At 66.6% G+C, this 57671-nt stretch carries 47 protein-coding genes and 1 tRNA gene (2 of these 48 running past the window's edge); 15 read left to right on the top strand and 33 right to left on the bottom strand.

All coding sequences use genetic code 11. From position 1 onward, the window contains the following. The 5 genes from ACXU4B_RS16330 to ACXU4B_RS16310 form a co-directional block, all read right to left on the bottom strand. A protein-coding gene (locus ACXU4B_RS16330) for a 5-oxoprolinase subunit C family protein (RefSeq protein WP_131410584.1) crosses the window boundary here: on the bottom strand, nt 1-306 show its 5' portion. The gene continues 678 nt to the left of window position 1, outside the view; the window shows 306 of its 984 coding nt (coding positions 1-306); the start codon lies at nt 304-306; its stop codon lies beyond the left edge, outside the window. After that, nucleotides 303-1016: a 5-oxoprolinase subunit PxpB gene (gene pxpB / locus ACXU4B_RS16325; RefSeq protein ID WP_131410586.1), complete on the bottom strand. Its 714-nt coding sequence runs from the start codon at nt 1014-1016 to the stop codon at nt 303-305. The genes ACXU4B_RS16330 and pxpB overlap by 4 nt, the downstream gene beginning before the upstream one ends. A 241-nt stretch (nt 1017-1257) precedes the next feature. After that, entirely contained in the window at nt 1258-4707 is a 3450-nt protein-coding gene (locus ACXU4B_RS16320; RefSeq protein WP_165583198.1) for a GH92 family glycosyl hydrolase, read from the bottom strand. Between the two features lie 206 nt (nt 4708-4913). Further along, complete coding sequence (locus tag ACXU4B_RS16315; protein ID WP_131410588.1) at nt 4914-5144, bottom strand: GDCCVxC domain-containing (seleno)protein; 231 nt, start codon at nt 5142-5144, stop codon at nt 4914-4916. 157 nt (nt 5145-5301) lie between these two features. Next, complete coding sequence (locus ACXU4B_RS16310; protein ID WP_165583199.1) at nt 5302-5685, bottom strand: RcnB family protein; 384 nt, start codon at nt 5683-5685, stop codon at nt 5302-5304. Nucleotides 5686-6139: 454 nt separating this feature from the next. Here ACXU4B_RS16310 and ACXU4B_RS16305 point away from each other — a divergent pair, with 454 nt between their 5' ends. Further along, nucleotides 6140-6862: a hypothetical protein gene (locus ACXU4B_RS16305; RefSeq protein WP_131410592.1), complete on the top strand. Its 723-nt coding sequence runs from the start codon at nt 6140-6142 to the stop codon at nt 6860-6862. A gap of 73 nt (nt 6863-6935) precedes the next feature. After that, nucleotides 6936-7772, top strand: coding sequence for a transporter (locus ACXU4B_RS16300; protein ID WP_131410594.1), 837 nt, complete (start codon nt 6936-6938; stop codon nt 7770-7772). A gap of 120 nt (nt 7773-7892) precedes the next feature. On the opposite strand, the gene ACXU4B_RS16295 is transcribed toward ACXU4B_RS16300, so the two are convergent. Next, nucleotides 7893-8612: a hypothetical protein gene (locus tag ACXU4B_RS16295; protein ID WP_458910905.1), complete on the bottom strand. Its 720-nt coding sequence runs from the start codon at nt 8610-8612 to the stop codon at nt 7893-7895. A gap of 171 nt (nt 8613-8783) precedes the next feature. On the opposite strand from ACXU4B_RS16295, the gene ACXU4B_RS16290 reads away from it, so the two are divergent. Beyond that, nucleotides 8784-9050: a hypothetical protein gene (locus ACXU4B_RS16290; protein ID WP_131410598.1), complete on the top strand. Its 267-nt coding sequence runs from the start codon at nt 8784-8786 to the stop codon at nt 9048-9050. Between the two features lie 22 nt (nt 9051-9072). Here the strand turns inward: ACXU4B_RS16290 and ACXU4B_RS16285 are convergent, their stop codons facing one another. The 5 genes from ACXU4B_RS16285 to ACXU4B_RS16265 form a co-directional block, all read right to left on the bottom strand. Next, on the bottom strand, nt 9073-9834 hold the full coding sequence (locus ACXU4B_RS16285; protein ID WP_131410600.1) for an ABC transporter permease: 762 nt from the start codon (nt 9832-9834) through the stop codon (nt 9073-9075). Beyond that, on the bottom strand, nt 9831-10778 hold the full coding sequence (locus tag ACXU4B_RS16280; RefSeq protein WP_131410602.1) for an ABC transporter ATP-binding protein: 948 nt from the start codon (nt 10776-10778) through the stop codon (nt 9831-9833). The genes ACXU4B_RS16285 and ACXU4B_RS16280 overlap by 4 nt, the downstream gene beginning before the upstream one ends. 99 nt (nt 10779-10877) lie before the next feature. Beyond that, nucleotides 10878-12638: an aspartyl protease family protein gene (locus ACXU4B_RS16275; RefSeq protein ID WP_458910904.1), complete on the bottom strand. Its 1761-nt coding sequence runs from the start codon at nt 12636-12638 to the stop codon at nt 10878-10880. 120 nt (nt 12639-12758) lie between these two features. Further along, on the bottom strand, nt 12759-13550 hold the full coding sequence (locus ACXU4B_RS16270; protein ID WP_131410604.1) for a DUF2182 domain-containing protein: 792 nt from the start codon (nt 13548-13550) through the stop codon (nt 12759-12761). 52 nt (nt 13551-13602) lie between these two features. Further along, nucleotides 13603-14367 carry a DUF899 domain-containing protein gene (locus tag ACXU4B_RS16265; RefSeq protein ID WP_131410606.1) on the bottom strand — a complete coding sequence of 255 codons (765 nt, stop codon included), beginning with the start codon at nt 14365-14367 and terminating at the stop codon, nt 13603-13605. Nucleotides 14368-14485: 118 nt separating this feature from the next. Here ACXU4B_RS16265 and ACXU4B_RS16260 point away from each other — a divergent pair, with 118 nt between their 5' ends. The 3 genes from ACXU4B_RS16260 (at nt 14486) to ACXU4B_RS16250 (ending at nt 18535) form a co-directional block, all read left to right on the top strand. Continuing rightward, nucleotides 14486-15706 (top strand): helix-turn-helix domain-containing protein, encoded by a 1221-nt coding sequence (locus ACXU4B_RS16260; protein ID WP_131410608.1) that lies wholly within the window; start codon nt 14486-14488, stop codon nt 15704-15706. A gap of 9 nt (nt 15707-15715) precedes the next feature. Beyond that, a complete protein-coding gene (locus tag ACXU4B_RS16255) occupies nt 15716-16354 on the top strand; it encodes a Vgb family protein (protein ID WP_131410610.1) in 639 nt (212 codons plus the stop codon). A gap of 297 nt (nt 16355-16651) precedes the next feature. Further along, the gene (locus ACXU4B_RS16250; protein ID WP_131410612.1) at nt 16652-18535 is read left to right on the top strand and encodes an AI-2E family transporter; all 1884 of its coding nucleotides are present in this window, start codon (nt 16652-16654) and stop codon (nt 18533-18535) included. 34 nt (nt 18536-18569) lie between these two features. Here the strand turns inward: ACXU4B_RS16250 and ACXU4B_RS16245 are convergent, their stop codons facing one another. The 5 genes from ACXU4B_RS16245 to ACXU4B_RS16225 all read right to left on the bottom strand — a co-directional run bounded on the left by ACXU4B_RS16245 (nt 18570) and on the right by ACXU4B_RS16225 (nt 25160). Continuing rightward, nucleotides 18570-20234 (bottom strand): ArnT family glycosyltransferase, encoded by a 1665-nt coding sequence (locus ACXU4B_RS16245; RefSeq protein WP_240734101.1) that lies wholly within the window; start codon nt 20232-20234, stop codon nt 18570-18572. Between the two features lie 59 nt (nt 20235-20293). Continuing rightward, nucleotides 20294-22144, bottom strand: a complete 1851-nt coding sequence (locus tag ACXU4B_RS16240) for an ArnT family glycosyltransferase (protein ID WP_131410614.1) — start codon at nt 22142-22144, stop codon at nt 20294-20296. Next, nucleotides 22141-23265 (bottom strand): glycosyltransferase family 9 protein, encoded by a 1125-nt coding sequence (locus ACXU4B_RS16235; RefSeq protein ID WP_131410616.1) that lies wholly within the window; start codon nt 23263-23265, stop codon nt 22141-22143. Before ACXU4B_RS16235 ends, ACXU4B_RS16240 begins: the two co-directional genes overlap by 4 nt. A gap of 281 nt (nt 23266-23546) precedes the next feature. After that, nucleotides 23547-24017: a type 2 periplasmic-binding domain-containing protein gene (locus ACXU4B_RS16230; RefSeq protein WP_131410618.1), complete on the bottom strand. Its 471-nt coding sequence runs from the start codon at nt 24015-24017 to the stop codon at nt 23547-23549. A 33-nt stretch (nt 24018-24050) separates the two neighbouring features. Beyond that, complete coding sequence (locus ACXU4B_RS16225; RefSeq protein ID WP_131410620.1) at nt 24051-25160, bottom strand: porin; 1110 nt, start codon at nt 25158-25160, stop codon at nt 24051-24053. A gap of 289 nt (nt 25161-25449) precedes the next feature. On the opposite strand from ACXU4B_RS16225, the gene ACXU4B_RS16220 reads away from it, so the two are divergent. Then, nucleotides 25450-27219: a sensor histidine kinase gene (locus ACXU4B_RS16220; protein ID WP_131410622.1), complete on the top strand. Its 1770-nt coding sequence runs from the start codon at nt 25450-25452 to the stop codon at nt 27217-27219. After that, nucleotides 27216-28586 (top strand): sigma-54-dependent transcriptional regulator, encoded by a 1371-nt coding sequence (locus ACXU4B_RS16215; RefSeq protein WP_131410624.1) that lies wholly within the window; start codon nt 27216-27218, stop codon nt 28584-28586. The genes ACXU4B_RS16220 and ACXU4B_RS16215 overlap by 4 nt, the downstream gene beginning before the upstream one ends. A gap of 25 nt (nt 28587-28611) precedes the next feature. Here ACXU4B_RS16215 and ACXU4B_RS16210 read toward each other — a convergent pair whose 3' ends face one another. Continuing rightward, on the bottom strand, nt 28612-29151 hold the full coding sequence (locus tag ACXU4B_RS16210) for a GNAT family N-acetyltransferase (protein ID WP_131410626.1): 540 nt from the start codon (nt 29149-29151) through the stop codon (nt 28612-28614). A 162-nt stretch (nt 29152-29313) separates the two neighbouring features. Here ACXU4B_RS16210 and ACXU4B_RS16205 point away from each other — a divergent pair, with 162 nt between their 5' ends. Continuing rightward, entirely contained in the window at nt 29314-29985 is a 672-nt protein-coding gene (locus tag ACXU4B_RS16205; protein WP_131410628.1) for a MarC family NAAT transporter, read from the top strand. 33 nt (nt 29986-30018) lie between these two features. Here the strand turns inward: ACXU4B_RS16205 and ACXU4B_RS16200 are convergent, their stop codons facing one another. Continuing rightward, entirely contained in the window at nt 30019-30468 is a 450-nt protein-coding gene (locus ACXU4B_RS16200) for an ion channel (RefSeq protein ID WP_131410630.1), read from the bottom strand. Nucleotides 30469-30516: 48 nt separating this feature from the next. Beyond that, nucleotides 30517-31590: an AI-2E family transporter gene (locus tag ACXU4B_RS16195; RefSeq protein ID WP_458910903.1), complete on the bottom strand. Its 1074-nt coding sequence runs from the start codon at nt 31588-31590 to the stop codon at nt 30517-30519. Nucleotides 31591-32006: 416 nt separating this feature from the next. Between ACXU4B_RS16195 and ACXU4B_RS16190 the strand changes: the two genes are divergently transcribed. The 3 genes from ACXU4B_RS16190 to ACXU4B_RS16180 are packed head-to-tail and all read left to right on the top strand — an operon-like array spanning nt 32007 to nt 35757. Continuing rightward, on the top strand, nt 32007-33539 hold the full coding sequence (locus ACXU4B_RS16190; RefSeq protein WP_205746576.1) for an efflux transporter outer membrane subunit: 1533 nt from the start codon (nt 32007-32009) through the stop codon (nt 33537-33539). Nucleotides 33540-33559: 20 nt separating this feature from the next. Then, nucleotides 33560-34738 carry an HlyD family secretion protein gene (locus tag ACXU4B_RS16185; protein WP_131410634.1) on the top strand — a complete coding sequence of 393 codons (1179 nt, stop codon included), beginning with the start codon at nt 33560-33562 and terminating at the stop codon, nt 34736-34738. Next, nucleotides 34735-35757 carry a DUF2955 domain-containing protein gene (locus ACXU4B_RS16180; protein WP_165583200.1) on the top strand — a complete coding sequence of 341 codons (1023 nt, stop codon included), beginning with the start codon at nt 34735-34737 and terminating at the stop codon, nt 35755-35757. The genes ACXU4B_RS16185 and ACXU4B_RS16180 overlap by 4 nt, the downstream gene beginning before the upstream one ends. Here the strand turns inward: ACXU4B_RS16180 and ACXU4B_RS16175 are convergent, their stop codons facing one another. Both ACXU4B_RS16175 and ACXU4B_RS16170 read right to left on the bottom strand, forming a co-directional pair. Next, a complete protein-coding gene (locus ACXU4B_RS16175) occupies nt 35758-36174 on the bottom strand; it encodes a DUF1801 domain-containing protein (protein ID WP_131410638.1) in 417 nt (138 codons plus the stop codon). A gap of 121 nt (nt 36175-36295) precedes the next feature. Further along, complete coding sequence (locus ACXU4B_RS16170; RefSeq protein WP_131410640.1) at nt 36296-37219, bottom strand: transporter; 924 nt, start codon at nt 37217-37219, stop codon at nt 36296-36298. 300 nt (nt 37220-37519) lie between these two features. Here ACXU4B_RS16170 and selD point away from each other — a divergent pair, with 300 nt between their 5' ends. Next, nucleotides 37520-38560: a selenide, water dikinase SelD gene (gene selD, locus ACXU4B_RS16165; protein WP_131410642.1), complete on the top strand. Its 1041-nt coding sequence runs from the start codon at nt 37520-37522 to the stop codon at nt 38558-38560. A gap of 17 nt (nt 38561-38577) precedes the next feature. Here the strand turns inward: selD and ACXU4B_RS16160 are convergent. The 8 genes from ACXU4B_RS16160 to ACXU4B_RS16125 form a co-directional block, all read right to left on the bottom strand. After that, nucleotides 38578-38674 (bottom strand) — tRNA-Sec (locus tag ACXU4B_RS16160). Between the two features lie 11 nt (nt 38675-38685). Continuing rightward, complete coding sequence (gene selB / locus ACXU4B_RS16155) at nt 38686-40620, bottom strand: selenocysteine-specific translation elongation factor (RefSeq protein ID WP_165583201.1); 1935 nt, start codon at nt 40618-40620, stop codon at nt 38686-38688. Then, nucleotides 40617-42041 (bottom strand): L-seryl-tRNA(Sec) selenium transferase, encoded by a 1425-nt coding sequence (gene selA / locus ACXU4B_RS16150; RefSeq protein WP_131410644.1) that lies wholly within the window; start codon nt 42039-42041, stop codon nt 40617-40619. Before selA ends, selB begins: the two co-directional genes overlap by 4 nt. Nucleotides 42042-42417: 376 nt before the next feature. After that, nucleotides 42418-43368, bottom strand: a complete 951-nt coding sequence (gene fdhE / locus ACXU4B_RS16145) for a formate dehydrogenase accessory protein FdhE (protein ID WP_131410646.1) — start codon at nt 43366-43368, stop codon at nt 42418-42420. After that, on the bottom strand, nt 43365-44024 hold the full coding sequence (locus tag ACXU4B_RS16140; RefSeq protein ID WP_131410648.1) for a formate dehydrogenase subunit gamma: 660 nt from the start codon (nt 44022-44024) through the stop codon (nt 43365-43367). The genes fdhE and ACXU4B_RS16140 overlap by 4 nt, the downstream gene beginning before the upstream one ends. Next, nucleotides 44021-44935 carry a formate dehydrogenase subunit beta gene (gene fdxH / locus ACXU4B_RS16135; protein WP_131410650.1) on the bottom strand — a complete coding sequence of 305 codons (915 nt, stop codon included), beginning with the start codon at nt 44933-44935 and terminating at the stop codon, nt 44021-44023. Before fdxH ends, ACXU4B_RS16140 begins: the two co-directional genes overlap by 4 nt. A gap of 10 nt (nt 44936-44945) precedes the next feature. After that, a complete protein-coding gene (gene fdnG / locus ACXU4B_RS16130) occupies nt 44946-48020 on the bottom strand; it encodes a formate dehydrogenase-N subunit alpha (RefSeq protein WP_165583202.1) in 3075 nt (1024 codons plus the stop codon). A gap of 644 nt (nt 48021-48664) precedes the next feature. Then, nucleotides 48665-49387 carry an SDR family oxidoreductase gene (locus ACXU4B_RS16125; protein WP_131410656.1) on the bottom strand — a complete coding sequence of 241 codons (723 nt, stop codon included), beginning with the start codon at nt 49385-49387 and terminating at the stop codon, nt 48665-48667. Between the two features lie 450 nt (nt 49388-49837). Between ACXU4B_RS16125 and ACXU4B_RS16120 the strand changes: the two genes are divergently transcribed. Further along, a complete protein-coding gene (locus ACXU4B_RS16120) occupies nt 49838-52663 on the top strand; it encodes a C1 family peptidase (RefSeq protein WP_131411331.1) in 2826 nt (941 codons plus the stop codon). Between the two features lie 186 nt (nt 52664-52849). Here the strand turns inward: ACXU4B_RS16120 and ACXU4B_RS16115 are convergent, their stop codons facing one another. The 4 genes from ACXU4B_RS16115 to ACXU4B_RS16100 all read right to left on the bottom strand — a co-directional run bounded on the left by ACXU4B_RS16115 (nt 52850) and on the right by ACXU4B_RS16100 (nt 56743). Then, on the bottom strand, nt 52850-53605 hold the full coding sequence (locus ACXU4B_RS16115) for a molybdopterin-binding protein (protein WP_131410658.1): 756 nt from the start codon (nt 53603-53605) through the stop codon (nt 52850-52852). Then, entirely contained in the window at nt 53598-54479 is an 882-nt protein-coding gene (locus ACXU4B_RS16110; protein ID WP_131411333.1) for a cytochrome b/b6 domain-containing protein, read from the bottom strand. Before ACXU4B_RS16110 ends, ACXU4B_RS16115 begins: the two co-directional genes overlap by 8 nt. A 328-nt stretch (nt 54480-54807) precedes the next feature. Next, nucleotides 54808-55668 (bottom strand): methyltransferase domain-containing protein, encoded by an 861-nt coding sequence (locus tag ACXU4B_RS16105; RefSeq protein ID WP_458910902.1) that lies wholly within the window; start codon nt 55666-55668, stop codon nt 54808-54810. Nucleotides 55669-55870: 202 nt separating this feature from the next. After that, nucleotides 55871-56743 carry a class I SAM-dependent methyltransferase gene (locus tag ACXU4B_RS16100; protein WP_240734118.1) on the bottom strand — a complete coding sequence of 291 codons (873 nt, stop codon included), beginning with the start codon at nt 56741-56743 and terminating at the stop codon, nt 55871-55873. A gap of 178 nt (nt 56744-56921) precedes the next feature. Here ACXU4B_RS16100 and ACXU4B_RS16095 point away from each other — a divergent pair, with 178 nt between their 5' ends. Next, nucleotides 56922-57671, top strand: partial view of a LysR substrate-binding domain-containing protein gene (locus ACXU4B_RS16095; RefSeq protein WP_165583203.1) — the 5' portion only. The gene runs 153 nt beyond the window's last position; 750 of the gene's 903 nt are visible here — the first part of the coding sequence; the start codon lies at nt 56922-56924; the stop codon falls past the right edge of the window.

Below are 57671 nucleotides of genomic sequence, written 5' to 3'. Positions count from 1 at the left end.
CTGCAGCACGCTGCCCGCGGGCAGGACGCAGCAGGTCCAGCCCGGCAGGCGCTGGTCGTCCACGCGCGCATCGACCACGGCACCGGTCAGTGCGATCACCGCCGCGCGCTCGAAGCGCAGGCTCGGCCCGACCAGCGTGAACTCCAGCGCCGCCGCATCGGGCGCATTGCCGACCAGGGCATTGGCCAGTCGCCAGGCGGGCCAGTCCATGGCACCGGCGCGCCCGACACCGAGTGCTGCATGACCTGCGCGGCCGCCGTCCTGCAGGCTGCTCAGCAGGCCGGGCTTGAGTACGTGCACGCTCATCGCCCGGCCTCCGCCGCGGCGGCGAGTCGTCGGAAGGCGTCTTCGTCGATTGCCTGAAAGCGTACGCAGTCGCCCGGCTGCAGCAACGATGGCGATGGTGCGCCGAGGTCGAACAGCGCCAGCGGCGTGCGACCGATCAGCTGCCAGCCACCCGGCAGCGTCTGCGGATAGATGCCGGTCTGGTTGCCACCGATCGCCACGCTGCCGGTCGGCACGCTGAGGCGCGGATCGGTGCGTCGCGGCATCGCCAGCGCCGGATCAAGACCCAGCAGATACGGAAAGCCGGGCGCGAAACCCAGCATCGCAACGCGATAAGTGGCCCCGCAGTGGCGCGCAATGACCTCGTCCGCGGCAAACCTGGCATGCGCCGCGACGGCCGCGAGATCCGGCCCGGCCGCGCCGCCATACCATACGGGGACGGTCACCTCGCGCGGGCTCGCGACGGCATCGGCGCCTGCGCGCAATGCCTGGATCACCGCCTCGCGCAGGCGCGCACCGGGCTGCGCGCCGTCGGCATCGCGCCAGTCCGCGGGCTCAAAACGCAGCAGCAGGCTGGCGTACGCGGGCACGCATTCGACACCGGGCAACCGCTCGCGTAACGCGGCCGCAGCGGCGTGCACCTGGGCATTGACCCGGGGCTCGATCGTGCTGCCGAAGCGAAGCAGCAAGGCATCCTCGGCAAACGTCTCGATAACCGGCTCCGTCCCCATGCGCTCAGGCCCGCCCGGGGCGATGCGCGGGTGCTCGCGACAAGACGCCGCGAGGCTCCGGTAGACGATCAGGCGTTGGCATACGGATCAGCAACATCCCGGCAGAGTGGTACGCATGGGCACGATCCTCGGACGACCGCGCCCTGTCACGGGATGATGCACCCGAACTGTCGCGCGCTGCCACAGGCCGGCACGCAGGATCCCCTGCAGCGCGCCCGGGTTCCTTCGTGCATGGCCCCGCTCAAGGCGTGGGTGGGTAGCCGAGCCACTCCATCTCGGACACGGCGACACCGCGCGCCGTTACCTGCTGGTCGACGCGCCAGCGGTAGTAGCTGTAATCGCCTGGTGTCGCCACGCTGAAGGCCCGCGTCTGGCGTCGCCAGGGGAAGGTCTCGCCGCGGCGCCGGTCCAGCGTGACCCAGTGCATGCCATCGTTCGAACCCTCCAGCGTCCAGTCACGCGGATCGCTGCCGCTTTCAGCCGACGACGTCAGCGTGTACATCAGCAGCCTCCTCACCCCATCGACATGCAGTTGCACCGTTGGCGAGGTGCCATGCAGCACGGCCTCCGTCATCGATGTGTTGTCGCTGAGCGCATGCGCCGCGGCAGCATCGCCCGGCACCGTGACGCTGGCCCCCGCAAGTTCGCCGAGATCGACCATCGGCCCGCCCTTCGCATCGACGCTCGCCGTCGACGGCGGTTGCGCATCGGTCGCCTCGCTGCCCCAGCGCGACGGCTGGTCGCCCATGCGGAATTCGAGCGTGGCGCCGTCGGCGAGGTCCGCATGGTTCAGCCAGCTGCGGTCATAGGCCTTGCCGTTGAGGGTCAGGCCCTGGATGTAGCGATGCCGGTCACTGACGCCCGGCGCCCGTATGTCGATGGTCTTGCCGTTCTCCAGATGGATCAGCATGCGCGGGAAATATGGTGCGCCGATCGCGTAGGTGGGCGTGCCCATCTGCAGCGGATAGAAACCGGCGGCGCTGAACCACCACCAGCCGGACATCTCGCCGTTGTCCTCGTCGCCGGGGTAGCCCTGCCCGATCTCACTGCCGACGTACAACCGGTTCAGCACGTCGCGCAGCTTGTCCTGCGTCTTCCACGGTTCGCCGGCCACGTCGTACATGTACAGGATGTGGTGCGACGGCTGGTTGCTGTGGCCGTACTGCCCCATGCGCACGTCGCGCGCCTCGAGCATTTCGTGGATGACCTCGCCATAGCTGCCCACGCCGAATGACGTGCCGGCAGCGAAGAAGGCATCCAGCTTGCGCGCCAACCCGTCACCGCCGCCATAGAGCTTGCGCAGCCCCGGCACGTCCTGCACGCCTTCGAAGGCCATGTTCCAGGCATTGGTCTCGGTGTAGTCGCCGCCCCAGGTGGTGGGATTGAAGTGCGCAGGGTCGGCAGCCCATGAGCCATCCGGCTTGCGGCCGACGAAGAAGCCCTCGGCCGGGTCGAACAGCTTCGTGTAGTTCAGCGCGCGGCTGTGGAAATAGCGCGCGTCGTCGGCATAGCGCGCCGCATGGGGATCATCGGCTGCAGGCGTGGCGGCCAGGCGCTGCGCCAGCTCGGCGAGGCCGAAGTCGTTGAGATAGCCGGCCATCGACCACGACAGGCCTTCCTCGACGCTGTTGTCGACATAGCCAAGGAAGCTGGAACGCTCCAGCCCCTTGCGCCCCGCGCCGGGGATCGGGCTGACCACGCTCGCGTCGCGCAGCGCCGCCTGATAGAACGAACGCACGTCGAAGTTGTGCACGCCCTTGGCCCACGCATCGGCGAAGGCCACATCGGCGCTGGTCCCCACCATCAGGTCGGCGTAGCCCGGCGACGACCAGCGTGCGATCCAGCCGCCGTCGCGGTACTGCTGCACGAAGCCATCGATCATCTCGCCCGCCAGCGTGGGCGTGAGCAGCGCATAGGCGGGCCACGCGGTGCGGTAGGTATCCCACAGGCCGTTGTTCACGTACGGCTTGCCGGCGAGCACGCGGGCACCGGTGCGCGTCGGCGTGCTGGCGCCGGTCGCCGGCGAGAAGGGACTGGCGTAGCGATAGTCCGGTTGCGCGGTCGTGCCGACGTTTTCGTAGGCTTCGTTCGGATACAGGAACAGGCGATAGAGATTGGAGTAGAGCAGCACCTTGTCCGTCGCGGGCGCACCGGGCAGTTCGACGCGCCCGAGCAAGGCATTCCAGCCTGCCGCGGCGCGGGCCTGCACGGCGTCAAAGGTGTCGGCCGGTGCGATCTCCTGTTCAAGGTTGCGCCTGGCCTGCTCCGTGCTGATCAGCGACGTACCGATGCGCATCGTCACCGTGTGCGTGGCGTGCGTGTCGAAGCCGACCCAGGCGGCCACGTGGTCGCGGCCCTGCCCCGTCAGCCGCCCGCTCTCGGCGATCGGCCGGTCGAAGGTCGCGTAGAAGAACAGCCGCGTGGCCCCGGTGGACAGGCGGCTCGCCACATCGGAGTAACCGCTGATGCTGTCCGCGTCCAGCGTGATGCCGCCGCGATCGTCACGATTGTCCAGCACCAGCTGCGAGCGGTCGCCGGGGAAGGTGAAGCGGAACATCGCCGCATGACTGGTCGGCGTGACGGCAGCAACGATGCCATTGTCCAAGCGCACCTGGTAAAGATCCGCGCGCGCGATCTCGTTGGCATGCGTGAAGCTCAAGGCGCGCGCGGCACGATCCAGCGGCGGTGCGCCCGAGGTTGCCGCCGCGGGCATCACCTGGAAGGTCTGGCGATCGCCCATCCACGGGCTGGGTTCGTGGCTGAGCGAAAGCGCTTCGAGGCGCGGGTGGTTGTTCGCGTCATTGCGCTCCTGGTACTGGTAGATCCAGTCGGAGCCGGCGTTGGTGGTCGGCGTCCAGAAGTTGAAACCGTGCGGCAGCGCCACTGCAGGAAACGTATTGCCGCGTGAGAAGTGTCCGTTGGCGTTGCTGCCACGCCGCGTGTCGACGTAGCGGTGCGGTGGCAACCCGGCATCGGCCGGCGGCTGCTCGGCAAGGGCCACGTCATCGATATAACCGTGGAAGGCCGGGCTGCCGGCGGGCGCGTCCTCGACCAGTTCGATGGCCTGCACGGTGCGACCCGGCGCGACCGCGCCCACGTCGATGTCGACCAGGTTCCACTGGTTGTCGTACAGCACGTGCCCGCGGCCCTGCTCGCGGGCATTGGCGGTCACGCGATGCTGATCCGTCGCCGGCAGCGACGACAGGCGCGTGCCGTCGGCAAACACCAGGTCGAGCGCGACGTACTGCGCCGGGCCGCTGGCATCCTCGCCCGGCCGGACGGGATGCAGCATGTAACGCAGGTGGGTCTGCGCGGTCAGGCCGCGCTTGAGCCTGAGCAGCAGCAGCCGGCGCGCACCCTCGGTGCGCACCGCTGCCGCGTCATAGCGCAGCGCGTGGGTGCCGGAAAAGCCGACACCCGGCCTGGCGGTGAAGGTTTCCTCCTTGCCGGGGCCGGGCACCAGGTTCACTTGCCACGCGTTCGAACCATGGGTGGCCGGCAGCACATCGCCGGTTTCGAACGAGCTGCCCACCGCCTGCAGGTCGCGCTCGACATCGTGGCCGGCGATCGCCAGCACACAGGCGCCGGAAGCAAGCACCAGGGCCAGCAGCCGGCGAGCGCGCACGTCGCGGCGATGGCTGGCGCCCCACGCTGCGGTCAGACCACCACGCTTGCCCGTTGTCTCGCTCATTGCCTGCCCTTCCGTTGCTTGGATCGATCCAATGCTGCAGGAAAAAAAAGCCGCCCTCGGCGGAACAGCCTCTTCTCCAACCCCGTGAGCGCGCGGACTGTCACACCAGCCCTGTCAGGCACGACCCGTCACGCGCGAGGGGCGGACTCTACCCCGAGTACGGCTGCGAGTGCTTGCTGCGTTGCACGAACGGAACTAGCGACTCCTCAATGTCCTTGGCAGCACGACGCCTGCTGTTGAACAGGTGGACATGGCACCGTTCCATACGAACAGAACACGCAACAGTCGCCGGGCCGCGGACGCAAAAGGGCGCCGCATTCCGTGCAGTCGTAGAAGAACACGCAAGCGTTGACGGGCATCGATTCCGTCGCCCGGTGCCCGCAGTCCGGACAGGTCAAGGTGGATACCAGGATCGGAGTGACCGTGCTCGAACTCATGGCGACTGTGTCCGCACCGTTGTACGCCATCGCGCAGGCAACGCCTGCATGGCGCGACAGGCCTGGCGGGCCATGATTACTTCCGCCGCTGCTGGCCTGGCCGATGACGCCACCACCCATGCCGATGGTGGCGCCTGCCGCTTTTCAGCCGCGGGCATCAAAACCCGGCGGCAATATCGATGATGACGCCGCTGGAGACGAGCGTGAGGTAGAACTGGCCGCCATCGCCGCGCACCCAGCGATAGCCGGGCTCCGGGCGGCGCAAGTGGTACCGCTCGTAATCGGTGATGTAGTACTCGCGCGAGTAATAGCTGTCCGGCAGGCGCTCGCCTTTCTTGTACCAGCCCTTGTGCTTGCCGTTGTCGTGGCGCCCTTCGTCCTTGGGGTTGTGGCCATGGTCGTGGTCGTGGTCGCCGTCATCCCAATGCTTGTCGTTGCCGTCGCCATGGCCGTGCCCATGCCCTTCCTGTGCATAGGCCAGGTCCAGGCCGCTTCCGGCAAACAATACGGCCGAGATCGCGAATGTGAGCAGGCGTTTCATGGGTTCTCCCTGGTTGACGATGGACGAGGTCGACAACGGTTCACGCGACATGGCCGCGCTGGGCGCAAGCCAGGTCGCCGGGGCTGTCGCCCGGTAACCATCGCATGAATCCGTGCGTGCTACCCGAATCCGCGTGAAATGGATGAACGGAATCCCTCACGCGCATTCAGCCAGCGGCGCGAAAGGTCAGCCTGGCGAAGGAAAATGGCCGGCATTGTGCGACTTCAAGCACAAAATGCGCGGCTAGCTAACTGACCGCTGAAGACGGCACTTCAGCTTGCTGAACCTGCGGCCTGCTGCTCTTTTCTTGCGACTGCATGTCGACCAGTATCCACGCCGAGGCCGTGCCAGGCGTTGCATTGCGGCGCATCACTACACGGCAGATGCGGAGTTCATCTGGGACCCCTTGGGCACCTCGCAGGAACCTGATTCATCCACCACCCAAGGGCCCACCATGAAAAAACATCGACACGTGCTTTCCGCGCTGAGCGTTGCCATCAGTCTGTGCCTGGGCTGCTCGATCGCGCTGGCAGACGATGCGCCATCGGCAGGCGGCCATGAAAGCGTCAAGCTGGCAGGCTCGTACACCACGTTCGCCGGTTCCACCGGGAATGCGCAGGCCCTGGTCGATGGACTTCGCAACGGCAGCGCCGTCGTGCTGGTCACGCCGGCTACGGCGACCAGTCCTGCCGTGCAGACCACCTTTACGCCCAGCACCGGCAAACTCGGCTACGGCAACGTCAATATCGCGCTGTCGCTCGCGCAGGCCGAGCTGACCCAGGCCGGCATCACCCAGCCGACGGCGGCGCAGATCGAGGCGGCCTTGAATGGCGGCGCGGTCGTGGGCGCGAAGGGTCCGGTGCAGCTGCCCGGCGTGCTTGCCTTGCGTGCCCAAGGCCAGGGTTGGGGCAATATTTCCAAGACGCTCGGCTTCAAGCTGGGTGCCATCGAGAGCGCTGCCAAGGCGCACGGCCCCCTGCCTGACAGCGCCGATATCGCTCACGGCGAGAAGGCTGAGAAGGGCGAGAAGGCCGAGAAGGCAGAGAAGGCCGACAAGGTGGCCAAGGTCGACCATCCGGACAAGGTCGATCGCCCGGACAAGCCGGACCATCTCGACAAGCCCGAGAAACCCGAGAAGCCTGAGCGCCCCGACAAGCCCGAACACGTCGGCCGCTGATTCTCCTTGAACCACCAGACGCGAGGAGGCCCACAGAGGCCTCCCGCTTTGCTATTGCCCCAGGAAAAATTCCATGAATCTGAAGAACACCTGCACCGTTTGCGCCCTGGGCGTGCTCGGCGTGATGGCCCAAACCGCCCACGCCGATGACAACTCCACCATCAAGCTGGGTGCGGGCATCGACTACACCAGCGGTAAATACGGTACCTCGACGACGACCGACATCACCCAGGTGCCCGTCACCCTGGGTTACGACGTCGGCGACTGGTCGTTCAAGCTGGACGTGCCGTACATCCACGTATCCGGTGCGGACAATGTGATCCCGGGCATCGGCCCGGTGAAGAACAACAACCCGAAGGGCCGCGGCAAAGGCAAGGGCAACTCGGCCGCGCCGCCGCCGACCACCACCGCCGCCACCTCCGGTTCGGCTTCGGGCCTGGGCGACATCACCGCCGCCGCCACCTACGAGGCATACAGCAACAAGTCCGCCAATTTCGGCATCGACCTGACGGGCAAGGTGAAGTTCGGCACTGCTGATGCGGACAAGGGCCTGGGTACGGGCAAGAACGACTACAGCTTCGCCGTGGACATGTACAAGGGCTACGGCGCCTGGACCGTGTTCGGCGGCGTGAACTACACCTGGCTCGGCAGCTCGCAGTACATCCGCCTGAACGACGTGTTCGGTGCCAACGTCGGTGCAAGCTACAAGCTCGACACCCACAGCAGCTTCGGCGCGTACTACGACTATCGCGAGAAGGCCTCGAGCACCAGCTTCGCCCGCAACGAACTCACGGGTTACTACTCCTACAAGTTCGCCAGCGCGTGGAAGGCCCAGGCCTATGTCACCAAGGGCTTCACCGATGGCAGCCCGGACTGGGGCGTCGGCGCGAACATGGTGTACTCGTTCTAAGCGACACGGCACGGCAAGCCTGGTGGTTCGGTACCACCAGGCTTGCGGAGTCGTCTCATCCGGGTTGTGCGCGGCGCCTTTCAGGCCGGCGCTGACGATGGGTTCGGGCCGCACGTGACCTCAGCACGGCCTCGCCAGTGCCACCCAGGCGGCCAGGCAGGCCAGCTTCTGTTCCTTGCGCCAGGGCCTCCCCATCGGCGCGCCCAGCCGTTTCAGTTTCGCGGCAATCGCCGTCGACGGCATGGCCAGCGTCGCGCTCGCAAGTTCGACCAGCGACTTCTCGTCCAGCTCGGCGAGTTCGATCGCACATTGGCGTGATGCAAAGCGAAGCGCGTCGCGCACGGCCAGGCCTTCTGCAACGGGCACGTGTTCCCGCCAGGCGAGACTGTAGTCGAGCAGATCGGTGATCCAGCCGGCGCGATTGAGCAGCAAGGCCGCAACGGAAGGCTTGCACGCCGCCGCCTCCAGTTGAGCGACGATGCCCTGCATGCCGTCCGTCGCCAGCTGATCCTGGCGCCTGCGCCCTTCCGCAACCGATGCCGCCGCTTCGACCGTGGCCTTGCCGTCCGGGCCGCGGGGCATGTCGGCCGCGACGCGGTAGGGCTCAAACGAAAGCCGGTCGCCGTCGCTGCAGGTCGCAAGCTCGGTGGAGAGCACGACGCGAGGCTCGCCTTCCGCCACGGCCACGCCGACCACCACGGCGCCGCCCTTGTGCGCGCGCAGGCCAAGTCCGGCCATGAGTGGTGAGCGATGCTCCGCTGGTGACATGGGCTCCTCCCGGGCTGCACGACTGCATCGGGGCATGCGCCACTCCACCGATGCAGCAGCGCCGAACAGCATAGCAGCGGCGTCGCGGCGCGACCTCCGGCGGCAGGTCGCGCACTTCTTCACGCCGCACACACAAGCGTCTCGACGTCGCCAATACAGCACGCATCCATGCATGCGGTCCGTTTCGGCAGCAGCCAGCTTTGGACGGCTATCCTGAAAACAGTCGAGAACCGAGGTGCCGCCATGTCCGCGGGTACGAAGACTCCGTTCGAACACGTCAACGACGTCCTTGCGCAGCTCAAGGAAATCCGCCACTACGCGAAGAACAACGTCGAAACGCTGACCGCACAATGGCTGCTGTTCGACGGCGAGCTGAGCAAGCTCAGGCACACTGGCCCGATCGAGGCGCTGATGTCGCGCCAGAGCGAACTGCACGACGCCCTGAACGAGGAGATCGCCGCGCTGGAGGAACTGGCGGTGACCCTGCAGCCGCCGCCGGAGGAGGCTTAGCCGCGCCCGGCGTCACCGGCCACTACGCGCGCAGCTTGTAGCCGGTACGGAAAATCCAAGCGACAGCGACGGCGCACAGAGCCAGGAAGGCGGTGGTCATGGCGGCGCTCAGCACCACGTTGACGTCGGCATGGCCGTAGAAGCTCCAGCGGAAACCGCTGATGAGGTAGACCACCGGGTTGAACAAGGCGACCTTCTGCCAGAACGGCGGCAGCATGCCTATCGAGTAGAAGGCACCGCCCAGGAAGGTCAGCGGCGTGACCACCATCAGCGGGATCACCTGCAGCTTCTGGAAATCGTCCGCCCACAGGCCAATGATGAATCCGAACAGGCTGAAGGTGACCGCCGTCAGCAGCAGGAAGACGATCATCCAGACCGGATGGATGATGCTGTAGGGCACGAAGAAGCGCGCCGTGAGCAGGATCAGCAAGCCAAGCATCACCGACTTGGTCGCCGCCGCGCCCACGTAGCCGAGCACGGCCTCGAAGGGGGACACCGGGGCGGAGAGCAGCTCGTAAATCGTTCCCGACCACTTGGGCAGATAGATGCCGAAGGAGGCGTTGGAAATGCTCTCGCCGAGCAGCGACAGCATGATCAGGCCGGGAATGATGAAGGCGCCGTAGCTGGTGCCGCCGATGTCGCCCATGCGGGAGCCGATGGCAGTGCCGAACACGATGAAGTACAGCGACGTCGACAGCACGGGCGAGACGATGCTCTGCGTCAGCGTACGGAACGTGCGGGCCATCTCGAAACGGTAGATGGCGCGTATGGCCGGAATATTCATGCTGCCTCCCGCACCAGGCTGACGAAGATGTCTTCGAGCGAGCTTTCCAGCGTGTGCAGATCCTTGAAGTCGACGCCACGCTCGCCCAGCGAGCGCAACAGCGCGGCGATGCCGGTGTCCTCGCTCTGGGCGTCAAAGGTATAGATCAGCGTGGCGCCGTCGTCGGCGAGGTCGAGCGCGTAGCCATCCAGCCCTTGCGGCAGCGCGTGCATGGGTGCCTGCAAGCTGATGGAAAGCTGCTTCTTGCCCAGTTTGCGCATCAGCACGTCCTTCTCCTCGACGAGGATCAGCTCGCCACGCGTGATGACGCCGACGCGGTCGGCCATTTCCTCGGCCTCGTCGATGTAATGGGTCGTAAGGATCACGGTGACGCCGCTCTCGCGCAGTCCGCGCACCATGCGCCACATGTCATGGCGCAGTTCGACGTCGACGCCGGCCGTGGGCTCGTCCAGGAACAGGATGCTCGGCTCATGCGCAAGCGCCTTGGCGATGAGCACGCGGCGCTTCATGCCACCGGACAGGGTCATGATCTTGGCGTCTTTCTTTTCCCACAGCGAAAGATCGCGCAGCACTTTTTCGATGTGCGCGTCGTTGCGTGGCCGCCCAAACAGTCCCCGACTGAATCGCACCGCGGCCCAGACAGTCTCGAAGGCGTCGGTCGACAGTTCCTGCGGCACCAGCCCGATCTTCGAGCGCGTCGCGCGATAGTCGCGCAACACGTCGTGGCCATCGGCCATGACCACGCCACTGCTCGGCCGGACGATGCCGCAGACGATGCTGATCAGGGTAGTCTTGCCGGCGCCGTTCGGACCCAGCAAGGCAAAGATCTCGCCACGCCGGATGTCGAGGTCGACCGCCTTCAGCGCCTGGAAGCCGCCCTTGTAGGTCTTGCTGACGCCGCGAATGGAGACGGCATGGGGTGCATGGGTGGACTGATCGTTCATGGGGTGCCCTGGTGTGAACCCTGTTTATCCAGGCGGAGTCTACGCCCTGCATCCCATCCGCTTCAGCCGCCGCTGGGTCGGCGGCGAGTGGCGTCCGCCCTAGGGCCCCGCGGCGGTGAGGCCATACTTGGTGGCGCGTGTTTCGATTTGCGGATCGAGCGTGCGCGCGGCAACCAGATCGGCCTTGCCCGCATCCACCTGGCCACCGCGGATCTTCGCCAGGCCAAGCCCATAGCGCGACCACGCCGACTGCGGGTTTTGCGCGAGGGCCTGCTCGTAGGCCTTGATCGACTCGGGATAATGGCCCAGTCGCAGTTCGACCAGGCCCAGACTGTCGAGGTAGTCCGCGCTGTTGCCGTCGCGCCTGATCGCCTTGCGGCAATCCTTCAGGGCGTCGTCCAGCAACTGGTTGCTCAGGCTGCGTGCCCAGCAGCGCTCGTTGAGCGCAGAACCCAGCAGGGCGTCGTCCTTGTGCAGGCGAATCCAGTCGTCGAGCATGGGCAAGGCTGCCGCGGGCTGGTCGAGCCGGATGTATAGCCTGGCGATCGAATGCGCCCGCGTCGACCCCGCCGGCGCCACCGCGCCTGCCGCGCCCGCGTCGGATGCGGCACCTGCCCTGTCCTTGTGCGCCAGGCGCAGTTCGGCGCGCATCAGCAAGGCGTCGACGTTCTTCGGATCGAGCTCCAGCGACTTGTCCAGGTCGGCGAGCGCGGCATCGGCCTGGCCGTCCTCCTCATGCGCCCTCGCGCGGGCAGCGTAGTACGCGGCCTGGTTGGGCTCCAGGCGGATGGCCTGGTCGAGGTCGGCCACGGCAGCCCTGGATTCGCCGCGCGACAAATGCGCCTGGCCGGCCAGCGCGTACTCGCCTGCGGTCTTGTGGGCCTCGCCGTTCTCACCCGCCGTAGCGCCGCCAGCGGCATGCTCGCCGTCGCCTGGCGCGGTGGCGAACGAGAACACACGCCCGCCGTTATAGGTGAAATAGGCCTTCTTCTTGCTGTTGGCGATGAACATGTGGTGGGCAAGCAGGAAGTCCACGCCGAGCAGCATGTCGGTCCGGTCGCCCATGTTGCCGTCAAGCACCAGCATCTGGCTGTGCTGGATTGTCTCCGAGCCGACCGAAAACGTATCGACTTCCACCGTCCAGGTCTTCACTGGCTTGGCGCCGATGCCGATGGTGTTGTTGCTGGCATGCGCGCGCGGCCCGTTGACGTCGATGCCGGCCCGCTCGGCGGCACGACGACTCAGCACGGTGGCGGACGCGCCCGAATCGAGTACCGCCCGCACCTTTTTGCCGTTGATCATGACGTCGAAGAAAGTGCGTCGGTCGAAGCTCTCTTCGGGCGGCTCGATATCGGCGACGTTGTAGTTGCCATCCTTCACCCAATACGCCAGTGACGACTTGTCGCAGTGTTCCGCCTTGAACAGGGTCAGCTTGCCGTGCGCAAGGTCGATCTCCAGGTCGGCGAAATCGAGCAGGTTGGCGCCAAGCAGGCCCTCGCCCGCATCGGTACCGCCGACGACGAAGTCGACGTTCTTGAGCGTCGTATCGAGTATGCCGAACTCCTTGACGTGCGCCTGCTGGATGCTCTGCTCGCCCCCGATGCCGCCCATGTGATAGCCCATCGGTGCCTGTTCCAGCTTGAGGCCCAGCGCCGCCGCGTTGGCCGTCGACATGAAGTTGAAGAAAGCGCCCGTGTCGAGAATGAAGCGCGTGTCGTTGCCGTTGATCTTCACCATCGTCGTGGCACGGGCGCCGACCATCTCCACGGGCAAGGTGCCGTAGTCGCTCAGATGGCAGCCGTCAGCCCGCGCATGGCCGGCGAGCAGCAGGCCCAGTCCCACGCAGCAAGTACGCAACATCCTCATCACAACCCCCCGGTTTGTCATGGCGACAGCATGTAATAGCCACGACGACCGGCGCAACGGCCCTGGTGCCGCGCCGCCTTCCCTGGCGTGGCTCCGGCATGCCCGTTGCAAGCCTTATCCGGGCCCGGCGGCATGGGCGATCAGCAGCAGCCCTGCCCCGATCGCGACGCCCCCGATGCATCGCGCCACGCGTGCGCCCGCCGGGGCGAAGCGTTCGGCGGTGATCGCTGCGGCCACCACCGCCATGACGCGCAGGTCCATCACGCCCATGACCAGCAGGATCGCAGTCAGGCCGGCGCAGCAGTAGCTGCAGTGGAGACCGAGGCGCAGGCCATGACGCCACGCGGTGCGCGCATCTGCCGGCAACACATGGTCGCGCCCCGGCACCTCGCGGCAGCAGGCCAGGTGACGGGCCTTCCAGGACGTGCACTGGACCGCGCCGGCGATCAGCACCGCCAGCCCCGTCGCCACGGGAACGGCGCGCGCCAGCGCCACGTGCCGCAGCTCGATCGCTGCCAGTGCGGCGCCCACCGGAAAGGCGGCTGCGCCGCAGGCGAGCCATACGAGGAAATATCCCGCGCCCGCCAGCGAGGTCAGCAGGCCCCGGCGCGCCTCACCCGTGCGGCCGATCGCCTGGCGATAACGCCACAGCATGGGCAGCAGCGACGGCAGCATCATCGCCGCCGTCATCACCGCCCACATGCCGACGAAGTCGGTTGCGGCGCCGGCCCAGGTCTGCCCGCACATCCGCATCCATGCCATCGACAGGGTCCAGCCGCCGGGCATCGGCATGCCCCCCATGGCCGACATGGACGTGCACCAGGCGATCGTCGCCGCGCTGCTGGCGGCAAAAAGCAGCGCAGATGCACCGAAGAACGCGTGGCGGGCCATTCGCTCGGCAGCCATGGGCGGAAACCTCTCTGGACCTGCGGTGGTGGCGGGGCAGCAGCGACAACGCTCAGCCGCGGCCGTACTCGTCGTGGCGACGCCACCAGATGCCCGTCTCGTTGCGGCCCCTGGGTGCGCGGTCGAGCCACTGGTACATGCTCCAGATGCCGTCCACGCCGCGCGCATAGCTGGAATAGGTGTGATGGACCACGCCATCCTCCAGCACGAAGGCGCTGATGCCCGGCCGGTCGCGTGCGTAAGTGGGCGCATCGGTTCCGCAGCTGGCGGCAAACTGCACGACGGGCTCCGGCGCCGGCACCAGGTCCATGGCGTGGCCGCCGTGCTGGTAGTTGTAGTCGACCGCGTCCTCGCGCTGCTGCTGTTCGGTGAACGAAATATTGAAGTCGTAGTTGAAGTCGCTGCCGAGCGACGACGCCCACGGAAACGTCCAGCCCATGCGCTGCTTGTACGCCTGCAGCTTCGCCAGCGGCGCGCGCGACACTGCCGCCAGCGTGACGTCGTGGTTGGCCAGGTGCACCACGGAGCCATCGAAGCCGTCGGCGACCGCGGAGCAGGACGGACAACCGGCCTGGTAGTCGGGCCCGAACATGAAGTGATAGACCAGCAGCTGCGAGCGTCCCCTGAACAGGTCCGCCAGCGAGGCGCTGCCTTCGTCGGTGTCGAAGCGATAGTCCTTGTCGATGCGGACCCACGGCAACTGCTGCCGCTGTCGCGCCATCTCGTCGCCGCGGCGGGTATGCTCCTTCTCGGCGCGCAGCAGATCGATGCGCGCGGCCAGCCATTCTTCACGAGTCCCGGTGATGTGAGTCGTCATTGCCTTGTCTCCTGTCGTCGGTCGCAGCCTTGCCGCTGCGACGCGGGGGTGGGTGGTCGTGGGATAGACTGGATCCGGACGTCCATACGGTGGGAGTGACAAGTTTGGCGGGATTCCCATGGACTCGCTGATCACGGCCGCGGCGCGCGCACTCGCTGCCGGCGATCCTTTCGGCGCACTCAACCGGGTGGCCCTGCGCGACGACGCGCCTGCGCTCGCGCTGCGCGGCATCGCGATGGCCCAGCTCGGCGACCTCGCCCGGGCCCGGGCACTCATGCGCAAGGCAGCGCGTGCCTTCGGCTCGAAGGAGGCCGTGGCCCGCGCGCGTTGTGTGGTGGCCGAGGCCGAAATCGCGCTCGCCGCGCGCGACCTGGGCTGGCCGCCAAAGACGCTCGAGGCGGCACGGGCGACGCTCGAGGCGCACGGCGACCGGGTGAACGCCGCGCACGCGCGCCATCTCGAGGTCCGGCGCCTGCTGCTGATCGGGCACCTCGACGAAGCCGAGCGCAAACTGCCCCAGCGCGATAGCGCGCAACTCCCGCCGGCGGCACGCGCGGCGCGCGAACTGCTGGTCGCCGGCATCGCGCTGCGCCGCCTGCAGACGCGTGCGGCACGCGCGGCGCTCGCCCGGGCCGAGCGCGCCGCACGCGAGGCGGGCATTGCTGCCTTGCTGTCGGAAGTGCAAAGCGCATCCCTCGTGCTGGACACGCCCTCGGCCTGCCTGAAAGCCGGCGGCAAGCAGCGGCTGCTCCTGCTGGGGGAGGTTGAAGCGGTATTGGCGTCGAAGGCGCTGGTCGTGGACGCGTGCCGCAACGCCGTGCGCGAGAAGAGCACGGTGATTCCGCTCGCGCGGCGGCCAGTCTTGTTCGCGCTGGCCAGCATGCTGGGCGAGGCATGGCCCGCCGACGTGTCGAGGGACACCCTCGTCGCGCGGGCCTTCCGGGCAAAACATGCCGACGAATCGCACCGGGCGCGCCTGCGCGTCGAGATCGGGCGGCTACGCGCTCTGCTTGCCGAGCTGGCCGACGTGCGCGCCACCGCGCGTGGATTCACCCTGGTGCCGCACCGCGCGCGCGAGGTGGTTGTGCTGGCCTGGCCCGTCGACGAGCGACATGCGGCGGTGCTCGCCTTGCTCGCCGATGGCGAGTCGTGGTCGAGCTCGGCCCTGGCGCTGGCGCTCGGCAGCAGCCAGCGCAGCGTGCAACGCGCACTCGACGCGCTGGCGGCGGCCGGCAAGGTACAGTCGTTCGGTCACGGGCGGGCACGACGCTGGCTGACACCGCCCGTGCCGGGATTCACGACGGCCTTGTTACTCCCCTCTCCGCTACCGGGTGACTAGGATGGACGCATGAAGAAATCAACTGCCAACATCGTGCGCGAATATGGACCCTTCCCGGGCGTCGACCGTGTCAATGGCGTCACTTACGACGGCAGGCAGGTCTGGTACGCCACCGGCGACACGCTGAACTCGTTTGACCCGGCAACGGGCGAGACGCTGCGCTCGATCGAGGTTCCCGCGCACGCGGGCACGGCCTTCGACGGACAGCACTTGTTTCAGATCGCCGAAGACCGCATCCAGAAAATCGACCCTGGCACCGGTGAGGTGCTCGCCACCATCCCGGCGCCCGGTGGCGGTGGCGATTCGGGGCTCGCATGGGCCGAGGGCGCGCTATGGGTCGGTGAGTATCGCGAGCGCAAGATTCACCAGATCGATCCGCAGACGGGAGCGATTCTCCGCTCGATCGATTCGAACCGCTTCGTCACCGGGGTCACCTGGGTCGACGGCGAGCTGTGGCACGCCACCTGGGAGAATGACGCCAGCGAGTTGCGGCATATCGATCCGCAGAGCGGCGCCGTGCTGGAGAAACTGGAGATGCCTGCCGGCATCGGCGTGTCCGGACTGGAGTCCGACGGTGGCGATCAGTTCTTCTGTGGCGGTGGAACCAGCGGCAAGGTCAGGGCCGTGCGTCGGCCCGGGCGAGGCTAGGCGGTCGGCCGGTCCGCGCTGCCGACCATGTTCCGCTACGGGCGCTAATCGCCCACGGTGACAAGGCAGCGGGAGACGCTGACCCCCGCCGACTGCGGCAGTGACCGACTAACTGCCTGCTCGCCTGATCGTTGCCGATGCACCAGGCCTGGTCGAAGCAGGCAGGGTCAGGCAAATCGGCGACGGCAGGCCGCAAGCCATCCGGTTCCACCGCTCCGGGGGCCTATGATTGGCAAGTGAACACGCCGCAGGCGCGACCAGGCCCTGCGGGACAGCCACTCCTGCCGACCATCCATCATGCCCTTCGCGCCCGACCCGCAACCCGTCGCCACCGCCAGCCAGCGATCCATGATCATCATCGCCACGGGCGTGGTGCTTGCCTTGCTGTATTTCGGCAAGGACGTGCTGGTGCCCGTCATCCTGGCCCTGATCCTGGCCTTGCTGATGGCGCCGTTCGTGCGCCTGCTGCAGAAGCTGAGGCTGGGTCACTCATACGCCGTATTCATCGCCGTGTTGCTGCTGGCGATGGTCGTCGCCGGACTGATGACAGTCATCGGTTCGCAGATCGTGCACTTTGCACAAAGCCTTCCCCAGTACGAAAAGACCGTCCACGCCAAACTCCAGCTGCTGCATGACCTGACCATCGCCCGCCTCGAGGCGATGCAGGGCGAGGCCGGCGATGTCATCAACGGACTGGGTGGCAAGAGCCATGCGGGGAATGCGCCGGTGGCGCCGGCCGCACCGCCCTACGGCAACGGCATCGATGTTTCCGTCCTGGCCAGCCCGTGGAACGCGATCAAGGGTGCCCTGTCCTCGCTGTGGAACCCGTTGGCGACGACGGGCATCGTGCTGGTGGTGCTGGTGTTTGTCCTGCTCGAGTACGAATCCCTGCGCGACCGCTTCATCCGCGCCATCGGCGGCACCGATCTGCGCGCCACCACCTCGGCGATCAACGACGCCGCCGAGCGCCTGTCGCGCTTCTTCGTCTCGCAGTTTGCGGTGAACTTCGGCGTGGGCCTGGCCATCTGGCTGGGACTGGCCGCGATCGGGCTTCCCAATGCCCTGCTGTGGGGCGCGCTGACCGCCGTGTTGCGCTTCGTGCCTTACGTCGGCGTGTGGCTGGCGGCGTTGCTTGCCGCCTCGCTCGCTGCCGCCGTGACGCCGGGGTGGTCACTGCTGTTCATGACGCTGGGCCTGTTCGTCGTCGTTGAAATGCTGGTGAGCCAGCTGCTCGAGCCCCAGCTGTATGGCCATGCGACCGGCTTGTCGCCGCTCGCCGTGGTGGTCGCGGCGATCTTCTGGAGCTGGCTGTGGGGGCCCATGGGACTGGTCCTGTCCACTCCCCTGACGCTGTGCCTGGTGGTGATGGGCAGGCATGTCCGCGCCTTCACCCTGCTGGGGATCCTGCTGGGCGACACGCCGGCACTGACCTTGCCTCAGCGCTTCTATCAGCGCGCGCTTTCCGGCGATGCCGACGAAATCATCACGGCCGCGCGCGCCTTCCTGCGGCAAGGATCACTGGCCAGGTACTGCGATGTCGTCCTGTTGCCGGGGCTGCAGCTCGCGCAGCTGGACCTTGTGCAGAAGGCGATTGGCCCGGAGCAACTGCTCAAGGCCAGGACGGCCGTGGTCAGGGTGATCGAGTCGCTCGGCAAGACCGCGCCCGCGCAGTCGCGGTGGCGCCGCCGCTCTTCGGTCCTCGACGATGACGTCGCGCATTACCTGCGGCAACAGCGCGAGGATATCGCCGGACGCTGGCAGGGGCCGCTTGCCGTGGCGTCCGGATCGGTCGTGCTGTGCATGGCCAGCGGCGGCTACCTTGACGACATCGCCACGGAGATCCTCGTGCGCATCCTGCGCGACCTTCGCGTGGATGCCCGGCACGTCTCCCTCAAGGACATCGAGGCCTTCGAAGGCGAAAGCCATCCGGAAGCGACGCCCGACGCCATTGCGATGATCCATGTCGTCAACGCCTCCGGCGCCGACGGCGTGGCGTCCAGCGATGCGCTCGCCGCGGAAGTAAGCAAGCGCGAGCGCTATGCCCATGCGATGGTCGTCGCGGTGTATCTGCCGAACCTGCTGGAGACCCAGGAACTCCCGCCGCTGGACTCGCACATCGATCGCATCGCCCTGTCCTTCGAGCAGGCCGTGCAATACACCGTCGAAAAGTTCACGAAGTAGTCGGCGCAGCGTGGCATACGCGCCACGCTCCCGCTTACTGCAGCTCCTTTTGCTGGGCTTGCGCATACGCCGGTGCTGGCCAGATCGCCAGCCAGATGCCGCGGAACGGTTGCGTGTACACCGCCTGCTGGCGATCGGCGGCGGTCAGTTGCCGAGGGTAGGTGATGATCAGGCCGTCCGGGTGGGCGATGGCCCACGCCTTCAGCGCGTCGTATCCATGCAACTGGATGACGGGTTTGGTCAGGCGGCCGAGGAAGGTGTATTGCCCGTCGTTGGATTCGAGGTTGACGACCGGCTGGCCCCTGGCCTCGGCCTTGGCCAGCAGGGCCGCGACGGGGGCGAAGTCGTACGCGGGCCAGAGCGTCATGGTGAACAAGCCGTTGGCGGCCACCGTGGCGATCAGGGCCACCACGGCGATGCGGTGCAGTTCGCCGCGCCGGAACAGCAGCAGCACGCCCGCAAGCAGCACGAACAGCACGCCGAACGGCACGCTGTAAGGCACCAGCGTGGCGAACTGCGGATCACTCACGACGCCGCGATCGACCAGCCTGCCAAGGCCGATCAAGCCCACGCCGCCGGCAGCGATCACCAGCGCCATCGGCCAGGGCCCGAGCCATCGCCCACTCGTGGGTGATCTCTGCTGCAGGCGCGCCAGTGCCGCCGCCATCAGCAGGGCGAGGCCGGCGTACTCAGGCAGCAGGTAATACGCCTGCTTGCCGCTGACCAGCGAGAACCCCAGCAGCACCGGTCCGATCCAGGTGAACAGGAATCGCCATCCCATCTCGAACGGGCGCCGCAACGACAACAGCGCAAGCCACAGCCGCGGCCACAGCGCAAAGGGAAACACCAGTACCGGCAACAGCGGCAGGTACCACCAGAACGGCTGGGCATGGGCGAAGGCATCGACCACGCGTCCGGCGGTCTGGTGGACCAGCAGTTTCTGTCGATACACCTCGCCGCCCGACCACGCGGCCAGCAAGGCCCAGCCCAGCAATACGGCGCAGGCAACGAGGATGGCCACGCTTCCCTGCGCATACCAGCGACGGGGTTCACGCCGGGCCCATGGCTGCCACAGCGGACCGAGCAGCCAAGGGAACACCACGTGCAGCAACATCACCGGGCCCTTGGCGAGCAGCCCGAGGCTGACGGCGAGGGCAAACCACGCAAACCGCGGCGCATCGCGGTGCGGCATCGGCACCAGGCACAACAGCGCGGCCAGCACGCAATCGGCCAGCAGCACCTCGTACATCACCTGCAGGCCGAACATGAAGCCGTAGGTAAAGGCCAGCAGGATCCATGGCGCGATGTCGCCGACCAGCGGGCGTTCGGGGAACAGCCGGCGTGCCAGGCGCGAAGCCAGCAGCAGCTGGATGGCGCCCAGGCTTACTTCGAGCAGGCGCGGCCAGACGTCACCCACGCCGCCGACGGCCCAGCCCAGGTGAATCAGCCACAGCAACAGCGGCGGCTTGTCGCTGTAGGGCTGCCCGTTGAGATAAGGCACCAGGAAGCTGTGCCGCAGCCACATTTCCCACGCCACCGACAAGGTGCGGGTGGAATACATGGGCATCGGCCCGTGCTGGAAAATGGCCACCAGCGCGGCAGCCACCCAGAACAGCAGCCACGACCAGCGCGCCCCGAAGGCGAACAAGCTGCGCGGCGCCAACGCGGCCGAAGGATGGGATGTATCGAAGAAAGTCACGCAGTCATCCGGATCGGTGGAGATGAAGCTTGCCGTCGATGCGGCTTGCCCTTGCAGGATCAGCGGCGGCTGTCGATGCCGCCCCAGTCTTCGACCGCGCCGACCGGCACGTTGCCGTCACGGCACGCGGGTGCGACGGCATCGAGTCGGTACAACCGCCAGTCCCGCCCGCTCGTCACGCCCATGTCCAGGGTCGCCGCGCGGTCGATGCACGGCGCCATGACGTCGGCAAGAATCAGCACCCAGCGATCGGCCGGACCCTGCTGTTGCCATCGGATCGATTCGGACAACTGGCTGTGCCACGGGGTCATGAAACCGAAGTCGGTTACCTTGCGCTCGAACGCGAGCGGCAGCTCTTCCTTCCACGCCACCAGCGCCAGCTGCGCGTCCGGACCGATGGCCTGCTCGACCCGTGCAACCAGCGGCGCGGGCGAGCTGGCCCTGGCCAGCAGCGGTGCGGCCGCAAGGCCCCACACCAGCCACACGCCGCTCAGCCCGGCGAGCAGGGCGGCAGCGGCCCGGCGACGGCGGAACACCAGCACGCTCAGCACCAGCCAGGCCCCCATCGCCACGAACATCCACCACAGCCGGGGCGCCTGGTCGCCGAGCTGGCGGGCGGCGGCAAAGCGTGCCGCGGAGGCCGAATGCAGCAGCAACGCATTGGCACCGATGCCGAGCGACGCCAGTCCGAGCACCAGCACGAAGCCGATCGCGGTCCACTGCGCCCAGCGTCGCTGCATGATGCCTTCGAGGAAGGGCGCCGCGGCAAGCACCAGCAGCGGCAGTGCCGGCATGATGTACACATCACGCTTCGCCCGCGTCAGGCTGAAGAACACGATCACCAGCACGGCCCAGGCCAGTGGCAGCAGGAAGCGCGCATCGCGCTCGCGCAGCGACCGGCGCCAGGCCGGCAGCAGGCCCGGCAAGGCGAGACTGAGCGGGAGCCACGAAGTGAAGATCACCTCGAGGTAGAACCAGGGCGGCTGGAAGCTGTTCCAGGGATGCACGTAGCGGTGCACCGTCTGGTTGAAGAAGATGTCGTTGAGGTAGTTGCGCGCGGTGACGCTGTCGTGCGCCTGCACGTAGAACAGCAACGGCACCAGCCACAGCGCGATGGCGGCCACGAACGCCGCCACGCCACCCAGCCAGGGCAGCGCCCGCCACTCGATCGCCGACAGGTGGCGCCACTGCTGCCGGCGCGCCAGCAGCCACGGCAGCAGCAGCAGGAAGGCCAGCACGCCGATACCTTTGGTGATGACGCCCAGGCCCGCCGCGAAGCAGCCCAGCCAGAACGCACGCCAGTCCGGACCCAGCAGGAAGTGGCGCAGCAGGCCGTAGTTGGCCAGCGTCACGAAGAAGGTGACGGTCGGGTCGATCTGCCCACGCCTGGCCTGGAACACGAACTGCACCGTGCACAACAGGGCGAGCCCTGCCCACAGGCCCACGCGATGTCCCCACAGCCGCCGCGCCAGGTCGTAGACCAGCCAGAGCGTGCCCAGCGAACAGAGCAGAGAGGGCAGCAGGAACGCCACCCACCAATGACCGCTGAGCACATAGGACAGCGCCTGCATGGCCATGAAGGTGGGCGGCTTGTCGGAGTACCAGTCGGCCCCGCGATGCGGAATCAGCCAGTTGCCGGAGGCGACCATCTGGTGCGCGACGAGCGCAAAGCGCGGCTCATCCGACGGCGTAGGTCCGCGCAGGCCGATGCCCAGCCCCAGCAACAGCAAGGCGCCAAGCAGCAGCAGCCAGCGTTCGAGCCGCTCGCGCCGCAGCGTTGGCGCCAGCTGCGCAGACGACGATACGTTCCGCTGGCCATCGGCTGCCGGTTCGGCAGCGGGCGCCTGGGCGGGGAAAGCGTCAACCGTGGTCGGTGGGAGAAGGTCGGGCGTCTCGCCACCTTGCGTCATGGCGATAGCACCCGCCGGTCAAGGCCGAAGGGATCGCCGATCAGGTCGTCCGTTGCAACGCCTTGCGTGCCCGAGCGCACCGCAGCCAATGCCGCCGGTTGGCCAAGCAGCCCCGGAAACGCGGCAACGACTTGCCGGGCCGCTTCCTGTGCCGACATCCCGCGCGTCAGCAGCGGACAACTGCCCAGCCCGTAGGGCGCATAGACCGAGGCGTCGGTGACACTGAACATGCCGACGGTGGGCACCTTGGACGCCACCGCCAGATGCATCACGCCGCAATCGGCGCTGATCAACAGGTCCATGCCGGCCATCACCGCACCCATGCGGCGGATGTCGGACGAGTAGTAGCCAGGCCATTCCGCGCCCAGCATGGAATGGCCATGGGCCGGGATCAGCTCGATGATGCTCGCCTGCGGGCTCAGCTGCTTGAAGGTGGCGATGAATTCGCTCCACCACTCCATCGGGTAGCGCTTGGCGCCGGTCGCATTGGCGAAGATGCCGACCACCGGTGGCGTGACGGTCTGCTGCGATTCGGACAGCAGCTCGCCAATCACATGACGCCCCTGCGCGTGCTCCGGCTCCGTCAGCCGGATGTCGAGCGTCGGATAGTCGCGCTGTTCGGTCCAGTGCTCCGTGGCCGACCAGCGCAGGAGGTTCACCGGGCGCTTGGCCATGTGCTTCCTCGCCACGGACGTGGGCACGGCGTGCGTCAGGCCCGAGCCGGAAGCCTCGTCGCTGAAGCCGAGCTTGTAGCGACCCTTGAGGAAGCGCGTCAGCGTGCGGCTGAAATTCGATCCGAGGCAGGGGTCCACGATGAGGTCGTACGAGGTCCGACGGACCTGGTGCAGCAGTCCAAGGAAGGCGACCGGATGCTTGAAGCCGCGCCTGGGCAGGCAGAAAACGTTCTTCACGCTGAAGAAGCTCGCGAACACTTCCTCCGCGATGTCCCCTTCCGAAATGATGTCGATCTCGGCGCCCTTGTAGCGCTGCTCCAGTTCGGTGATCAGCGGGGTCAGCAGGATCGTATTGCCCAGCCGGTGATTCGGCCGGCATACGAGGATGCGAAAAATTCCTTTTCGGGGGATCGGCTCCTGCCGGGTCGTCACGATGGTTTTGTTCAAGCGACACCGATGGTCGTCGAGAGTGGATGGGATGTGGCAGCGAGTGGTGAACGGGTTGATGGCGACCCTACCGGTCCGGGGCGGTCAGGCCGGCCTCGCGGTGGGTCGCATCGGGAGAAGCTGGCATCGGAGGAACTCGCAGGCTGCACACACGCATCTTGAAGCGAGATCCGTGCCATCAGGCCAAGGTGCTGATTTTGATCGCAAATAACGAATTCCCCGGAGATGGACCAGCCTGCAATTCCTGCAGCCTGCAAAAAATGTCTGCACAAATCGTCGGCTCAGGGGCCGAGGCGCTCCGGGCAGGCTGAGATGTCGTCGACCGCCCTGGGCGGCAGGGTGATCAACAAAACCACATGCACGGTCGCGTCCACATGGCAGGCCGCAACATAACCGATCGCACCCGGCGTGAGCGCAACGAAGCGAACGACCGCCTCCTGCGAACCCAGGACATAAGGAGGGCTCACACCCTGGAAGTACTCCCGCTCCCAATAATCCTGCAGGTTTGTGTCGGGCATGTGGATGACGGAGCGCGCAAAAGCATCACGCAGTGGCGAGTCCATGGGGAGGTTGACCGGGGTGAGCCGCTGGCCATCCTGGTCGACGAAGATGCGCTTGAGGTAGATGTTGCGCAGCGTGTCGCGGTCGAGAGCGACATGCGGCCCGCGGGGCGCCGTGATCACCGCGATCTGCGGCTGCACGGCGAACGCCGGCCGCACCAACGCGACCAGCAGGCACAGGCCGGTGACCATGAACCGACGATGGTGTGGGCAGCGACGCATGCGTCAGAACAACACGGCGACCGAAGCCAGCCAGCCCGTCGGCGCCAGCAGTTCGTTATGCGTACCGTCCCGGTACTCCAGCTTCAGCACGATGCCCTCGATCGGGCGGTAGTTGAGTGCCTCGGTGCGGATGGTGGTGGTCTGCGCCGGCGTCGATGAGCGGTAGCGTTCGTAGCGCCCGATCAGGTACAGGCGCTGCATCAGCGGCAGCTCGGCCTCGATGAACCCTCCCCGCTCGTCCGGCCGGTTGTCCGTGCTGCTGCGATAGATGCCCTCGCCGGTGAGGTTGACGTAGCGGCTCGTCCAGCTGAAATCGATGCCGGACAGCAGGTACTTCTGGTGCGGCGACTGCAGCTCGTAGTTGAGCGTCGACAACCCGACATTCAGCGTGTCGCCCAGCATGTGGTAGAGCACGCGGGCGCCGATGGCCTGACGGAAATTGTTGCGCAGCGTCTGGTCCACGCCAAAGGAGGGATAGGCGTCGTCCTGCTCCTGGCCGAAGCTGAGCGCCTTGCTGTCATCGGCGAACACCCAGTAGTCGAGGTCGTTGCCCTTCATCGGCAGCGTGCCGAACATCATCGCCCCCGCCGCGTGGCGCGCGAACGCCGCCGAGGTGGACAGCGGGCGGGAGACGGTCCAGGTCAACGGGTCGGCATGGACAAGGTTCCATTCGCCCACGGGCGTCAGGAACTTGCCGAAGCGGAAGCTGACCGACTGGCCGGCGTGGTAGTCGAGGTACAGGCGCTCGACATCGATCTCCGCTTCCTGTGCGTCCGTATGACTGCCTGAAACATCGAGGAAGCTGCCGGCCTCCAGTTCGGTGAAAAACTGCCAGCTGCTGCCGATGTCCTTGGTGACGAACAGGCTGAGGTCGCGGAAGCTGTAAGTGTCGGGCGAGCCCTTGAGGCTGTAGAAGTGCAGGTCGGCGTAGCCGCCGATGCGCAAGCCCTGCGACGGGAAGTACAGTCCCTGCCCCAGCGAATAAGGCGCAGCCTGCCAGCTGCCGCCGTCCCCGGCGGCCGCCAGCGCAGCGCCGGACGATGCCAGCCACAGGACCGTGGACAACATGACGGTCACGCCATGGCGTACGAGGCGACGCAGGTGCCTGCTCATCGACATGCCTTGAACCAGATAGCGAACGGGAAAGTGTGCGGTGCTTCAGCGGGCGAGGCCGCCGGACCCCAGACGAGCGTGGATTGACCAACAGGCTGGTCCTGGCGATCCCCCCGGCGCCACCGCGGATTCTGCGACACTATCGGCACCATCCGCAAAGCAGCGCACGGCAAACGCCGGCCTACGGTACACGGTCCGGCCGCAAAGCCCTCGGGCGAACGCCCGATGGCGCCCTGCCTTTCCGCTGCGTGGCGGGGAAGGCCCAGTTTCCATCGGTGGCGGACTCAACTTGACGACTCGATCGGCCCTGTTTCGCCTCCTGTTCTGGACACTGCTCGGCACGGCCTCCGTGGTGGGCGCGCTGTCGTTCTACCAGTTCCGCAGCGCGCTTCAGTCGGAAATCGCGGGCAACCTGCGGTTCGGTGCCAGCACGGTGATGCAACGCATCGATACCTTCCTGTTCTCGCATGTGGAAAACATGCGCGTGTGGCGCGGCCTCGAGGTGATGCAGGACATCCGCGTCAACGACGTCGACAAGCGGCTGTCGCATTTCCTGTCCGACCTCCGTGCGGGGCAGGACGCGGTCTACCAGGCGCTGCTGTGCACGGACAACACGGGGCGCGTGGTTGCCGCCAGCGATCCGTCGCTGATCGGCCAGCGGGCGCCGCAGCCCACGGCCTGGCAGACCATCCCCGGCCAGCGGCTGGACCGCGTGGCGTTTGCGCCGGCCGATACCGCCAGGGGGCGCGTGGCCGCGCTGCGCACGGCGGTGCCCAATGCCTTCGGCACCGGCACCATCGGCTACCTCTACGTGCTGCTGGACTGGCGCGCGCTGCAGGGGCTGCTGGACGAGGCGGTCGACCACGGACCTCGCGGCCTGCTGCTGATCGATCGCGACGGTCGCGTGATCGGCGCTTCCGCCGCCCTGCGCGAACGACCAGGCACCGCCCGGCTGCACCTGCAGCAGTGGCCCCTGCCTACCCGGGGAGCGACCTCGTATGTGCACGACGGCCACGACCTGGGCTACCGAACCCTGCTCGTGGGTGCCGCCGCATCCGCGGGCTACCAGCAATTCGCCGGGCTGGGATGGCGCATCATCATGCTGGAGCCGACCTCGGTATCGTTCGGGCCGATCTGGCACCTGCTGTGGGCCATGCTCGCGGTGGTGCTGGTGACGCTGGCGGCGGGGCTGTCGATTTCGTCGCGCCTGGCCAATCGCATCGCGCTGCCGATTGTCGCGCTGACGGATTTCACCCGGCGCTTCCGCCAGGGCGAACCGGCGCCGCCCACGATGCCGGCGACCACCATCAGCGAAGTCGAAGAACTGCACCGCGCCTATGTGGACATGATCCGTGCGCTGGAACAGTCACGCGAACAAATCGTGCGCGCCGGCAAGCTGGCGGTGGTCGGCGAGATGGCGGCCATCATGGCGCACGAAGTGCGCACCCCCATGGGCATCCTGCGCAGTTCCGCGCAATTGCTGCAGCGCCAGCCCGACCTTGGCGAGCGGGAGCGCGAACTCATCGGCTTCATCTTCAGCGAAACCGAACGGCTCAACCGACTGGTCACGCTGCTGCTGGAGTGCGCCCGCCCCACGCCGCCGGACTTCAGGCCACACGACCTGCATGCCATCGTCGACGCCGTCATCAGCCTGCTGGCGTCCCGCGCGGAGATGGCCGAGGTCGCACTCTCCAGCAGGGTCGGCAAGGGCGAACTCGTGTTCAACTGCGACCGCGAGCAGTTCATGCAGGTGTTTCTCAACCTGGTGCTCAACGCGTTGTCCTTCGTGGGGCGCGGAGGCCGGGTGGAGATCAGTGCCCGGCGGGACCTGGATGCGCTGCGCATCAGCGTGGCCGACGACGGCCCGGGCGTGCCGGAGGAGATGAGGCGGTCGATTTTCGATCCCTTCTTCAGCCGGCGCGAAGGCGGCATTGGCCTGGGCCTGACCATCGTGCAGCAGATCGTGCAGGTGCACGGCGGCGACATCACGGTGGGCGAAAGCGCCTGGGGCGGCGCCTCCTTCAATCTTCGATTTGACACGCGTGGACGAGAACAATGAGTGCGAAGCGGATACTCGTGGTCGACAACGAGGCGAAAATGCGCCGCCTGCTGGAGCTGTCGCTGCGGCCCATGGGCCATGACGTCGCGCAGGCCGCCGATGGCGAGGAAGCGCTCGCCGCCATCGATCGTTCGCCGTTCGACCTGGTGCTTACCGACCTGAGGATGCCGCGCATGGACGGCATCGCCCTGCTCGGCGCCCTGCGGGAACGTGGCGACGACGTGCCGGTGATCGTGATGACCGCCTACGGCACGATCGAAACGGCGGTGGCGGCGATGAAGCTCGGCGCCGCCGACTACATCATCCGGCCGTTCGAGATGGAAACCATCGAGATGGCCGTCACGCGCGTGCTGGCCATGCAGGCCGTGGAACGCGAGAACCGTTTCCTCAAGGAGGAGCTGTCCAGGGGCTGGGGCGACTTCATCGGCGTGAGCGAGCCGATGCAGGCGCTGTACCAGTTGCTCAAGCGGGCCGCGCCGACACGCAGCAACATGCTCATTGTCGGCGAAACAGGCACCGGCAAGGAACTGGTGGCACGTGCCATCCATGCCGCCTCGGGTCGTGCCGGCCTGTTCGTGCCGATCAATTGCGCGGCCATTCCCACCGACCTGCTGGAAAGCGAACTCTTCGGCCATATCAAGGGCGCGTTCACCGGCGCGCTGCGCGACCGCCTCGGCAAGTGCGAGCTCTCCAGTGGCGGCACCATCTTCCTCGACGAGATCACCGAGATGCCCGTGCATCTGCAGGCCAAGCTGCTGCGGGTGCTGCAGGAGGGCACCATCGAACGACTGGGTGCCAACGTGCTGACGCCGGTGGATCTGCGCGTGGTCGCGGCGACCAACCGGGACCCTGGCCAGATGATGGAGGCCGGCGTGCTGCGGCGCGACCTGTACTTCCGCCTCAACGTCGTTCGCGTCGATGTGCCCTTGCTGCGCGATCGACACGGCGACATCCCGCTGCTCGCCAGTCACTTCCTGCACAAGTATTCGCTGGAACTTGGCCGCGCCACGCCACGCCTGGGCAGCGGCGCGCTGCAGCGGCTGGAGGCCTACGCGTGGCCCGGCAATGTGCGCGAGCTGGAAAACCTGATGGAGCGCGCGGCCGTGCTTTGCCGCGGAGACGAAGTCACCCCGGAACACCTGCCGGCGGAGCTGGCGCATGCCGAACCGGCCGCGTCGCACGCGACGCCCGCACCAGGCGCGTCCGATGAATCGCTGTCCATGAAGGACCACGTGGAAACACTGGAGCGCCGGCTGATCGCTGGCGCGTTGCAGCGCAGCGACAACAACAAGGCGGCCGCCGCGCGCTTGCTGGAGATCAGCGAGCGTGCGCTGTGGTACAAGCTCAAGCGCTATCGCCTGCACTGAGCCACGGTGCGCGCGACCTGCCGGATCAGTCCAGCCGCAGGCTCAGCTCACGCAGCGTGTAATCGCCGGGACAGGGCGCATCCGTGAAGCCGAGTCGATCGGCAAGTCCGCGCATGCCCATGTTGGCCGACAGCACATGGCCCTCCATGTGTCGCAGACCCCGCGCACGCGCCGTGGCAATCAGAGTTTCCATCAGCTGCCGGGCCAGGCTGAGGCCATGCCAGTCATCGGCGACGGTGACGGCAAACTCGCAGCCATCCGTTCCCGGCGTCGTGATGTAGCGGGCGCCACCGACCACGGTCTGCGCTGGCGCTTTCCCGCTGAGCGCGATCAGGGCGACACATCGCTCCGGCGCCGGGTGGATGGTCCAATCCACGATGTCTTCGGGTACGGCCCGCACCGTGGTGAAGAAGCGCGAGTAGCGTGCCTCCGGGCAGAGCTGCTCGAAGGCCGCCTTGATCCCGTCCAGGTCGTCGGGCCGGATCATGCGCACCAGCACGCTGCGGCCATCGCGGAGCGTGATCGAACGCGGTTGCACCTCACCCCGCTGCTCGTTGTCTTGCATCGCTGCCTCCTGCCATGCCGGGCGTCCGCTCTCTCGACGGAACCTGCACGCCCGGGCGTCACCTGAAGTTTCGACAGCCTCGATCAAGCAATCACGGTTTCATCATCAAGCCGGGCAGATAACGTCACGCGTCGAACTTTCACCCGCCTGAAATCGACAGTCATGCACGGATTCCTGAACGACGTCATCGTAGGCCTGCTCGGCCTGACGACCATTGCCAATCCGGTCACCAGCGCCACCGTGCTGCTGGCGCTTACCGGACGTTACCCCGAAGCCGAGCGCAACCGGCAGATCCTCAATGCGACCATCTACGTGACCATCGTGCTGCTGGTCTGCTTCTATGCCGGCAGCGCGGTCATGAAGGTGTTTGGCATCTCCCTGCCCGGGCTGCGGCTCGCCGGTGGCCTGATCGTTTCCTATATCGGCTTCGGCATGCTGTTTCCACCCGCCCGTGGTACCGAGGACGAGCTGCAGGCGGAAATGGCTGCCGATGCATCGCCGACCCAGTTGCGCGATGTCGCCTTCGTGCCGTTGACCATGCCCTGCACCACGGGACCGGGCACGATCGCCTTCATCATCAGCGCCGCCTCGACCCTGCCCGGCCGCAACCCTACCTACTCCGTGCACCTGGCGGTGGTCACCGTCGCCCTGCTGTTTGCGCTGGAGTTCTGGATCTGCCTGCGCAGTGCGACCACCATCATGCGCCTGCTGGGCGAAACAGGCGTCGACGCGCTGGCCAGGGTGATGGGCTTCCTGCTGGTGTGCATTGGCGTGCAGTTCGCCATCAACGGCATCCACGAACTCATGATGGCCTGGGGCCTCATCGCTGGATGAGTCGATGCCTGGCAGGCCGCTCAACGCGCTGGCCTAGCGTGAACCGTTCCGCTTCATCCTGTCGATGTTGTACTTGATGATGTCCATGACGGCGGCGGTGGTCACGGCGGTGGACACGCCGAACATCAGGATGCCGTTGGCCGACTCGATCGGCCCCAGCATGCGCCAGCGCTCGGACATGACGATGTCGCCATAGCCAAGGGTCACGAAGTTGACCGCCGAGTGATACAGCGCCGTGGAGAACTGGTCGAACTCGCCGAGCAGTTTGAACAGCGCCGCCCAGATCACCATCTGCGCGAAGTTGGCCAGCAGCATCAGCACCATGACGGCTGCGAGCAGCAGGAAGTTCATCCAGGGTACTTCCCGGGTCTCCCGCATGATCTTCACGCGCGCGTACTGGTTCAGGCATGCGCTGAGGAAGATCGCCTGCAGCAGCAGGCAGAGCAACATCACGGGAAAGCCGGTCAGCAGATTGATCAGCACGGTGATTGCCTCAGCGGCTGCACTGCCGCCGTGGACGGCGCCGCCGCATCAGGAAGGCTTCTGCGTCGGCACGTCGTCGAACGTCGGCTGGTCATCGACCCATTGCCAGAACAACTGGTAGCCCACCGCCAGCAGGACCGGGCCGATGAACAGGCCGATGATGCCGCCGGTGACCATGCCGCCGAGCGCGCCGATCAGCACGACAGGCATCGGCACATCGACGCCGCGACCCAGCAGCAGCGGCTTGAGCACGTTGTCGGCGAGGCCGGCGACGAACACATAGATGGACAACAGCACGGTCGCCACGCTGGCGCCCTGCGTGATGAAGACGAAGGCGATGACCGGCACCGTGATCAGCGTCGCCGGCAACTGCATGATGCCGAGCAGCAGCACGGCCAGCGAGAGCAGGCCTGCACCGGGAATGCCCATCAGCACGAAGCCCACGCCGATCAGCAGCATCTGGATGAAGGCGATGCCGATCACGCCCTGGGCCACGGCGCGGATGGTGGCGGTGCACAGAAGCGTGATGTTCTCGCCCCGCCCCGGACCGAACACGCGGGCGGCGATCCTCACGGCGCTTTGCTGGCCACTCTCGCCGAAGGCCATGACGATGCCGCCGACGATCAGCGCGGCAATGAACATCAACAGCCCCATGCCGGCACCGGCGAGCTTGCCGAAGGCGGCGAGACTGAACTCCTTGATCTGCGGCGCGAACTTCTGCGCCAGGCCGGTCAGGTCAGTGGAGGCCTGCATCCAGTAGCCGTACAGCGATTTCCCCACTATCGGCCAGCTGGCCACGGATTCGGCGGGCGGAGGCACGCGCACCTCGCCGCCCTTGACCACGGCCAGCGCATGCTCCACCGAGTCGGTGATCGAGTTGCCGAGCAGGTAGATCGGCACCATGAGGATGATGATCGCGATCAGCACGATCAGCGTCGCCGCGCGACCGTCGCTGGTTCCAAGCGCGCTCTTGATCCGCCTCAACAACGGATAGAGCGTGATCGCCAGCACCACCGACCACGTCATCAGGTTGAGGAACGGACTGAAGACCTCGAAACAGGAAATGACAAGGACGGCCACCAGGCCGGCGCGAATGAGCACATCGAGCAGCCCGCGAGACAAGGCCCTCGTGGTAGTTGGCGTGAGCAGCATCGATTGCCCCTTATTCCCGCCCCCGAGGCAGCTATGTTGGACTCGCGCGGTGAAAGCGGTGTGAACCCCAGGAAGTTGGCCGGGTTCACGTGTCTGCAACGTGGCGGGGCAGATCCTTGGGCGCGGATTGCAGGACGCGGTGCGTAGCGTGCGCCCTGCCGACCGTGCGTGCGGAGCAGCTTCCCGCAGGGGATTCAGCGAGGGGCCCGGCAGATGAGCGAGCAACGAAGCGGTTTCGTCCCGTCGTCATGACTGCGTGCCGCGCCATCGGGACATCGCCCGGGCAAGCCGCCCTGCTGCTTCTTCTGTCGCGGTGCACATAAGCCACCCAGCGCGCGCGAGTCGTCGCATCGCCGCTGCCAGCAACCATCCAGCAAGAGGTGCCTGTGAGCCGTAGCCCGCGCGCCGCCAGCCCTTCGCTTCCAGGCGCGCTGGCCTTGATCGCGACGATGTGTGCGGGTGCCGGCTGCACGCTCGGACCGGACTACGTGCGTCCCGCGGTGGACGTGCCATCGGCCTATCGTTTTGCCGACGCGCCTGCACCGGTATCGACGGCTGCCGCCACCCTGGCGGAGGTGCCGGCCTGGTGGCGTGCCTTCGGCGACGACGAACTGGACGCACTGGTCGACGAGGGGCTGGCCGCCAACCACGATCTGCGCCTCGCCACGGCGCGCGTGGACGAGTTTGCCGCGGCGGTGACGGCCACGCACGCGCAGGCCTTGCCTCAGGCAGGTTATGGCGCCACCGCGCAGCGCCAGCGGGTGAGCCGGGAGACGGCATCGCTGCCGGCAGGCGTGAACCCGGTGGGCCAGAGCTACTCGGCGCTGTTGTCGGCGAGCTGGGAGCTGGACCTGTGGGGACGCATCCGCCGCCAGGACGAGGCCGCGCGCGCGAACCTGCTGGCAACCGAGCAGGCGCGCCTCGGCGTGGCGCTGACGCTGGTGTCAACCATCGTCTCCGGCTACGTCACCCTGCTCGACCTGGACGGCCAGCTGGTGATCGCACAGGCCACGCTGGACGGCCGCAAGCTCACCGTCGACGTGTTCCAGAAACGCCTGGACGGCGGCGCGATCTCGGAATTCGAAATGATGCAGGTGACGGCAGAGTACGAGACGGCCGTGGCCTCGATCCCGGTGTTGCAACAGGCGATCGCCCAGCAGGAGCATGCCTTGTCGGTGCTGGTCGGCCGCAATCCCGGGCCGATCCGGCGCGGCGGCAACCTGCTCACCCTGGTGGCGCCACCGGTGCCCGCGGGGTTGCCGTCCGAACTGATCAGTCGCCGGCCCGACATCCTCCAGGCCGAGCAGCAACTGGTGGCGTCCAATGCGTTGATCGGCGCGGCCCGCGCGCTGTACTTCCCCACCCTGGCGCTCACCGCCACCGGAGGAAGCGCCAGCAGGGAACTCGACAATCTGTTTACCGGGCCCGCGCATACGTGGTCGTTCGCGGGCCAGCTGCTGGGCCCGCTGTTCGCCGGCGGTGCCATCGATGCGGCGAACCGGCAGGCGCTGGCGCGTCGTGACCAGGCGCTGGAGGTCTATCAGGAAACCATCCAGAACGCGTTCCGGGACGTCGACGATGCGCTGGCCGCGATCCAGGCGAAGCGTGCGCTGGTCGCCTCGCTCGAGCGGCAGGTCGCCGCGCTGACGCGTGCCGTGCAGCTCACCCGCGAACGCTACGACAACGGCTATACCGATTACCTCGAAGTGCTCGATACCGAACGCAGCCTGTTCTCGGCGCAGCTCTCGCTGAGTTCGGCGCGCGGCGACGGCTTCCGCTCGCTGGTGGACTTGTACCGCGCACTGGGCGGCGACTGGATCGGCCAGGTCGCGCCGCTGCCCGTCGCGCAACAACCCGCCGCACGGCCGCGCGACGCAGACGCCGCGCGAATGTCCCAGACCCGCCTGTCCCACCCCTGATCCACGCGACGACCACGCCCATGCCGACCGAGCCGCAAGCCAAACCCGAATCCGTCGCCGGCGCGCCCGGCGGCGAATCCACGGCTGCCGCGGCCACCCCGCCACCCACCGGTGACGCGGCGTCGGACGCACGGCAGACCCACAACATCGTGCGCGTCACGCTCATCGTGTTGTTCGTCCTGTTCGTTTACCACGTCATTTCCGACCGCATCACGCCGTATACGTCGCAGGCGACGGTCGACACTTTCCTGGTGCAGATCGCCCCCGAGGTCAGCGGCCAGGTGATCTCCGTGGAGGTGGCCGACAATCACGAGGTCAGGAAGGGCCAGGCCCTGTTCCGCATCGATCCGCTGCCGTTCCAGATTGCGCTGCGCTCCGCCCGGGCCAACCTTTCGGTGGCCACGCAGAATGCCGAGGCCTCCGAGGCCGACGTGCGCGTCGCCGATGCGCAACTGAACCGGCAGCGGGTGGATCTCACCGCATCGCAGCAGCTGGGCAAGATCGTGCTGGACCTGTCGTCCAAGCGGGCCTTGTCGGAGACCGCCGCGATCCGCGCCCGCGCCGATATCGCCAAGAGCCAGGCGGAAATCAGCCGCGGCGTTGCGGAGTCCGAACGCGCGCGGGTGCGACTGGGTGAAGCGGGCAATGCCAACGCACAGGTGCGCCAGGCGCTGGCTGCCGTGGAGCAGGCCCAGCTCGACCTGCGCCAGAGCACCGTCACGGCGCCGGCCGACGGCGTCGTGACCAACCTGCGCCTGTCGCCCGGGCAGTTCGCCAACCGAGGCCAGCCGGTGCTGAGCTTCATCGCCGACGGGCCGCGCTGGGTCACCGCGGCGATGCGCGAGAACCAGCTGGGCAACATCGTCCCGGGCGATCACGCCTATGTCGTGTTCGACGACCAGCCGGGGAAAGTGTTCGACGCGCGCGTCGACAGCGTGGGCTGGGGCGTCGCGCAGGGCGGCGAGGAACCGAAGGGGCAACTGCCCAAGATCGAGGCGCCGAGCGGCTGGCTGCGCGAGCCGCAACGCTTTCCGGTGCGCCTCGTGCTGGACCCGCCAACTGATGCCGCGGACCGGCTCCCGCCGGGTCGCAGCGGCGCGCAGGCCAACGTGGTCGTGCTCACGCGGGAACACTCGGTGTTCAACCCCGTCTCGCGCCTGTGGATATGGCTGGTCGCCATGCTGAGCTACCTGCGATGAGCACGCGCAGCCACAGGCAGGGCGGCCCGGCGCTGCACGCCGCGCTGCGTTTTGCGGTGGGTGTCACCGGCGCGTTCGTCGCGTGCGAGGTGCTGCAATGGACACCGACCTTCCTCGCGCCCGTGCTCGCCGCCGCATTGCTGGCGAACCTGCCGGCACGACCGTCGCTGAAAATCACCCTGGTGCTTGTGCTCACCATGACGGCGGTATCGCTGTTTGCCTTCGTCATTTCCCAGTTGCTGCACGACACGCCTACCCTCCTGCTCGGGTTGATCGGCTTGTGCATGCTGCTCGCCTTTCATGCGATGGCCCAGCGACGGGCACGCCTGCCAGCCCTGCTGCTGTTGATCTGCCTGGCGACCATTCCGGTGGTGGCGATGATCGCGCCGGCCCAGGTCGACATCCTGCCGACGGCCCTGGTCCGCGGCATCGCGCTTGCGCTGTTGATGATCTGGATCGTCCATGTGCCGTGGCCGCGCACCGCGGTGCCTGCTTCCGCCCCGCAGGTGGCCGCCGACCCTGCGGGCCCGCTCGCGCTGGCGCTGGTGTCCACGGCGATCGTGCTGCCGCTGATGCTGGTCTACCTGCTGCTGGGCCTGGCCGATGCGCTGCCGGTGCTGGTCGCCACGGTCATGCTGGTGGCCAATTTCGACCCGCAACGCAGCCGCATGCATGCGCTGGGCATGGTCGTGGGCAATATCGCCGGCGGCATGCTCGGGCTGTTCGTGTACACGCTGGTGGCGTTTATCCCGACGCTGCCGTTCTTCGCCCTGTTGTTGTTCCTGGTGCTTTTCGGATTTGGCCAGCGCATCGCCGCCGGCGGACCCACGGCGGTGGTAGCGCTGATCGCCTGCAACACCATGCTGATCATCCTGGGCTCGGCGCTCGCCTCGGGACCAGGATCGAGCCTGTTGTGGCTGACCCGCCTGAGCCAGTTCGTGCTGGCCGGCGTGTTCGCCGTCAGCATGCTCAACCTGCTGTGGCATCGCGTGGCCCCGGCAACGGCCACCACGCGATAGTCACGCCTTGCTGCTTCGGCCTGTCCTGGCGCGCGCGGCGGGTGCGTTCTTCTTCAGCCTGGCATGGTTGTAGGCGATGGCCGCGCGGACCAGCTGCTTCAGGGCGCGCTTGTTGATCTTGTCGCCTTCGAAGAAATCGATCGCCCGCCTCGCATTGCCGGTGAGGCCCGCGTTGAACAAGCGGTCGGGATCGGCCAGGCCCGCGCCGTGGGCGAAGGTCAGCTTGACCTTGCCCTTGTGGGCGTTGGCGACTGCAATCATGCCGTCACGCGACCACACCGGGCTGCCCATCCATTTCCATTCCTCGATGATGCCGGGGTCGGCCTCGAGGATGACCTGGCGGATGCCGGCAAACGTCTTGCCACGCCAGTCGGTGATGCCTGCGATCAGCTCGTCGATGCGTTCCGAAGGATTCATGGGATCTCCCTGCCTGCGCTGTCGGTTCCACGGGATGGGCACATGAGTAACGCCTGCACGGGCCGCTTGCAAGCCATCGCCGGCGCGCCGGACCGTCGCGCCGCAGGACCCGACCGCGCGCTCATCGATCGAACCAGCGATGTTGCAGGGCGAAGGTAATGGCCCGGTAGTCGCCGCCCACGCGCGTGACCAGCCCGTTCGAGAACGCCAGCTTGGCGGACCAGCCGACGGCGATCGGCGCCGAAAAGGTGAGGCCGTAACGCATGTTGGATTGCCGGTCGTGGTTGGCCACGCCATTGACGCTGGTGCGGCCGCCGTTGGCGTAGCCCACGTCACCGGCGATCCAGAGTCCCGGCCGGAACGTGTATCCGCTGTGGAACTGGACCAGGGCCACCGGGTCCTGGCTGCGCCGGTTGCCGTGGAAGAAGTTGTCGTTGTCGGTGAAGAAGATCACGCCGGCCGATGCTTCGAGGAACCAGTTCCCCACCGGCCGCGAGATGCCGATCTCGGGCCGGAACGACCAGCGGTTGGTGCCGACGTTGACCAGTCGCGAGGGCTCGTACTTCCCCGTTGGCGCGGAGATGGTCAGGCTCACGCCCAGGGCGGCGGCCGGCGCGCGGCGCGCAAATTCCTCGACCGACATGGCCGGACTGCCGATGAGGTTGTAGGCAAGGCGCAGGCGCGCATCGGCCATGCCCTCGCGATGGATTGCGGTGGGCGCGTCGATCACGCTGCCGCTGAGGTCGCCGCTGACGTAAGGGAGGCCGAAGGCGATCGACGCCGAGTGGCCGGCCACGCCGAAGGTACGCACATAGGCCAGCGTGTACGTGTTGATCCGGGCCTGGACGTTGGTGACCGGCAGCGAGGGGTCGGTCAGGACATCACCGGTCAGGCGGGTATAACCGACGTCGATGAAATTCGTGCCGACCGGCGATGGCGAATAGCTGCGCGGCTCCAGCTCCTGCGCGGACACGCTCGCCACGTGGAGCAGCAACCCCGCGAGGCTTGCCTGCAGCAGAGCGCGGACAATCCGGAAACGCCCCATAGTCGATTCGACCAGACGATATGCGTAGCCAATGCCTCAGGTGGCACCGCACCGTCGCGATGGCGACTGCCGCCCCAGGTCGTCCTCTCCCCACGGAACACGCCACGCCTTGCGTCGGGTCCGTTGCATGGAATGTACCTAGGCAGCCTATGAGGAAGACGTGAAGGGTCGCCGGCCATGGGCGGCGTGCCGGCAACCCCGCCGGGCCACTGGTTTCACGGACATGACTGGTGCCGCGGCGCTTTTGGCTATGCTGCGCGCAACTGGCCGCCGCGCCACCGAACTGTCGCAGGATCGCCCATGACCTCCGTCCGTTTGACCGACCTCGCCCATGGTGGCGGCTGTGGCTGCAAGCTCGCGCCCGCGGTGCTCCAGCAACTGCTCGCCGGCAAGCCGGCAGCGATGCCATTCGCCTCGCTGCTGGTCGGCACCGAGTCCAGCGACGATGCGGCCGTCTGGCAGGTGGACGAACGTACCTGCGTGATCGCCACCACCGACTTCTTCATGCCGGTGGTCGACGATCCTTATGATTTCGGCCGCATCGCCGCGGCCAATGCGCTGTCCGACGTCTACGCGATGGGCGGCAGGCCGGTGATGGCGCTGGCGATCCTGGGCATGCCGCTGGACAAGCTGGACGTGGCGACGGTGCGCGCGATCCTGGCGGGGGGCGAGTCGATCTGCGCGGAAGCGGGCATCCCCATCGCGGGTGGCCATTCCATCGATTCGGCCGAGCCCATTTATGGTCTCGCCGCGATCGGTCTGTGCGCGCCCGCCAACGTGCGCCGCAACACCACGGCGCAGGCCGGCGACGCGCTGATCCTCACCAAGGGCATCGGCGTCGGCATCTATTCGGCAGCGTTCAAGAAACAGGTGCTGCCGCCGGATGCATATGCGGAGCTGCTCGCCACCACCACCCTGCTCAACCGCATCGGCCATGAGCTGGCGCAGGATGCGGACGTGCACGCGATCACCGATGTCACCGGCTTCGGCCTGCTGGGGCACGCACTGGAGCTGGCCCGTGGCAGCCGTCTGCGCATCCGCATCGAACAGGCGCGCATCCCCTGGCTGACGCAGGCCGAGGCCCTGGCCGAGGCTGGCCATGTCACCGGCGCTTCCAGGCGCAACTGGGACAGCTATGGCGAGGGCGCCACCCTGCCGGCGGACTTGCCGGGCTGGCGCCGCGCCCTGTTGACCGATCCGCAGACCTCGGGCGGCCTGCTGGTGGCGTGCAAGGCGGAGCGGGCCGAGGCGATCCGGGCGATGATCGAAGCGGCGGGTTATCCGCGTGCAAGCATCATCGGCACGATGTCGGCAGGCGCCCCGGGCATCGAGGTCGCCTGAGCAGGCCGCCAGCGAAATGGCGGAAGAGAATGGGAGTCGAACCCACCCGAGACAGTCTTGTCTGCCTCACCCGGATTTGAAGTCCGGACGCCCCACCGGAGACGATTCTCTTCCAGTAAAGATGCTCACTGCGGGGCGGAGTCGAACAAGTCGAGGTTGCCCGCCTGGATCCTGCGCAACGTGCCGTGGTTGATCGTCACGCCTTGCCGGTCGAAGAATTCTAGTATCTGGATCGCCACCTTACGACCATTGTCGAGGCGATCGCGAAATTGCGCTGCGGTGAAGTGGCCATCGGCCGCATGGGCCGCGAGGTCGGCGGCGATCCCTGCCATCTCGTGCACGGTCGCACGCAGGAAGTAGTGATCGTGCGCCACTTCGTCGGCCAGCCCCACCCGCGCCGCCACCTTCATCAGTTCCCTCACCTCCTGCTCCCGGCGCGCCAGCACACCGGCAAGGTCGCGTACCCGCGGCGGACGAAAGCGTACCTCGCCGCCCAGCAGCGGGGCGATCGTTTGCCAGGCGGCGCGGCGTTCCGCACTGAGTTGCAGCGAATGGCTGGCCAGGCGCACGAAGGCGCCGTCGCGCACGACCCGGCCGGCCAGGTCCGCATGGCACAGGGCCAGCGCGAACGCGGCCGCGGGCAGGACCGGTTGCAGGGCCTGGCGCAGTTTCTCCCGGCCCATGCCCTGCACGTCCGGGTTGGCCGCATGGAAGGCCAGGAGCTGCTCGACCAGGCCAGCCACGAAGGTTTGCCAGTGCGCCTGGCTGAGCGCGATGCGTTGCTCGCCGGCGTCGAAGCTGACAGGTGCAAGCGCGGCCTCGATGGCATCGAGGCTGGCGGCGGACAGTGCACGATCACGCGCGAATGCCGCCAGGTCCCAGGCGAACGGAGGCACGGCGAGCAGGGCGGCGAACGCCTCCCGTGGATCGGTCATGGCCAGCGCGGCACGCTGGGCCTGGCGCGCGACGCTGCGTCGCTGGCGCGACGGCGCACGCAGGTCGAGCAGCTGGCCGCCACCGATCGTGCGCCGGGCAGAGACATCGCGCAGCACGAAGCGATCGAGTGCAGCGGCTGCAAGCGGGCGGTCCAGCACCAGCTGCACGTCGGCCGTGTGGCCGGGCAACAGTTGCTCGCCTTCCAGCAGCACGACGCGGGCGCCGACCTCGGTGGCACCGTGATGCAGGCGGGCCGGAAACCATTGATCGATGGGCCTGGGCTCGCCCGCCAGCAGGTGCAGGCGCGCGTCGATGCGTCCGCTCGGCGCATGCAGCAGGGGATCGACCAGCATGTCGCCGCGCCGTATCGCGCTCTTGCTGATGCCCTCGCCGGCGAGGTTGAGCGCGCAACGATCCCCGGCCCGCCCGCTCTCCACCGGACGGTTCTGCGCATGCAGCGAACGCACGCGCGCGGCCCGGCCGGACGGACTGAGCATGAGCTGGTCCTTGACGCGCACCACGCCGGACAACACGGTGCCGGTCACCACCACGCCGATGCCGGCCAGGGTGAACACGCGATCGACGGCAAGGCGAAAGCGGCCGTCGGCCGCGCGTGCCACTTGCGTGCGTGCCTCGATGGCGAGCAGCTCGCGCAACGCATCGATGCCAAGACCGGTGGTCGAAGAGACCGGCACGATGGCGGCCCCTTCCAACGCGGTGCCCGCGGTGATGGCGCGGATCTGCGCGCTCACTTCGGCCAGCCGTGCAGGTGTCGCCAGGTCGGCCTTGGTCAGCGCAACCAGGCCGCGTTCGACGCGCAAGAGGTCCAGGATCGCCAGATGCTCGCGCGTCTGCGGCATCACGCCGTCGTCGGCCGCCACCACCAGCAGGGCCAGGTCGATGCCGCTGGCACCGGCGAGCATGGTGTGCACGAAACGCTCATGCCCGGGCACGTCGATGAAGCCGACCACGTTGCCGTCTTCCAGCGGCCAGTAAGCGAAGCCGAGGTCGATGGTGATGCCGCGGGCTTTTTCTTCCTTCAGGCGATCGCAGTCGACGCCGGTCAGGGCCCTGACCAGCGCCGTCTTGCCGTGGTCGATATGGCCCGCCGTGCCGACGATCATGGGCGTGGCGCGGCGAGGTCGTCGGGGTCGAGCCCGGCCAGCGCATCCGGCAACAGCGCTTCCTCTGCTTCGTCCAGGCAACGCAAGTCCAGACGCAGCGCACCCTCGGCCAGGCGCCCGATGACCGGGCGCGGCAACAGGCGCAAGGCGGCGGCCAGGCGTTCGAGGGCGACCTGGCTGCCGCGCGAGCGGATCACCAGCGCGGCGCTGGCGAGGGTATCGGCCGGCAGCGCACCGGAGCCGACCTGACTGCGGCAGTCGCCGACCTCGACCACGAAGGCATCGCCGAGCCGCGCGGCCACCACCGCTTGCAGGCGGCGTGCCTGGGCCTCGATGTCGGCCTTGCTGCGCGCCAGCCAGCGCAGCGTGGGCAGCCGTTGGGCGAGCCGATCGGGATCGCGATACAGCTTCAGTGTGGCCTCGATCGCGGCCAGGCGCAGCTTGTCCACGCGCAGCGCGCGCTTGAGCGGATTGCGGTTGAGCTGTTGGATCAGCGCGCGCCTGCCGACGATAAAGCCTGCCTGCGGGCCACCGAGCAGCTTGTCGCCGGAAAAGGTGACCAGCGGCGCGCCGTCGGCCACGGCTTCGCCCACCGTGGGTTCCTTGGCGAGCCCGTAGCGGGACAGGTCGACCAGGCTGCCTGAGCCCAGGTCATGCAGCAGCGGCACGCCGGCGGTCGCGGCAAGCGCAGCCAGTTCGCGCGCGCCGACGTCTGCGGTGAAACCCTCGATGCGGTAGTTGGAGGTGTGCACCTTGAGCACCATGCCGCTGCGCTCGTTGAGTGCACCGGCATAATCGGCCGGGTGGGTGCGGTTGGTGGTGCCCACCTCGATCATGCGTGCACCGGCCCGCGCCATGATGTCGGGCATGCGAAAGGCGCCGCCGATCTCGATCAGCTCGCCGCGCGACACCACCGCCTCGCGTCCGAGCGCGAACGTGTTGAGGCACAGCAGCACGGCCGCCGCGTTGTTGTTGACCACGGTGGCGTCTTCCGCCCCGGTCAGTTCGCATAGCAGGCGGCGCAGGTGATCGTCACGTTCGCCGCGCGCGCCGTCAGCCAGGTCGTATTCCAGCGCCACGGCGTGGCGCATGGCATCCACCGCCGCATCGATCGCCGCTTCCGCCAGCACGGCGCGACCAAGGTTGGTGTGCAGCACCGTGCCGGTGAGGTTGAACAGCGGGCGCAGGCCCGGCGCGCGCGCTTCCAGCAATTGCTGCGCCTGCTGCGCTATCTCGATGGCGCCGGGTGCCTGGGAGGGGGCAGCGCGCAAGGCCTCGCGCGCGCCGTCGATGGCCTGGCGGATGGCGTCGGTGGTGGCGACGCGCCCGTGGCGCTCCACCAGCACGGCGGCTTCGGCCGTCGCCAGCACGGTGGCGACCGCAGGAAGCTGGCGCAGGGAGGCGACCTCTGGTTCGGTCATGGCGCTCGTCCTGTGGCATCGCCGGACACCCAAGGTGCTGGTTCGAGAGCACGGCGACGAAGACCCGGGGTAGCCCCTATGCTGCGGCGCGAACCGGACAGGGTCAAGGCAAGCGGGTGGCGGCATCGCGTCATTGCCGGGCAGGCAATAAGACAAGCCCTCCTAAGACAAGCCCCTCAACCCAACCCCTCTCCCGATGGGGGAGGGGCTAAGACGGGTTCCATTGAAGGAACCCTTCTCCCTTCGGGAGAAGGTGCCGGCAGGCGGATGAGGGTTCGGTCGGAGCGCGAGATGGAAAGGCCACGCAAGCCCCGCACCCTCACCCCAACCCCTCTCCCGCGGGGAGAGGGGCTCAATCGGAGACGTTGCGCGTTTGTTACTCGACCACCGCCTCGCCATCGCCCACCAGCAGCAGCGGGTTCGGTGCGTGGCGCGCGTAGCCTGCCTCGGTGACCAGCATGTCCAGGCCGAGCGAGGCGAGGTCGTCGGCGTACGGATCGACCTGCATGTCCTGCACCTGGTAGAGCAGCTTGGCGTAGGTGTGGCAGTCGCCGCAGGTCTCGGCCTTGACCAGGCCGGAGTCGCCATCGATGGCCTGCACGGACAGCCGGCGCGTGCTGCCACAGGTGATGCACACCGCACGCACGTGGTTCCATGCGGTCGAGCACATCGAGCAATACAGGAAGCGCGTGCCGGGGGTGATGCCGGTGGCGGTGATCAGGCCGGTTACCGAAGGCGAACCGCAGCAGGGGCACAGCGCGCGCTCTTCGAGCAGACGCAAGTCCGCGGCCGTGAGGCACGCGGCCGAGCCGGTGAAATAGACCTGCAGTGCGGCCGCGACGTAGACCGCCGCAGCCGCATCGGCGGCGGTCAGCGCGCCCCGCAGGAAATGGTCGGCCCGCCGGTCGAGCGCGCTGCCATCGCTGCGCTGCAGTTGGTCCATGGCGTGCAGCGCGGCCGACGGCAGCCCCTTGCGGTCGATACCATCGAGCAGCAGGAAGAGTCCGTCGCGCCAGCTGGCATCGCGATGATGACCGTCCGCCGCCAGCGGCGGCAGGCGGGCTTCGATGGCCTGCGCGACCATGTCGGGACCTAGCGCGACGGCGGGCGCCAGCGTGGTGGCGACGAGATGCTGGGCCTCGGCCAGGCGTGCCATGAAGCGCAGCCAGGCCTCCATCGGATGCCCGGCGGCAAGGTGTTCCAGCCGTTGCGCGGTGGCCGCGAAGCGTTTGCCCGGATCGGCCAGCACGATCGGCTCGGGCGCCTTGACGCCGGGGTGGGACGGCCCCGTCCACTGACCGCTGGGTGGCGCTTCGGCCTGCCTCATGGACGCTTCCTCACGGCACTCTTTTGCTGCGGGTCACTGGCCAGTTCCTCCAGCCACTTGCGATGGTGGCGCCACACCCAGCCTGGCGTCACGTAGCCCTGCGTCATGGCGCGGATGGAATGGCGAACCCAGATGCCTGCGTAGACATGGACGATCCACACGATGATCGCGAGGAACGCCGCGGTGCTGTGGATCAGCACGGCCGCGCGCTGCACGGGGATCGACGTGGCCTCGCCGAAATACACTTCCCAGATCACCAGGCCGGTGAGGAACAAGGTGGGAATCAGCAAGGCCATCGACCAGAACACGAACTTCTGGCCAGCGTTGTTGTGGCCCACCGCCGGAATGTGTTCCTCGTCGTCCTCCACCACGGCCTTGCCCGACTTCACCCACGCCGTGTCTTCCTGGTGCCAGAGGTTCACGCGCCAGAACTGCACGATCATTCCTATGTAGCTCGCCATCAACATGCAGCCGATCCACGGATGCATTGCCCTCGTCCACTGGCCGCCGCCAAACAGGTTGGACAACCAGAACATGACCGGATGGAACATCGACAGGCCTGACAGCACCATCAACACGAAGCAGATGGCATTGATCCAGTGGTTGAGCCGCTGGGCGGTGTTGTAGCGAATGATGACGGTCCCGGAACGGTTCATGGCGTCTTCCCCGTTTCTTCCTCGAGCACCCGCTCGCCCTGTGCCTCGTCCTCTTCGGTGACTTCATTGGGGCCCTTCACGATGTAGTGGAAGAAGCCCACCACGGCGGCCAGCGCGATGCCCATCATGGCCAGCGGCTTGGCAATGCCTTTCCACGCTTCCACGGCGGCGCTGATGTGCGGATGGTCGGGCAGGCCCGAGTACAGCGACGGCTTGTCGGCATGGTGCAGCACGTACATCACGTGCGTGCCGCCAACGGCCGGCGGGTCGTAGAGGCCAGCTTGCTCGAAGCCGCGCGATTTCAGATCGACGATGCGCTCGTGCGCCCAGTCGGTCATGTCGGTCTTGGAACCAAACATGATCGCGCCGGTAGGACAGGCCTTGACGCAGGCCGGCTCCAGGCCGACCCCCACGCGGTCGGAACACAGCGTGCACTTGTAGGCCTTGTGGTCCTTCTTGCTGATGCGCGGGATGTCGAACGGGCAGCCCTTCACGCAATAGCCGCAGCCGATGCACTTGTCGCTGATGAAGTCCACGATGCCGTTGGCGTACTGCACGATCGCGCCAGGCGCCGGACAGGCCTTGAGGCAGCCCGGATCCTCGCAGTGCATGCAGCCGTCCTTGCGGATCAGCCATTCGAGGTTGCCCTGCTCGTTTTCGTACTCGGCGAACTTCATCAGCGTCCACACGTTCGGACTGAGGTCATTCGGATTCTGGTACGACCCTTCGAAATGACCGATGTCCTGCCGCAGGTCGTTCCATTCCATGCACGCCGACTGGCAGGCCTTGCAGCCGATGCAGCGGCTGACGTCGATCAGCTTGGCGACCTGTTCCTGCGCACTGCGTGCCGAGGGCGGCGTCATCGTCGAGGCGGAGCGCCGGATGTAATCTTGCGATTGCAGATCGGACATGGCGATTTCCTCAGGCGGCGACCGGTGGGCTGGCCTTCTCGATGTTGACCAGGAACGCCTTGAACTCCGGCGTCTGCGTGTTGGCATCGCCCACCGAGGGCGTGAGCGTGTTGGCGCCATAGCCTTTCCTGGCCTGGCCGGTGAAGCCCCAGTGCAGTGGCACGCCGATCACATGGGTCGGCTTGCCGTCGACGGTCAGCGGCTTGATGCGCTTGGTGACATACGCCTTGCAAATCACTTCGCCGCGCTTGGACGACACCTTCACCCAGCCGCCCTGCTCGATGCCCTTCTCCTTGGCCAGCACCTCGCCGACCTCGACGAACTCTTCCGGCTGCAGGATCGCGTTGATCAGCGCGTGCTTGGTCCAGAAGTGGAAGTGCTCGGTGAGGCGGTAGGTGGTCGCCACGTACGGGAAATCTTTTGGACTGCCAAACGCCGCCCGGTCATTGGCGAACACACGCGCCGCCGGATTGTTCTTCACCTTGGGATGCAGCACGTTTTCCACCGGCGATTCCAGCGGCTCGTAGTGCTCGGGGAATGGACCTTCCGCCATCAGCTTGCGGGCGAACAATCGGCCCAGGCCCTCGTCGTTCATGATGAACGGACTGGCGCCCGCGGCCGGGTTCAGGGTCGGCGTGTAGTCGGGCACGTCGATGCCCACCCAGCGCGTGCCATTCCAGGAAATGACCGGTTTGGCCGGGTTCCACGGCTTGCCGTCCGGATCGGCGCTGGCCCGGTTGTACAGGATGCGCCGGTTCGCAGGCCACGCCCACGCCCAGTTCGGCGCGATGCCCTGCTCGCGCGGATCGGTGGCATCGCGGCGCGCCATCTGGTTGCCCTTCTCGGTGAACGAGCCCGAGAAGATCCAGCAGCCGGACGACGTGGTGCCGTCGTCACGTAATTGCGCGAAGCCATCCAGCAGCGTGCCGGCCTTGGTCACCACGCCGGTGACCGGATCGGTGAGATCGGCCAGCGCGCGGCCGTTCATTTCCTTGGCCAGGTCTTCCGGGTCGGGGCTGGTGGGGTCGGTGTACTTCCAGGTGAGGTTGAGGATCGGATCGGGGAACGCGCCGCCTTCCTTGCGATACAGCTCGCGCAGGCGATGGAAGATGCCGCTCATGATCCAGATGTCGGACATGGCCTGGCCGGGGCCATCGGCAGCCTTCCAGTGCCATTGCAGCCAGCGCGCGGAATTGACCAGCGAGCCGTTTTCCTCGGCGAAGCAGGTGGTGGGCAACTGGAATACTTCGGTCTGGATCTCGGCCGACTTGGCCGGGTTCTGCGGACCGAAGTCCTGCCAGAAGCGCGAGGTCTCGGTGTCCAGCGGGTCCATGGTGACGAGGAACTTCAGCTTGCTCAGGCCGCGACGGATCTTGCCGCGATCCGGGAACGCCTGCAGCGGGTTGAAGCCCTGGCAGAAGTAGCCCGTGATCTGGTCGTTGTTCATCATCTCGAACGCCTTGATGATGTCGTACAGCGGGATGTCGAGCTTGGGCAGCCAGTCGTAGGCCCAGTTGTTCTCCGCCGTGGCGGCGTCGCCGTACAGCGCCTTCATCAGGCTCACCACGAACTTGCGGGTGTTCTGGTAGTAGCTGATCTGGCCGGGACGCAAGGGTTTGAACTGCCGCGTCGACATGTAGATGTCGAAGCTGGGTTCCTTTTCCGTGGGCAGGTTCAGGTAGCCCGGCATCTGGTTGGAAAGCAAGCCGACGTCGGTCAGGCCCTGGATGTTCGAATGCCCGCGCAGGGCATTCATGCCGCCGCCCGCCACGCCGATGTTGCCCAGCAGCAACTGGACCATCGCCATGTTGCGGATGTTCTGCGCGCCCACCGAGTGTTGCGTCCAGCCCAGCGCGAACAGGCTGGTCATCGCCTTGTCCGGCGCGGCCGTGCTGGCGATCAGCTCGCACACGTGCAGGAACTTGTCCTGCGGCGTGCCGCAGATGCGCGACACCATCTCCGGTGTGTAGCGCGACACATGCTGCTTGAGCAGGTTGATGACGCAATGCGGGTCTTGCCAGGTGTCGTCGGACCTGGCAAAACCGTCCTGGTCCAGTTCATAGTCCCAGCTCGACCTGTCGTAGCTGTGCGTTTCCTCGTTGTAGCCGCTGAACAGGCCGTCCTGGAAACTGAAACTGTCCTTCACGATCAGGCTGGCGTTGGTATAAGCGCGCACGTACTGGTGCTGGATGGCGTCCTTCTCCAGCAGGTAATGGATCACGCCGTTGAGGAACGCGATGTCGGTGCCCGGGCGGATCGGCGCGTAGTAGTCGGCCACGGAGGCCGTGCGCGTGAAGCGCGGATCGACCACGACCAGCTTGGCGCCGTTCTCGATCTTCGCCTCGATCACCCACTTGAAGCCGCACGGATGCGCTTCGGCGGCGTTACCACCCATGACAATGACGACGTTGGCGTTCTTGATGTCCTGCCAGGTGTTGGTCATTGCACCGCGACCGAATGATGGGGCCAGACTGGCCACCGTCGGTCCGTGTCAGACACGCGCCTGGTTGTCGAACACCACCATGCCCAGCGATCGGACGGCCTTCCATGTCAGGTAGGACGTTTCACTGGACGAAGCCGAGGCCGCCAGCATGCCGACGCTGGTCCAGCGATTGACGGTGTCGCCGGCCGCATTCTTCGCGATGAAGTTCTTGTCGCGATCGTCCTTCATCAGGCGGGCGATGCGATCCAGCGCGTAGTCCCAGCTGACTTCCTTGAACTCGGTGCCGCCCGGCGGGCGATAACGCGGCACCTTCAGGCGCGTGGGCGCATGCACCACGTCGAGCAGGGCCGAGCCCTTGGGGCACAGCGTGCCGCGGTTCACCGGATGGTCCGGGTCACCTTCGATGTGGATGATGTTGGAGCGCGCATTCTTGGCACGGTCGCCCATGCTGTAGATGAGAATGCCGCAGGCGACCGAGCAGTACGTGCAGGTGTTGCGCGTTTCAGTCGCGTGGGTGAGCTTGAACGGCCGCACGGCGGCGGCCTGCGCCTCCCATGAGGCCCCGAAGCCGAGCAGGCCGAGACTCGACGCAGCCAGGCCCAGGCCGGTGAATTTGATGAACTCGCGGCGAGTCATTGGCATCGCTGGTACTCCCGGAAAGTCTGGCTGGACATCCGCCCCCGGAAGGGCGTGGACGTGGCTCGAAAATCTCCGTGAAGGCCACGGGAATCACCCCATGGCCGGCTCAAAAAGCCAGCAGGATTGTGAAACAGGGTCGGTCACGTTCTTGTGATTCCAGGCCGGCAGGACAGCCTGCCATCTAACGCCCGGGCGACCGGGCCGTCCATGAGGCGCCGGCACGAGGCGACGCCAGCCTCCCACCCGTGAAAGGGTGCCCGCCGAACTCCCCGCCTCCTGCATGGATCTGGAAGGGCCGGGCTGCCGCTAGCGACCTGCTTCCGACCAGGTTTTGCCGGTACGCAAGCGCTGGATGGGAACCACCACGTGGTGAACCGATCACCACATCACTGCCCACCCGTACAAGGGCGCATGGCGCAGGCGGCAGACTCGACATTCCCGTGCATTTTCACCAGGGCAACCCATGGGTCCAGCGCAAGCTGCGCGCTGATCATGCTGACATCCACGCCCTGCATGCAGCGATCCCTGGCGGAATCACTGCACGGCCATGAGGCCGCGAAGGGCGCTTCGCGTGCAGCGCATGGCTTCGCGTGACCTATGCAGAGGGAGATCGACGTTGCGATCAGGTCATACGGGAAGCACACCCTTCAAACCGGGGCCCGGCCTATCGAGGCACCACCATCCACGAAAAGTGTCTGCCCGGTGATATAGCCCGCATCGTCCGACAGCAGGAAGGCGATGGCGGCGGCCAGTTCCTCGGGCTTGCCCAGGCGCTTCATCGGCACGAGGGCGAGAAAGCGCTCCTCGGCCGCGCTCCCTTCCGGCGTGTTCTGGCGGAACAACTCCGTCTCCGTCGGCCCCGGCGCTACCGAATTCACGGTGATGCCGGTTTCCGCCAGCTCCAGTGCCCAGGTGCGCGTAAAGCTGTTCATGGCGCTCTTGGCGGCGGCATACGCAGTACGTTGCGTCATGCCCAGCGTGACCAGACTGGTGACGTTGACGACACGACCCCAGCCTCGGGCGCGCATCTGCGGCAGCAGGGCCTGCACGGTCTGGACGGCCGGAATCAGATTGAGACGCATCGAATGTTCAAGCTCATCCAGTGCCAGCTCGCCCAGGCCGGCGAGCTTCACGTAACCGAAATTGTTCACCACACCGTCGAAGGCGTTGCGCTCCACCAGTTCACCAAGCACCCGCTCGGTGGCGCGGCGATCGCTGAGGTCAACCGATACCAGGGTGCCCGGAAAGGTCTGGTCCCCCGCGCCGCGCGCCAGTCCGACGACGTGGTGACCGGCTGCTGCAAGGCGATGGGCGATGGCGCGTCCGATGCCTTTGGTGGCGCCCGTGACAAGGAAAGTACGCTGGGTCATATGTGTCTCCGCATGGAAGTACGAGAGGAATTCGGCAAATAGTCTGGGCCGAATTCACGGCCGTGACGTGCGCTACACGCGATGAACTCGTTCGAGCGTATCGAAGATGTTCCATGGCGCGGCCAAAGGGGCACGACACCCTGCTGCGGCTCGCGTCGACCTACGAGGAATCGTCGCCCCGCAAACGTCGCTCCGGCTCACCGGCCCGGGCATAAACCTATCGGCCTAGTCCGGGCACGGATCGCCGATCGCTCGCCGTCGGCGTACGACACGACTGGTCCCGCCCTGACTACCTCGTACCACGGGTACCTCCAGACTCATGACCAGCGCCACGGACTAGATCTTTCGCCCACTAGTCGCGGTTCACCCCGAACGTACACTCCGGGGGCGTCCGGATCGAACCGTGGCAACTACGGGTGATCGCACACACAAGGAGGACGAACCGTGGCCATGCTTCTGTTGAAGGACAAAACCGGGCCGGATGTCGCGCAGTTGCGCAAGAAGCTGGCGTCGGCACTGCAGGCGGACGCCGACGCGTTTCCCGGCCTGGCCGCGGGCGACAGTTTCGACGCGCAAACCGATGCCGCGGTGCGACGCTGGCAGTCCGGCATCGGCCTGGTCGCGGACGGCATTGTCGGCCCGTATTGCCAGAGCGTGCTTGGCATGATCACGCTGCAGCCGACCGACGTGGCCATCACCCTGGATGCGGTGAAGCAGCTGTTTCCTGCCACCAAGGCGTCCAATATCGCGCGCAACCTGCCCTATGTGGCGGCGGCACTGAACGTGGTCGGGCTGCGCGACCGCCCGATGATCTGCGCCGCGCTCGGCACCATTCGGGCGGAGACCGAAGGCTTCGTGCCGATCTCCGAGTTTCCCTCGCACTTCAACACCACGCCGGGCATGGCGGCCTTCAGCGCCTACGATGGCCGCACCTCGCTCGGCAACACGCAACCCGGCGATGGCGCACGCTTTCGCGGCCGCGGCTTCGTGCAGCTGACCGGGCGCGCGAACTACCACACCTACGCGGCGCAGATCGGGCTGGATATCGAGAACTTTCCGGACCTGGCCAACGCGCCCGAACCGGCGGCCGTGTTGCTGGCCGTGTTCCTCAATCACGCCGCCGACAAGATGCGCGCGGCGCTGGCGTCGAACAACTACGCGACCGCGCGCAAGCTGGTCAACGGCGGCACCTACGGGCTGGACAAGTTCCGCAGCGTGTTCCAGCTCGCTGACACGGTGTGGCCGGTGGCAGCACCGGTGGGTCGCAAGGTTTCCGGGCGCAAGATGACGATCGTTGCGACGCCGGCCCGGCAATTCACGGCCAGCAAGGATCCGGTGGACCTGCGCGATCGTGCCTATATGCCGCCACCGGTCAACCTGCCGGACTGCTCGCCCAGCGACGAGCAGGTGCACCAGCTGCTTCCCGCCTACAGCAGCGCCGGCCTGATCCTCGACCAGGGACAGGAAGGTGCATGCACCGGCTTTGGCCTCGCCTGCGTGATCAATTATCTGCGTTGGCGCAAGGCCGGCATGCCGTCAAAGCTGGCATCGGTCAGCCCGCGCATGCTGTACAACTTCGCGCGACGCTACGACGAATATGCCGGCGAGAATTACGATGGATCGAGCTGCCGCGGCGCGCTGAAAGGCTGGTTCTACAGCGGCGTATGCCTGGAAGAAGACTGGCCGTACAAGACCCAGGACACGCAACCGCCCCGGTTCGGCTACGCGGATCGCGCCACCGCCAATACGCTGGGCATTTATTACCGCATCGACCTCAAGACCATCACCGACCTGCAGGCCGCCATCCTGCAGGTGGGCGCCATCTACGTCTCGGCCAACACGCACGACGGCTGGCAGAACGTGCCGACCGTGCGCAAGAAGATCACCGGGCACGAGACTCTGCCGGTGATCGATTTCGACGGCCGTCCCTCGCAGACCGACGGCCATGCGTTCGCGCTGGTCGGTTTCAATACGCGCGGCTTCGTCGTGCAGAACTCCTGGGGCAAGAGCTGGGGCTGCGGCGGCTTTGCCGTGCTGACCTATGCCGACTGGCTCGCCAACGGCATGGATGCATGGGTCGCCGCGATGGGCGTGAGTGGCCTGGTGTTTGGCCAGCGCGCAGCGGCCGTCCCGGGCGCGACCGGGCGCGCCGGCGCCGACCGTTCGGGCGCATGGAACGAGGCCGACGCCTATGCGCACAGCATCGTGCTCGGCAACGACGGGCGCGTCAGCCGCTACCTCACGCAGGACGCGTTGAGCCGCAGTTTGCTCTACCAGGCATGCACGCTGCCGGACCAGTGGTTCCGCCAACAGCGCTCCGCCACCAAGCGCCTGGTCATCTACGCGCATGGCGGCCTCAACAGCGAGGCCGATGCCGTCACGCGTGCACGCATCATGGGTCCCTACCTGACCGGCAACGGTTGCTATCCCTTGTTCATGGTGTGGAAGACCGGCCTGTTCGAATCGATCGGCGACATCATCCAGGACAAATTCCGGCCCGGGCCTGCGCGTGTCGGCGGTGTCCTCGACGTGATCACCCATGCGACGGATGCGATCATCGAGCAGGCCATCGGCCGTCCGTTTGCGCGCCCGATCTGGAGCGAGATGAAGGAGAACGCGGAGGGAGCCAGCCAGCCCACGCGCGGGTCGGACCTGCTGGTGACGGCACTGCAGAATCTCGCGCAGGCCTGGGGCGACAAACTGGAGATCCACCTGATCGGCCACTCGGCCGGCTCCATCTTCCTGGGCTGGCTGGTCGACCTGCTGGCCGCAAGGGGCCTGGACGCACGCGCGACGTCGATCCACCTGTACGCCCCGGCCTGCACGGTGCAGTTCGCCAATCGCCACTACACGCCGCACGAGAACCTGATGAAGGCGATGTACCTGGACATCCTGTCCGACCAGAAGGAACGGGACGACAGTGTGGGGGCCTACCAGAAATCCCTGCTCTACCTGGTGTCCGACGCACTCGAGCAGGACGTGCGCACACCCATCCTCGGCCTGGCCAACGTCATGGACGTTGCCTACAACGGCTGGGACGGCTCCTCCAGCACCGGCGAAGCACTGGGCAACTGGCGCCAGGCCGCCAAACAGAGCGGCCTGGACAAGCGCACCGACATCCTCGACGCCGACAAGGTCCCCACCAGCCGCTCCGGCACCACCATCAAGGCGGCCCACGGCAGCTTCGACAACAACATCGACGTCGTCACCCGCACCCTCGAACGCATCACCGGCGGCAAGCTGGCCATGCCCGTGGATGATCTGCAGGGGTTCTGAGAACCGGGTTGCCGCCAGCGTGTGCGTGGTCTGACCTGCATCGTCGCGTGAACCCCACGCGACGATGCCTGCAATAGATTGCCTAAGCGGGCAACGCCCTTTCAAAGATCAGTAAGCGGGTCCGGGGCCGTTTCACGGCGAGACGGAAGTATCCCGCCCAAAGAACCAGGAAGGGTGCGTCGGCCATCAGATCCCGGCATACCATTCGTAACCCTGGTCCTCCCAGTAGCCTCCCTCGCCGTCGCCGATGTCCTCGAACGAACTGACCAGCTCGATGCGGGCCAGGTACTTGGCCTGCTTGTAGCCGAGCTGGCGCCCGATCCGCAGGCGCAGGGGGGCACCGTTCGGGATGGGTAGCGGCTTGTCGTTCAAGGCGAACGCCAACAGCGTCTGCGGATGCCGGGCCTCGGCGATGTCGATACTCTCGTAGTAAGGCGTGTCTTCTTCCATCTCGTCAAAGCAGTGGAACATCACGTAGCGCGCCCGGGGATCGACGCCGACATGATCGAGCACGGCCGAAAGCAGCGTCCCCTGCCACTTGCCAATCGCGCTCCAGCCTTCGACGCAGTCGTGCCGGGTGATTTGCGTGCGCATATCGAGGCCCTTGAGGTCCTCGATCGACAGCATGGCCGGCCGGCGCACCAACCCGTCCACCCGAAGCTTGTAATCGCGAAAATTGTTGGCCATCAGGGCCTGATAGGCGGGCGTGGTCGGCATGGTGGTGCCATTGGGATGGAACACCGCCGATATGTCGGCTTCGGTATATTCCCTGGCCATGCTGCTCGACGGTGCCAACAAGGCCTGCACGCGGCGGTTCAGGCCTTCCGCCTTGCCGAGCACATTGGGTCCCCACACCGTCTGTGAAATACGGTCGCAGCCGGCCGCAAGGATGCCAGCCGCGCCCACGAGGGTCATGCGCAGGAACGATCGGCGGTCAGTCATGGGGGCGCTCCTGCGCTGGGACGGATTCACTGGAAGTGTCCTGCCGCGGGGCGCTCGTATCGGCCGGGCTAGAGTCGATGGCGTAGTAGCCGGTGATGATGCCCCGCAGCTGGTTGAATACGCCGCTGATCAGGACCTCGAAAAGGTGGATCAGCACAAAGACCACGAAGCCCCAGGCGATGATGAAGTGGATGGTCCGCGCCGATTGCCGGCCCCCGACGGCTTCGACCATGGGCGCAAGCACGGCATCCATGCGTGGCGACATGGCCAGGCCCATCAACACGATGCCCGCGCCGAAGACGAAGATCACGGTCAGATAGGCAAGTCGCTGCAGGATGTTGTAGCGCAGCGCCGCTTCGCCATGCGGATGCTTGAAGCGCAGGTGATCGACGATGGATCGCCCTATGCCACGCCAGTCTGCCCCGGTTGGCCACAAGTCGCGTTGCAAGTGTCGCGTGGCGATGGCGTAGCTGACGTAGCAGAGCCCGTTCAGCACAAAGACCCAGGCGAAGAAGAAATGCCAGCGTCGCCCCATCGCCAGCCACTGCGGGCCGGGCACGGTGAGCCAGGACGGAAACCCGCGCACCTGTGGGCTGCCGTCCCTCCCCCGCGACACGCCAAGCACGCCGGTCGTGGTGAACTCGTGCTGCCCGATGCGCGTGACGCCCTTCAGGGCTCCCGTCGCATCCTGGCGGGCGCCCAACTGGAGAATCTCGGCCCCTTCATCGGATCGATTGCCCCAGTACAGGCTCGGATGCGCGTTGAATATCTGCAGACCGCTGAAGAACATCAGCGTCAGCGCAAGAACATTGATCCAGTGCATGATCCGGATCGGCAACGGATGCCGGTAGACGAGCCTGCGCGGCTCCGGCATCGCCACGGGAATCGGCGCGGATACGCCAGCATCGAGGCCTTCCGTACTCATAGCCATACTCCGACGAAGCAGGGCAAACCGAACGGCACGCCGACCAGTCTACTCGCGCCTGGGGGCGAGTGCGCCTACCTCGTCGGCGCCTTCGGAATGACCAGGCAGCGGCTGAAGTCGAATGCCAGGCTTGCGCCTGGCGTTCCGCGGAGGATGGACGGGAGCGCAAGAATGGCCTCGTGAAAGTCCGAGTGCGGCAACCTCTCCCTGGCGGGCGCATCGCCATCGATCCAGAGGTGGCGAAGCGGCAGGTGTGTCTCGATGATGTGACGGTGCATCAGTCGAAGCGGACTGTGGCGAAGTGCGTAGGCAATTTGATGGTGAAGCAGTTGTTCCTGCCGAGTGAGTCTTCGATGTGCGCGAAGTGACGCTGCTTGACGGCTTCGCGGCGATCCGGCTGGATGCGGTCGATAAACGCCCTCAGGCCCGAATGGTTCGCCAGCAACCACCACTGTTCGAGACTGGCCACGCGATATGACGGTGCCTCACTGATAAGCGACGTGCGTCCGCCGAAGCTACCGAGGAGGTCCATCAGCACGATAGGGTTGGCGAAACGGTGACGGAAAGCTTCGATCTCGTCGGGCAAGGTGGGGATCTCGGTGGCGAGGTCTTGCAGGAGGATTTCTCCAAGCGGCGGAAAACCACGTTCGGCCCAGAACGAGAACGCCCACCTTCCGTGCGGCATGGTCCACTGGCGGAATCGCCACAGGGCGTCTTCCATGTTCGGCAGGAAGAACAGCGAGAAGCCGCCCAGGATGGCATCGAAGCGGCGGCCGGGTACGAAGGTCGCCGCATCGGCTTCCAGATAACGCAACCCAGGAACATTGGCTTCGCGGGCACGCTGTTGTGCGGTCGTCACCATCGCCGGCGCAATGTCGATGCCCAGCACGGATCCTTCGGGATACGTCGCTGCCGCCGCAGCCATCGCGACAGCGCCCGTCCCCGAGCCGACATCGAGCACATGCTCCCCGGGCGCAATATCCGCGAGGGTTACCAGGCGTTTGCCAAGCATCGACCAGAAGTCCAGCGGCGGCCGGTCGAACTGGTTCGCGAAGCGATCAAAAAGGGAGCGGGTCTCGTCGTTTGACGACGAAGTGATCGGGTTGTCTGGACCCAGCGGATGGTGTGGTGCATTCATTGGCTGATACTCCATGGGGTTCGCCCCTCCAACGCGGGGGCGTGTCGGCGCTGATAGAGCAAGGCGATGTTGCAATGACGAGCGTGCATGGCGCGGCCAGTGACCTGGCCTGGAGAGACAGTGTCGGAACGGCTCCAGTTGGCGAAAAAAGACGCCACTTCAGCCGCCAGGTCTGGCTGGCGCCTCGATGGCCTGTGCGCCTCTAAAGTAGATAGAACGGCTCCACGCGCCGCGAGAACTTGACGATGACGAACCGCACGGGAAGCTCCACGGTCAAGAAGGTGTTCTTGCCAAACCTTTCCTCGACGCGATGGAAGTGACGGCGCTTGAGCCGTTCGCGCTGCATGGGATCGATGCGTTCGATGAGGCCGCGCATGTCGCTATGCATGACCAGGTCCCACCAGAGGTCGATGGTTCCGACGGGAAAGTGATGGAGCTCAGATACAAGCGAGACCTGGCCTCCAAAATCCGCGAACAGGTTCGTCAGCGTGGTTTGATCGGCCACTCTGTGACGAATGGCCGCCATGTCGGCGGCCAGGCCGGGAAGCAAGGCGCCCAGATCCTCCAGCAACATGTCGCCCAGAGGCGCAAATGGCTGGCGTGACCAGAACGAGAACGACCAGCTACTGGTGGGTTTCATCCAGTCTCGAAATCGTTCGAGGGCCGCAGGCATATCCTCGATGAAGAACAGCGAAAAGCCGCCCAGAATGGCGTCCAGGCGGCGGCGGGTTGCAAAGGTGATCGCATCGGCGTGATGGAAGCTCAAGCGATGCGCGCCAGCATCGCGGGCCCTGCGCCCGGCGACGTCCACCATCCGCTTGGCGATGTCGATGCCAAGGACTGAACCGCCCGGATAGACCGCTTGCGCCGCCGGGATCGCCACGGCACCGGTGCCGGAGCCGATGTCGAGTACGTGCTGTCCTGGCTTGAGTCCCGTCAATTCGACCAGGCGTTGACCCAGCAGTGACCAGAAGCTGAGGGGGTGACGGTCAAACTGATCTGCCATCCGACTGAAGAGCGCATCGGCACTATCCGGAATCATGCAGGACAGGTGGCTGGTGCGTTGGTTATCCACGTTCAAGCGGGTGTGTCCTCCGGTGTATCGCTGGGCGTGGAGCGCGCCTCAGGGGCAGATAAACGACACACCCGGGCTACTGCGGTCCAGCCAGGGTGCAGGTGAAATCTAGCGGCTCTGAATGCGCCGAAAAATCGGCCTAAAATAGATTGACTGTGCCACTGCTGACACAATGGCCATGCTCGATCTGAACGATCTCTACTACTTCACCGTCCTGGTGGAAAAGCGCAGCTTCTCCGCGGCTGCCGAAGCAACCGGCGTGCCGAAGGCCACCTTGAGCCGACGTATCCGCCTGCTCGAACAGGAACTTGGTTTGCGGCTGGCCAATCGGACGACGCGCAAGTTCTCGCTGACGGAAGCCGGCCAGGAGTTCTATTCACACTGTGAACGTGTGATGCAGGAAGTGCGCGCAGCGAAGCAAACGGCGCAATGGCGCGTGCAGGAGCCGGCCGGGAGGATTCGCATGACTTGCGCCGCTGGCGTCGTCCGCATGGTGATGGCGGACATCATGCCCATCTTTCTCGCAAGTCATCCAAAGATCGACGTGGAGCTGGTGACGACCAGCCGCTATGTGGACATCATCGAGGAAGGCTTCGACATCGCTATTCGAAGCCACACCGCGCCGTTGCAAAGTTCATCACTCATCGCGCGTGCAGTGGCCGATACGAGGATGATCCTGGTCGCAAGCCCCAGACTCTTCCCCCAGGGGTTGCCCGAGGACCCGAAGGATCTCGAGGGAATGAGCGGCCTGCAGCTGCAACGGCGTGACACCGTGGACGCATGGCAGCTAAGCCGGGAGGACGGCCTCTCGGCCTGCGTTTCATTTCATCGTCGCGTTCGTTGTGATGATGCGGCGCTGATTCATGCCGCCGTACTCGCGGGGGTTGGCGTCGCCGCACTGCCTACACCGCTCTGCTGCGCGGACCTT

The organism is Dyella soli (genome assembly GCF_054482295.1).
The sequence above is the reverse complement of the archived record's forward strand: the minus strand, read 5'-3'. Positions and strand labels throughout refer to the sequence as shown.

Bases quoted from the DNA above. Each gene is read 5' to 3' on its own strand.
- ACXU4B_RS16315 (WP_131410588.1), bottom strand. From the start codon at position 5,144: ATGAGTTCGAGCACGGTCACTCCGATCCTGGTATCCACCTTGACCTGT.
- ACXU4B_RS16205 (WP_131410628.1), top strand. From the start codon at position 29,314: ATGCACGGATTCCTGAACGACGTCATCGTAGGCCTGCTCGGCCTGACG.
- ACXU4B_RS16275 (WP_458910904.1), bottom strand. From the start codon at position 12,638: ATGTTGCGTACTTGCTGCGTGGGACTGGGCCTGCTGCTCGCCGGCCAT.
- ACXU4B_RS16185 (WP_131410634.1), top strand. From the start codon at position 33,560: ATGCCGACCGAGCCGCAAGCCAAACCCGAATCCGTCGCCGGCGCGCCC.
- selD (WP_131410642.1), top strand. From the start codon at position 37,520: ATGACCTCCGTCCGTTTGACCGACCTCGCCCATGGTGGCGGCTGTGGC.
- ACXU4B_RS16120 (WP_131411331.1), top strand. From the start codon at position 49,838: ATGCTTCTGTTGAAGGACAAAACCGGGCCGGATGTCGCGCAGTTGCGC.
- ACXU4B_RS16300 (WP_131410594.1), top strand. From the start codon at position 6,936: ATGAATCTGAAGAACACCTGCACCGTTTGCGCCCTGGGCGTGCTCGGC.
- ACXU4B_RS16310 (WP_165583199.1), bottom strand. From the start codon at position 5,685: ATGAAACGCCTGCTCACATTCGCGATCTCGGCCGTATTGTTTGCCGGA.
- ACXU4B_RS16265 (WP_131410606.1), bottom strand. From the start codon at position 14,367: ATGACGACTCACATCACCGGGACTCGTGAAGAATGGCTGGCCGCGCGC.
- ACXU4B_RS16175 (WP_131410638.1), bottom strand. From the start codon at position 36,174: ATGAATCCTTCGGAACGCATCGACGAGCTGATCGCAGGCATCACCGAC.
- ACXU4B_RS16240 (WP_131410614.1), bottom strand. From the start codon at position 22,144: ATGACGCAAGGTGGCGAGACGCCCGACCTTCTCCCACCGACCACGGTT.
- ACXU4B_RS16170 (WP_131410640.1), bottom strand. From the start codon at position 37,219: ATGGGGCGTTTCCGGATTGTCCGCGCTCTGCTGCAGGCAAGCCTCGCG.
- ACXU4B_RS16215 (WP_131410624.1), top strand. From the start codon at position 27,216: ATGAGTGCGAAGCGGATACTCGTGGTCGACAACGAGGCGAAAATGCGC.
- ACXU4B_RS16290 (WP_131410598.1), top strand. From the start codon at position 8,784: ATGTCCGCGGGTACGAAGACTCCGTTCGAACACGTCAACGACGTCCTT.
- ACXU4B_RS16295 (WP_458910905.1), bottom strand. From the start codon at position 8,612: ATGCTGTTCGGCGCTGCTGCATCGGTGGAGTGGCGCATGCCCCGATGC.
- ACXU4B_RS16320 (WP_165583198.1), bottom strand. From the start codon at position 4,707: ATGAGCGAGACAACGGGCAAGCGTGGTGGTCTGACCGCAGCGTGGGGC.
- ACXU4B_RS16115 (WP_131410658.1), bottom strand. From the start codon at position 53,605: ATGACTGACCGCCGATCGTTCCTGCGCATGACCCTCGTGGGCGCGGCT.
- selB (WP_165583201.1), bottom strand. From the start codon at position 40,620: ATGATCGTCGGCACGGCGGGCCATATCGACCACGGCAAGACGGCGCTG.
- ACXU4B_RS16180 (WP_165583200.1), top strand. From the start codon at position 34,735: ATGAGCACGCGCAGCCACAGGCAGGGCGGCCCGGCGCTGCACGCCGCG.
- ACXU4B_RS16285 (WP_131410600.1), bottom strand. From the start codon at position 9,834: ATGAATATTCCGGCCATACGCGCCATCTACCGTTTCGAGATGGCCCGC.
- fdhE (WP_131410646.1), bottom strand. From the start codon at position 43,368: ATGAGGCAGGCCGAAGCGCCACCCAGCGGTCAGTGGACGGGGCCGTCC.
- fdxH (WP_131410650.1), bottom strand. From the start codon at position 44,935: ATGTCCGATCTGCAATCGCAAGATTACATCCGGCGCTCCGCCTCGACG.
- ACXU4B_RS16110 (WP_131411333.1), bottom strand. From the start codon at position 54,479: ATGCCGGAGCCGCGCAGGCTCGTCTACCGGCATCCGTTGCCGATCCGG.
- ACXU4B_RS16125 (WP_131410656.1), bottom strand. From the start codon at position 49,387: ATGACCCAGCGTACTTTCCTTGTCACGGGCGCCACCAAAGGCATCGGA.
- ACXU4B_RS16225 (WP_131410620.1), bottom strand. From the start codon at position 25,160: ATGAGCAGGCACCTGCGTCGCCTCGTACGCCATGGCGTGACCGTCATG.
- ACXU4B_RS16140 (WP_131410648.1), bottom strand. From the start codon at position 44,024: ATGAACCGTTCCGGGACCGTCATCATTCGCTACAACACCGCCCAGCGG.
- ACXU4B_RS16250 (WP_131410612.1), top strand. From the start codon at position 16,652: ATGCCCTTCGCGCCCGACCCGCAACCCGTCGCCACCGCCAGCCAGCGA.
- ACXU4B_RS16105 (WP_458910902.1), bottom strand. From the start codon at position 55,668: ATGAATGCACCACACCATCCGCTGGGTCCAGACAACCCGATCACTTCG.
- ACXU4B_RS16255 (WP_131410610.1), top strand. From the start codon at position 15,716: ATGAAGAAATCAACTGCCAACATCGTGCGCGAATATGGACCCTTCCCG.
- ACXU4B_RS16210 (WP_131410626.1), bottom strand. From the start codon at position 29,151: ATGCAAGACAACGAGCAGCGGGGTGAGGTGCAACCGCGTTCGATCACG.
- ACXU4B_RS16260 (WP_131410608.1), top strand. From the start codon at position 14,486: ATGGACTCGCTGATCACGGCCGCGGCGCGCGCACTCGCTGCCGGCGAT.
- selA (WP_131410644.1), bottom strand. From the start codon at position 42,041: ATGACCGAACCAGAGGTCGCCTCCCTGCGCCAGCTTCCTGCGGTCGCC.
- ACXU4B_RS16230 (WP_131410618.1), bottom strand. From the start codon at position 24,017: ATGGTCACCGGCCTGTGCCTGCTGGTCGCGTTGGTGCGGCCGGCGTTC.
- pxpB (WP_131410586.1), bottom strand. From the start codon at position 1,016: ATGGGGACGGAGCCGGTTATCGAGACGTTTGCCGAGGATGCCTTGCTG.
- ACXU4B_RS16270 (WP_131410604.1), bottom strand. From the start codon at position 13,550: ATGGCTGCCGAGCGAATGGCCCGCCACGCGTTCTTCGGTGCATCTGCG.
- ACXU4B_RS16280 (WP_131410602.1), bottom strand. From the start codon at position 10,778: ATGAACGATCAGTCCACCCATGCACCCCATGCCGTCTCCATTCGCGGC.
- ACXU4B_RS16305 (WP_131410592.1), top strand. From the start codon at position 6,140: ATGAAAAAACATCGACACGTGCTTTCCGCGCTGAGCGTTGCCATCAGT.